A 55897-nucleotide genomic window follows, 5' to 3' on the forward strand; every position below is an offset into this window, starting at 1 on the left:
TTCAGCGGCTGGCGCAGCGGCTGCTTCAGCGGCTGGCGCAGCGGCTGCTTCAGCGGCTGGCGCAGCGGCTGCTTCAGCGGCTGGCGCAGCGGCTGTTTCGGCGGCCGCCCCGGTGGCGGCGAGCCCGGCAGCATCCTCCGCGGGCCCGATGGCGAGCCCGGCAGCGGCCCCCTCGGCCCCGGCCGCGGGCCCCGTGGCGGCCCCGGGCGTGGAGTCCGGGCGCCTGGGCTCCCTCGGCCGCGTACCGGGATGACGGCGCCCGGCGGCCCGGCCGGGCGCGGTCGGCCACTGTCAGCCCCGCCGGCGTATGAGGCGCCGCCTGAGGCGACCCGGCACCGGCAGCCCAGTCCACCCGGTGCGGATCACGGGGCCTCCGGCGGGCCCTCGGACGCCGGGCGGGCCGGGATGGTCCGCCGCCGCCGGATCAGGCCGCCGCCCCCAGGGCGCCCAGCGGGTCGTCCAGGACGGGCTGCCAGGCCAGCTCGGCCGCGCCGACGAGGCTGTTGTGGTCCAGGGTGCACGGCAGGATCGGTACGCCACCGCTGCGCCCCCACAGGCTGCGGTCCGCGACCACCGCGCGCAGCCGGTCCGGGTCCGCCTGCAGCAGCTCGCGGTGCAGACCGCCCAGGATGATCCGGTCCGGGTTCAGGATGTTCACCAGTCCCGCAAGCCCCAGCCCGAGCCGGTCGATGAGTTCCTCGGCGGCCGCCCGTACCGAGGGGTCGGCGTACTCCCCGCGCAGCAGGTCACGGGCCTGCTGGAGCAGCGAGACCTCGGGGCCCGGGGTGCGGCCCGCCGCCGTCAGGAAGGCCAGCGGGTCCGCCTCCACGTCCAGGCAGCCGCGGCTGCCGCAGTGGCAGGCCCGCCCCTCCGGGTTCACCGTGAGGTGGCCCACCTCCAGGGCCAGGCCCGAACTCCCGCTGTGCAGACGGCCGTCGAGGACGAGAGCCCCGCCGACGCCCCGGTGACCGGTGGCGACGCAGAGCAGGTGCTGGGCGCTGCGCCCGGCGCCGTGGCGGTGCTCGGCGAGCGCGGCGAGGTTGATGTCGTTGCCGGTCAGGGCCGGGCCCTCGATCCCGGCCGCCCGGACGCACCGCGCGAAGATGGACCGTACCGGCGAACCGGCAGGCCAGGCCAGGTGCAGCGGGTTCAGCGCCGTGCCGTCCGGTTCCGCGACCGCCGACGGTACGGCGAGGCCCGCGCCCACGCACCGGCGGCCGCTCCGGGCGAGCAGCGCGGCGCCCGCCTCGACGACCGCGCCGAGCACCTGCGCCGGGTCGGCGGACACCTCCACCTTGCCGGGGGCCGTGGCCACGATGCGGCCGCCGAGGCCGACGAGCGCGGCCCGGAAACCGTCCGGGTGGACCTGGGCGGCCAGCACGACCGGCCCGTTCTCGTCCACCGACAGCCGGTGCGAGGGGCGGCCCTGGGCGCCGCCCGCGCCGCCGGGGCGGGAATCGACGCGGATCAGGCCGAGCGCCTCCAGCTCGGCGGCGACGGCTCCGGCGGTGGCGCGGGTCACGCCCAGCTCGGCCGTGAGGACCGCGCGGGTCGGCGCCCGGCCCGTGTGCACCAGCTCCAGCGCCGGACCGAGCGCGCCGCGGCCCCGCTCCAGCTTGGTCCGCGAGGACGCCGTGGCCGCGTCCGTGGTGCCGTCGGTGGTCCCGTGTGCGGTCACCTCAGCGATCACATCACCGGCCACGCCCGTGGTCACGTCCGTGGTCACATCCCCCACCCGCCGCGGGGCCGTGTTGCCGTTCATGACAGCGATCCTCGCATGATCGGCAGGCCCCGGGCGCCGCCGTTCAGCCGAGGCCGCCGACGCGCAGGGTGATGTTCAGCCGCCCGGTCAGGCCCAGGGCGGGCGGAGCCGTCCCCGGCAGGACTTTGGGCACCGAATGAAAGGCCCTTCGGGCCGGACCGCCGAAGACGAAGAGGTCGCCGCTGCGCAGTTCCACGTCCCGGTACGGGCGCCCGCGCGTCGCGGTGTTGCCGAAGCGGAAGACGCAGCTGTCGCCGAGGCTGAGCGACACCACCGGCGCCGGGGAGCGTTCCTCGGCGTCGCGGTGCATGCCCATGCGGGCGTCGCCGTCGTAGAAATTGATCAGCGCGATGTCGTACGCCGCCGGGCCGCCCGGCGGCGCGGGCTCCACGGCGGCCGCCGCCACGGCCTCCCGGCCCAGCTCCGCGAGCCACGCGGGCATCGGCTTCACCGGCGTCCCGTCGCCGTCCACGGCGGTGCGGGCGTAGCCGTAGGGGTACCAGTGCAGCCCCAGGCAGACCTGGCGCGCGGTCATCACACCGCCGCCGGGCGTACGGACCGTGCGCAGCCCGGCGGGCGGGCGCGCCCAGTCCCGGCAGGCCGCCAGCAGCGCGAGCTGGCGGTCGGGGCCGAGCCAGTCGGGCACGTGCACCGCGCCGGGAGCGATCTCGGTCCGCTCGCGCGGGAAGAGCTCCCCGGGGAGGCCGGGGCCGGGCTCGGGGTCGGGGTCGGGAGAGAGGGGCCACTCCATGCCCCCATTGTCCGCCCCCGCTGGCAGACTCGCCCCATGGAGATCATCGAACATGTGAAGACACTCGCCCGCGAAGGCCAGTTGATGGCCGACGCGGCCGAACAGGCGGGCCCGGAGGCCCTGGTGCCCTCCTGTCCCGAGTGGCGGGTCGCCGACCTGCTGCGGCACACCGGGTCGGTCCACCGGTGGGCGGCGGGGATGGTCGCGGGCGGCCTGACCGAACCCGCCCCGATCCCCGAGGTGCCGGAGCTGACCGGCGCCCCGCTCGTGGCCTGGTTCCGCGAGGGGCACGCGGCGCTGGTGCGGACGCTGACCGACGCGCCCGCCGATGTGCGGTGCTGGACCTTCCTGCCGACGGACCCGCCGTCCCCGCTGGCCTTCTGGGCGCGCCGCCAGGCGCACGAGACCGCGGTGCACCGGATGGACGCGCAGGGCGCGCTCGGCGCCGCGCTCTCGCCCGTGGAGGCGGCGTTCGCGTCCGACGGGGTGGACGAGGTGCTCATAGGCTTCCACGGCCGGCCGCGCAGCCGGGTGCGCACCCCGGAGCCGCGGGTGCTGCGGCTGCGGGCCACCGACACGGGCGAGGCCTGGACCGTACACCTGTCGGCCGAGCCCGCCCGCACGGTGCGGGGCGATGCTGGTCCGGCGGACTGTGAGGTGACGGGCGAGGCCGCGTGGCTGTACACGGCGCTGTGGAACCGCGCCGCGCTGGACGGTCCCGGGGTGAGCGGTGACGCGTCGCTGGCCCGGCTGTGGCGGGAGACCGCGGGCGTCTGAGCCGGGGCAGGGGCGGGCGCGGCGGGCGCGGCGGGTGTCAGCCGAGGGTGGCCGCGTAGCTGGTCTGGGGGCGGAAGGCCCAGCTCGGGGCGGCGTTCCAGGGGTTGGGCATGGCCGTGCTCGTGGCGTACGCGTAGCCCGCGCCGCGCGTGAAGGCCGTCCGGAGGGTGTCGCGCATGGCGTCGGAGGTCGGGACGTCGTGGACCAGGTGCCAGAAGGCGGTTCCGCTCGGGTCGAGTTCGGTGCCCGCCCGGTAGCCCGTCCGCTCGTTGAAGACGTTGCCGCCGAGCCAGCCCGCGCCGGTGTAGGCGGCGTAGGTGTCCTCGAAGGTGACGAAGATGTCGGCCGTGCGGTGGCCCGGTTCGAGGTAGCAGTCGGCGATGGCCGTCCCCGGATTGTCGGCCACCAGGTCGGGGGCGGCCGGGTCGACGGCCTGCATCGCGTCCTGGACGTAGCGGTGGTATTCGGCGTACAGGTCGCGTGTCGCGTTGGCGGGGCCGCAGTCGCGGCTGACGACGTCGAAGAAGATGCCGTCGACGTGCAGACGGCCGTCCGCCGTCTTGAGGTAGTGGTCCACGGAGGCCTTGACCTCGGCCGGGGGCCGCCCGCCGTGGTCGGTGTGGACGTAGCCGAGCACCTTGGTCCGCTCGCCGTTGGCGGTGGTGCCGCCGCGTAAGACGTCGGCCCGGGCCTGCCAGGGCGCATCGAAGGGGTCGTCGCCGTTGCCGGGGTTCAGGACGACGACGGAGGCGGCCGGGCCGGTGGCGGTCAGCTCGTCCAGCATCGGGTCGTCCGCCCAGACGTACGCCGGGACCGCGATGTCCAGGCCCCGCGCCCCGGGTATCCGGGCCCGGACCGGCTCGCTGGGCCGGGGAGCGGGCGCGAGCCGGTCCTTCGGCGGGGCCGGCTGGGCCGCGGCTCCGGAACCCGGCGCGGACGAACGGATCGCCGCCGCGGGCGAGGCGAGGACGGCGGTGACCAGGACGGCGTAGAGAGCCCTCGCTGCGCGAGTCGTGGCCATGATGATTCTTCCTCCGGCAGGCGTCTGGACGACTGGGCGTCTCGGCGACTGAGCGACTGAGCGACTGGGCGCCGACGCGAGGAAGACTAGACGGGCCGTGGTCCGGGGGTGGCAGAACCGGTTCTCTTGGTGTGAGGAACAGAAAAGCGACCTGTCACCTTGTCATGTGATCCTCCGCCACACGACAAGCCACGGCCCCGCCCCGCTCCCGCCTCGCTCCCCCGGCTACACCCCCTGGGCCTTCTCCTCCCGCTCCTGCCTGCGGTCCAGCGCGTGCAGCGCCTTGCGGGCCAGTGGGTACGTACGCACCAGGTCGGCCAGGTTCGTCGCGCCGCGGGTGATCCGGGCGAAGGCCCGCCAGGCCGGTCCGAAGCCGATGAGCGCGGCGTGCAGGATCCCCGGCCGGGCCACGAACACGCCCAGCATCCGCTTGCCCACGCCCATCTCCACGCCGAGCCCGGCCTTGACGGCGAAGGCGTAGTTGAGCGCCTGTCGGCGCGCGTCCACCGCGTCCGGCGCCTCGGAGATCTTCACGGCCCACTCGCCCGCGAGCCGGCCGGAGCGCAGGGCGAAGGAGATGCCCTCGCGCGTCCACGGCTCCAGCAGCCCGGCCGCGTCGCCCGCGACCAGGACCCGGCCGCGCGAGAGGGGCGAATGCGGTGAGCGGCAGCGGGTCAGGTGACCGGAGGAGACGGAGGGCTCGAAACCGGCCAGCCCCAGCCGGGCGATGAAGTCCTCGAGGTAGCGCTTGGTCGCCGCGCCCTCCCCCTTCGCCGAGATCACGCCGACGGTGAGGGTGTCGCCCTTGGGGAAGACCCAGCCGTAACTGCCGGGCAGGGGGCCCCAGTCGATCAGTACGCGGCCCTTCCAGTCCTCGGCCACGGTCGGCGGGACCGGGATCTCCGCTTCCAGGCCCAGGTCCACCTGGTCCATCTCGACCCCGACATGGGCGCCGATCCGGCTCGCGCTGCCGTCCGCGCCGATCACGGCACGGCCCAGGACGGTCTCCCCGTCCTGCAGCACCACGGCGACGGTACGCCGGTCCGGCACCGCCGGGCCGTGCTGCTCGACGCGCGCAACGGCCGTTCCGGTGCGCACCGTCGCGCCCGCCTTCTCGGCCTCGGCGACCAGCCCGGCGTCGAACTCGGCGCGGTTGACGAGCCCGAACAGCATGGTCCTGGACCGGCGGGTACGGGCCAGCTTGCCGTTCAGCGAGAAGGTGACCGCGTGGATGCGGTCCTCGAGGGGCAGGACGAAGCCCGGCGGCAGGGCGTCCCGCGATGGCCCGATGATCCCGCCTCCGCAGGTCTTGTAGCGCGGCAGCTCGGCCTTCTCCAGCAGCAGCACGCGGCGGCCGGCGGCGGCCGCGGCGTGCGCGGCCGAGGCCCCGGCCGGGCCCGCGCCGACCACGATCACGTCCCAGATCTCGTCCGGCCCCTGCGCGGAGTCCGCCCCCTGCGCGGCCATCGCGCCCTGAGCCTCCGGCCGCTGCGCCTCCGGCCCCTGCGCGTCCTGCCCCGCGTCGGCCGCCTTGCCCGCGTCGGCCGCCCTGCCTGCGTCGCTTGCGTCGGCCGCGTTGCCCGCTTCGCCCGCGCTGCCCGCGTCGTGTACGTCGTCGCTGCTCACGATGTGCTGCTGCTCCTGATCACGCGTTGGTCCCGATGGTCCCGACGTCCCGGGGTCCCCATGCCGGGGAAATCCTACGGCGCGAGTCCGGCTCACCCCGCTGTGGGAGGATCGGACCGTCATACGCCGTAACCCGGCGTACGCACCCGCACCTGTATCCACACCCGTACCACCACCCCGTACCCCACTCGTATGCGCAAGAACGTCGCACCCAAAAGGAGCGTGCCCATGTCGACCGATCCGATCGTCGAGACCGTCGCCTCGCTGATGCCCCGCGCCAAGCAGGAGCTGGCCGAGCTGGTGGCCTTCCAGTCGGTCGCGGACTGGGCCCAGTTCCCCAAGAGCGAGAGCGAGGGCGCCGCGAACTGGGTGGCCGACGCGCTGCGCGCCGAGGGTTTCCAGGACGTGGCACTGCTCGACACCCCGGACGGCACGCAGTCGGTGTACGGCTTCCTGCCCGGTCCGGCGGACGCGCCGACCGTTCTGCTCTACGCGCACTACGACGTCCAGCCGCCGCTCGACGACGCCGCCTGGATCTCCCCCGCCTTCGAGCTGACCGAGCGCGACGGCCGCTGGTACGGGCGCGGCGCGGCCGACTGCAAGGGCGGGTTCATCATGCACCTGCTGGCGCTGCGCGCGCTCAAGGCCAACGGCGGGGTGCCGGTCGGCGTCAAGGTGATCGTCGAGGGTTCCGAGGAGCAGGGCACCGGTGGCCTCCAGCGGTACGCCGAGGCGCACCCGGAGCTGCTCACCGCCGATGCCATCGTCATCGGTGACGCGGGCAACTTCCGGCTCGGGCTGCCGACGGTCACCGCGACCCTGCGCGGGATGACCCTGCTCAAGGTCAAGATCGACACCCTCGGCGGGAACCTGCACTCCGGCATGTTCGGCGGCGCCGCCCCGGACGCGCTGGCCGCGCTGATCCGGGTGCTGGACTCGCTGCGCGCGGCCGACGGCTCGACCACCGTGGACGGGCTCGCCGCCGACGCCGTGTGGGAAGGCCTGCAGTACCCCGAGGCGGACTTCCGCGCCGACGCGCGGGTGCTCGACGGAGTCGAGCTGATCGGCGACGGCACGGTGGCGGACCGACTGTGGGCCCGTCCCGCCGTGACCGTCCTCGGCATCGACTGCCCGCCGGTGGTGGGCGCCACCCCGTCGGTGCACGCCGGAGCGGGCGCGCTGATCAGCCTGCGGGTGCCGCCGGGCGTGGACGTCGCCGAGGCGATCAAGCTGCTGGAGGCGCACCTGGTGGCACACACGCCGTGGAAGGCGCGCCTCGAACTCGAAGTCGTCGGCCAGGGCCAGCCGTTCCAGGCGAACACGGACAGCCCGGCGTACGCGTCGATGCGCGAGGCCATGCAGGTGGCGTACCCCGGCCAGGAGATGCAGATCAGCGGCATGGGCGGATCGATTCCGCTGTGCAACACGCTGACCTCGCTCTACCCGGAGGCCGAGATGCTGCTGATCGGGCTCAGTGAGCCGGAGGCGCAGATCCACGCGGTCAACGAGAGCGTGTCCCCGGAGGAGCTGGAGCGCCTCTCGGTCACCGAGGCGCTGTTCCTGGTGAACTACGCGCGCTCGAAGCAGGGCTGAGCTCCTCCCTCCGCGCGGCCGGATGTCCGCCCGGGGCGCATTGCGCTCCGGGCGGAGTCCGCCGCGGGTGAAGTCGCCCGTGGCGGGGGCGCGGTGGAGCGTAGGTTCGCTCCATGGATCTCGTGGACGTCATCCCGCACCGGCTGTACATGCTCCGCTTCCCGATCGGCCAGGCGTACCTGTGGCGCGACGGCGAGGCGCTGACCTTGATCGACTCCGGCCCGGTGGGCGCCGCGGGCGGGATCGAGGCGGCGATCCGGTCCCTGGGGCTGCGCCCCGAGCGGCTGGAGCGGATCGTGCTGACGCACTGCCACCGCGACCACGTCGGGGCCGCGGGCGAACTGGCCGCCCGCTGGGGCGCTTCGGTGGTGGCGCACCGCCTCGACGCCCCGGTGATCCGCGGCGAGCTGCCGGTCCCGGAGCCGGTCCTCCTGGACTGGGAGGTCCCGCTGTACGAGCACGGGCTGACCCTCCCCGAGGCGCCGCCGACCCGGGTGGACCGCGAGGTCGAGGACGGCGACGCGCTGGGCTTCGGGGACGGGGCGTACGTCGTGCACGCGCCCGGGCACACGGACGGCAGCATCGGCGTCCATCTCCCGGACCACGGGGTGCTGTTCACGGGTGACGCGGTGGCGGCGGTGGGAGAGGTGATGCTCGGGGTGTTCAACGTCGACCGGGACCGGGCCGTGGCGTCGTTCCGGCGGCTGGCCTCCCTCGCCCCGTCGGTGGCCTGCTGCGGGCACGGCGGTCCGGTCACCGAGGACACCGCGGCCGCCCTGAAGGCGGCCGCGGAGTCGGCCGGCTGAGCCGGCGGGGAACCGCAGGGTCCCCCGGGGCTCAGGGGCCGCAGGGGCTCAGGGGCCACAAGGGGCTCAGGGGCCGCAGGGACCGCTCGCCGCGCCGACCGGAACACCGGCCTCCAGGTTGAGCACGGTCGCCCGTTCCCGTGCGCGCAGGGCCCAGCGCAGCCGTTCGAAACGGTTCTGCGGGAGCAGCCCCGCGGCCTCCGCCTCGGTGACGAACCGCCAGGCCCGCAGCTCGGGCCCCGGCAGCCGGACCCCGGCGGCCGCCTCCGGGGAGAGCCGGCCCCCGTCGAAGATCAGCCGCAGCCCGCCGTACGCCGGGGCGCAGGGCGGTTCCCAGTCGATGACCAGCAGTCCGGGCGGACCGGCGAGTACGACGCCCAGCTCCTCGGCGACCTCCCGCACCCCCGCGCGGGCGGGCGCCTCCCCCGCCTCGACCACCCCGCCCGGGAACTCCCAGCCGGGCTTGTACGTCGGATCCACCAGGAGCACCCGGTCCGCCTCGTCGAACAGCAGGACCCCGGCGGCGACGGTCTCGGCGGTGGGTTCGGGGGTCTGCACGATGTCGCAGAGCGCCACGCTGCCGGAGCGGAGCGCCTCGGCGATGCGCCGCGCCGTTTCGCGGGGGGTCAGCGCGCCGTTGTCGATGACGTGCGCGTCGGCGGTGAGCCAGCGGAGGGCCTGCCGGTAGGGCGCGAGGTGCGCGTACGACCAGTCCCGGGCCTCGTCGCGGGCGGCGATCCGTTGCCGAAGGATCGTTTCCTCGGGGGCCAACAGCACGTGCCTGACCGGGATCCGGCGCGCGGCGAGGGCGCCGAAGATCTCGTCGCGGTACTCCTGGCGCAGCAGGGTCATGGGCACCACGAGCACCCCGCCCACCTCGGCCAGCAGCGCGGCGGCCGTGTCCACGACCAACCGCCGCCAGCTCGGGAGGTCCTGGTAGTCGGACACCTCGTCGAGCCGCTTGCGCGGCAGCAGCAGCCGGAGGGCGTCACCGACGGTCTCGGGGTCGAACAGGGTGGCGTCCGGCAGGAGCCCGGTCAGTTCACGCGCCGTGCTGGTCTTCCCGGCCCCGAAAGTGCCGTTGATCCAGACAATCACGATTACCCCTCTTCCCAAGACTCCCTCGGCTCGTCCGAACCCCCAGTGGCTTGCCCGCACCAGCCCGTCGCGGAAACCCGGTAATCGGCCGAGGTGCTTATCCTCGAGGTCAGCGCGTTGCCCCAGGGCGCGTGAGCGCCGTGCCCGCCATCAACGGAGGTTCCCCACCGTGCCGCACTCCCGCCGTTCGCCCGAGCCCCGCTACGGCCGGCGGCCGACGATGAAGGACGTGGCGGCCCGGGCCGGGGTCGGCCTGAAGACGGTTTCCCGCGTCGTCAACGACGAGCCCGGGGTCACCCCCGATACCGAGAAGCGGGTCCAGGACGCCATCGAGGAGCTGGGCTTCCGGCGCAACGACAGCGCGCGGGTGCTCCGCAAGGGGCGTACGGCGACGGTCGGGCTGGTCCTGGAGGATCTGGCCGACCCGTTCTACGGGCCGCTCAACCGGGCGGTGGAGGAGGTCGCGCGGGCCAACGGCGCGCTGCTGATCAACGGTTCCAGCGCCGAGGACCCGGACCGGGAGCGGGAGTTGGCGCTCGCCCTGTGCGCGCGCCGGGTGGACGGCCTGATCGTCATCCCGGCCGGGGACGACCACCGCTATCTGGAGCCGGAGATCCGGGCCGGGGTGGCCACGGTGTTCGTGGACCGCCCGGCGGGCCGGATCGACGCGGACGTGGTGCTCTCGGACAGCTTCGGCGGCGCCCGGGGCGGGGTGGCCCACCTGATCGCGCACGGCCACCGCCGGATCGCCTTCATCGGAGACCAGCCCCACATCCACACGGCCACGGAGCGGCTGCGCGGCTACCGCTCGGCGATGGCGGCGGCCGGCCTCGCGGTGGACGGGGCCTGGGAATCCCTCGGCCCGACCTCCCCGGAGCGGGTCACGGCGGCGGTCACGGCCATGCTCACGGGCCCCGACCCGGTCACCGCCGTCTTCGCGGGCAACAACAGGGTGACGGTGACGGCGGTACGGGTGCTGGCCGCGGCGAGCGCCTCGGGAGCGCCGCTGGTGGCCCTGGTGGGCTTCGACGACTTCGAACTCGCCGACCTCATCCGCCCCGCCGTCACCGTGGTCGCCCAGGACCCGGCGGCCCTCGGCCGGGTCGCGACCGAGCGCCTCTTCCAGCGCCTGTCCGGCGCGGACCTCACACCCGCCCGCATCGAGCTCCCGACCCACCTGATCCCCCGCGGCTCGGGCGAGATCCCGCCGGTCACCGGATGAGCGACCGCTGACCGGGCACGGCCCCGGCGGCGGCGGTGAGCCCGGCGAGGACGGCCGGCGCCGGACGGGTGCCGCCGAGGTGGGTGAGTACGCCCACCAGGCAGCCGATCAGTGCGGCCGTCACGAGGACGAAGGCGGTGTGCAGGGTCAGGAAGGGCTCGGGGAGCGGCGGGTTCGTCATGCCCCGGTGTCAGCAGCCCGCACCGCCCCGGAGCATCGGTACCGAACGAAGCCGGACGGCTTCCGATCGACCTCGAACCCCCGCGAACGGCGCGGGTGTTCCATGGTGTCCGGCGAAGTCCGGGACCGGGCGGCGGGAGCCGTTCCAGCCTGGTGGGCGATGGAGCCACGGAACACGTTCGACGAGGAACTCCAGGCCTTCGCGGCCGAGTTGCGCACCCTGCGGCGCGAGCGCGGGAACCGCTCGTACCGGGAACTCGCGGCCCGCGCGCAACGGACCGGCAGCGGCATCCGGCTGCCGGTGGCGACCCAGAGCGACGCCTTCCGTGGCAAGCGGCTGCTGGGCTTCGACACGCTGACGGCACTCGTGCGGATCCTGTACGTCTACGACACCTTCGGCCAGGAGATCGCGGTGCCCCCGCACTCCGCCCCGGAGCTGGAACGGTGGCGCCGCGGCCTGCGCGGACCCCGGCGGCACGGCGGCCGGGGTCCGCGGACCGGCGGGCGGCCACGCCCGAGCCGGTACCGGCGGCCGCCCCCGGGCCCGGCCTGGACCCCGAGGGCGGCGAGGCGGCCTCCTCCGCGGCCCTGTTCACCCCGCTGCACCGGCTGTCCGGCCATACCGACTCCGTCTGGAGCGTGGCCTTCTCCACGGACGGCCGTCTGCTCGCCACCACCCGCGAGGACGACCGGGTACGGACTGGCACACCTCGACGGGGGAGAAGTCCGCCGTGTCGCTCCCCGGCACCTTCCCGGCCGGGAGTGGATCCGGCCGGGCCCCGTTTCAGCGCGTGGCTCAGGCGTGCAGGGTCGCCGAGCGGCGGGGGATCGCGAAGGCGTCCAGTTCGGCGCGGGTCAGGCCGGTCAGGGCGGCGACCTCCTCGGCGCCGACCGCGCCGCAATCCAGGCCGCGGACCAGGTAGCCGGCCAGGGCCTTGGCGGTGGCGGGCTCGTCCATGACATCGCCCTCGATCTTGGCGACGTACGCCTTCAGACGCGCGGCGGCCGCTTCGAGGCCCTCGCGGTAGAAGGTGAAGACGGCCGCGTAGCGGGTCGGCAGGTGCGCCGGGTGCATGTCCCAGCCCTGGTAGTAGGCGCGGGCCAGGGCGCGGCGGGTGAGGCCGTAGTGCAGCTTCCAGGCCTCGTGGACGTGCTCGGTGGTGCCGATCGGCAGCACGTTGGTCGAGCCGTCCGAGACGCGTACGCCGGTCCCCGCGGCCGCGACCTGCATGATCGCCTTGGCGTGGTCCGCGGCCGGGTGGTCGCTGGACTGGTAGGCGGCCGAGACGCCGACGCAGGCGCTGTAGTCGAAGGTGCCGTAGTGCAGGCCGGTGGCGCGGCCCTGGGAGGCCTCGATCATCCGGGCGACGGTGGCGGTGCCGTCGGAGGCCACGATGGACTGGCTGGTCTCGATCTGGATCTCGAAGCCGATCCGGCCCGGGCGCAGGCCGCGGGCGGTCTCGAAGGCTTCCAGCAGCTTGACGAACGCGGTGACCTGCTCGGCGTAGGTCACCTTGGGGAGGGTGAGGACCAGCCCGTCGGGGAGGCCGCCGTGCTCCAGCAGGCCGGAGAGGAAGATGTCCGTGGTGCGGATGCCGCGGTCGCGGACGTTGGACTCCATGCACTTCATGCGGATGCCCATGTACGGCGCGTTGGTGCCGTTGGAGAAGGCCTCCGAGACGAGGCGGGCGGCGCGGGCCGCGGCCTGGTCCTCCTCCTCGTCGGAGCGAACGCCGAAGCCGTCCTCGAAGTCGACGCGCAGGTCCTCGATCGGCTCGGAGGCGAGCTTGGCGCGCACGCGGTCGTAGACCGGTACCGCCAGTTCGTCGCTGATGCCGAGTACCTTGGCGAAGGTGGCCGCGTCCGGGGCGTGCTCGTCGAGCGCGGCGAGGGCCTGGTCGCCCCACGAACGGATGGTGTCCGCGGCGAAGACGTCACCGGGGACGTAGACCGTGTGGATGGGCTGGCGGGTGCCGGGGTCGCCCGGGTAGTGGCGCGCGAGTTCCGCGTCCACCGGCGCGAGGGAGGCGCTGATGCCCTCGCTGACCGCGCCTGCGAGGCTTGTCGCCACCTTCTCCTGCTGACCCATCGTGCACTCTCCTCTTTTCCGCTACACGGAAGCATTGATCCGCATAGCAGAATTTAGTCAGCACATTCCGCTCCGTCAATGGTTGCCCGAAACAGCACGGGGCCGCGTGGTGAGAGTCACCACGCGGCCCCGGGGCACAACGTCTACGCAGGTCAGGTCCGGTCAGGGACCGGAAAGCCCGGCTCAGCCCTTGCGGGCCTTGATCTCCTCGGTCAGCTGCGGGACGACCGCGAAGAGGTCGCCGACGACGCCGTAGTCGACCAGGTCGAAGATCGGGGCCTCGGAGTCCTTGTTGATGGCCACGATGGTCTTCGAGGTCTGCATGCCGGCGCGGTGCTGGATCGCGCCGGAGATGCCCGAGGCGATGTACAGCTGCGGGGAGACCGACTTGCCGGTCTGGCCCACCTGGTTGGAGTGCGGGTACCAGCCGGCGTCCACGGCGGCGCGGGAAGCGCCGACGGCCGCGCCGAGCGAGTCGGCGAGCGACTCGATGATGTGGAAGTTCTCGGCGCCGTTGACGCCGCGGCCGCCGGAGACCACGATCGCGGCCTCGGTCAGCTCCGGGCGGCCGGTCGACTCGCGCGGGGTGCGGGAGACGACCTTGGTGCCGGTGGCCAGCGCGCCGAAGGTGACGGTGAGCGCCTCGACGGCGCCCGCGGCCGGGGCGGCCTCGACCGGAGCCGAGTTCGGCTTGACGGTGATGACCGGGGTGCCCTTGGAGACGCGGGACTTGGTGGTGAAGGACGCGGCGAACGCGGCCTGCGTGGCGACCGGGCCCTCGTCACCCGCCTCCAGGTCGACGGCGTCCGTGATGATGCCGGAGCCGATGCGGACGGCCAGGCGGGCCGCGATCTCCTTGCCCTCGGCGGAGGACGGGACGAGGACCGCTGCCGGGGACACCGCGTCGTAGGCGGCCTGGAGGGCGTCCACCTTCGGTACGACGAGGTACTCGGTGAACTCGGGGGCGTCGGCGGTGAGGACCTTGACCGCGCCGTGCTCGGCGAGCACGGCGGCGGTGTCGGCGGCGCCGGCACCCAGGGCGACGGCGACGGGCTCGCCGATGCGGCGGGCCAGGGTCAGCAGCTCGAGGGTGGGCTTGCGGACGGCGCCGTCCACGTGGTCGACGTAGACGAGGACTTCAGCCATGGGGATGCTCCTGCGAAAGCGAAGTAGTCAGGGGAGGTGAGGCGTGACCGTGTGTGCGGCCGAAGCTCTTAGATGAACTTCTGGCCGGCCAGGAACTCGGCCAGCTGCTTGCCGCCCTCGCCCTCGTCCTTGACGATCGTGCCGGCGGTGCGGGCCGGGCGCTGCGCCGCGGAGTCGACCGCGGTCCAGGAGCCCTCGAGGCCGACCTCGTCCGCCTCGATCTCCAGGTCGGACAGGTCCCAGGCCTCGACCGGCTTCTTCTTGGCGGCCATGATGCCCTTGAAGGACGGGTAGCGGGCCTCGCCCGACTGGTCCGTCACGGACACGAGGGCCGGCAGGGACGCCTCGAGCTGCTCGGACGCGGTGTCGCCGTCGCGGCGGCCCTTGACGGTGCCGTCCTCGACCTTGACCTCCGAGAGCAGGGTGACCTGCGGGACGCCCAGGCGCTCGGCCAGGATCGCCGGGAGGACGGCCATGGTGCCGTCGGTCGACGCCATGCCGGTGATGACCAGGTCGTAACCGGCCTTCTCGATCGCCTTCGCGAGCACCAGCGAGGTGCCCATGACGTCGGTGCCGTGCAGATCGTCGTCCTCGACGTGGATCGCCTTGTCGGCACCCATGGACAGCGCCTTGCGCAGCGCGTCCTTGGCGTCCTCGGGGCCCACCGTCAGGACGGTGATCTCCGCGTCGTCGGCCTCGTCGGCGATCTGCAGCGCCTGCTCGACGGCGTACTCGTCGAGCTCCGACAGCAGGCCGTCGACGTCGTCGCGGTCGACGGTCAGGTCATCGGCGAAGTGCCGGTCGCCGGTGGCGTCGGGCACGTACTTCACACAGACAACGATCCTCAAGCTCACGCCGGCTCTCCTACTGCATCGTCTTTTCTGGTGCTGCCTTGATGCAGGCAGCATAGGCGCCTTGTCGGCCCGGTCCCGGTCGGGGCGGCCCGCGCTCCGAAGGGAATGTTACTCGTCAGTACACAGTGGGTCTTCCCCGGTTGCAAGGCCGGTGAACTGTGACCTTGCCAACGCCGGACCAACCCGCCCCAGCAGGGACGATTCAGTCCCGCAACGCGTTGAAGCGTCCTTGGTGGTACAGCAGGGGACGGCCTTCCCCGGCCGGGTGCCCGGCCACCGCCTCCGCGATGATCACCCGGTGCGCGCCCGCGGGGACGCGGGCCACGATCCGGCAGACCAGCCAGGCCAGTACGCCGTCCAGGAGCGGCACCCCGTGCGGTCCCGCGGTCCAGTCGGTGGCCGGACCGAAGCGGTCGGCCCCGCTCCGCGCGAACAGTCCGGCCAGGTCCCGCTGGTGTTCGCCGAGTATGTGGACCCCGACGTGCTCGGAGTCGCGTATCGCGGGCCAGCTGGAGGACCCGGTGCCGATGGTGAAGGAGAGCAGCGGAGGGTCGGCGGAGACCGAGTTGAGCGAGGTGGCGGTGAATCCCGCCGGGCGTCCGCCGGTCTCGGAGGTGATCACGGCGACACCGGCGGCGTGCTGCCGGAAGACGGAGCGCAGCAGGTCGGGCGAGCCGGGGAGCACGAGCGGCGCGCCGGGGGTGGCGTCCGCGGGGGCGCCGGGGTCGGCGGCCTGGGCCGTCGTGTCCCTGGCGGTGGGGTCCGTAACGATGGGGGCCGTGGTGGCGGTGAGCGCCGTCATCGGTGTGTCTCTTCCTTCTGCCGCGTCGTCCGCGCCGGCCGGGCCGCCGGAGGGTGATGGGGTGATCAGTGGCCCCGACAGCGCGCGCTCGCGTACCGGACCAGGTCGACGTGGACCCGTCCGTAAAGCAGGAGTTCGTACCGCATGCCGCCAGACTGGCGATCTCCGGCGCGCCCAGTCAAGCGACAGCGGCCAGATGTCGGGCGCGTCACGCTCCGTGGGGGCGCGCGCACCGGTTCACACCGCCGCCCCGAGGGCGGCGATCACGTCCGCCTTGCGGGGCATTCCGGCGGCCCGGCGCACGATCCGGCCCGCCGCGTCCAGCACGAGCACGGTCGGGGTTTTCTCGACGGCCAGCTCGCGGACCAGCGCGAGGTGGTCCTCCGCGTCGATCTCGATGTGCGCCACGCCCTCGACCATGGCCGCGACCTCGGCGAGGATCCGGCGGGTGGCCCGGCAGGGCTGGCAGAAGGCGCTGGAGAACTGGACCAGGGTGGCCCGCTCCCCCAGCTCGGCGCCCAGCTCCGCGCGACCCAACAGCCGCTCGTGGCGCCGCCCCGGCCCCGTCGACCCGCCCTCGTCGCGCACGCGCTCTCCCGTTCCCGTGATCGTCCGACCGTGCGGTGATCCGATGTTCCCGTGATCGTCCGACCGTACGGTGATCCGAGCGCCCCCGGGACGCGCCGCATTCCCGGCGTGACAAGAATCTCTCCTGGTCGGGGCATCTGGACTGGCCACCGGGGCAGGTTTGGGGCACCATCCCCATGGCTACGTACCTACGATGGCGTAACTTACGGCCGGGAGTACCTCCCCAGGCAGAAAGCGGGGTCTTCCCACATGGCTGAGTTCGTCTACCCCCCGGTGATCGGCGCGGCGCACACGCTGTTCAAGGCGCTGGACGTCCGCATCGACATGAAGGGCGCCGAGAACATCCCCCGCAAGGGCGGCGCGGTGCTCGTCTCCAACCACGTCGGCTACCTCGACTTCATCTTCGCCGGACTGACGGCGCGGCCGTCCAAGCGGCTGGTCCGCTTCATGGCGAAGGAGTCGGTGTTCCGGCACAAGGTGTCCGGTCCGCTGATGCGCGCGATGAAGCACATCCCGGTGGACCGCACGCAGGGGGAGGCGGCCTACCAGCTCGCCCTCGACTCCCTGCGCGGCGGCGAGATCATCGGGGTGTTCCCCGAGGCGACGATCTCCCAGTCCTTCACCCTGAAGAGCTTCAAGTCCGGTGCGGCGCGGATGGCGCAGGAGGCCGGGGTCCCGCTGATCCCGGTGGCGCTGTGGGGCACCCAGCGGATGTGGACCAAGGGTCACCCGAAGGACCTGAGGCGCAGCCACATCCCGGTGACCATGCGGGTGGGCGAGCCGATGGAGGCGCCGACAGACCAGTTCGCCGGGGCCATCACCCGGCGGGTGCGCGAGCGGGTGCAGGAGCTGCTGGAGGCGGCGCAGCGGGCCTACCCGACGAAGCCCAAGGGTCCGGAGGACTCGTGGTGGCTGCCCGCGCACCTCGGCGGTACGGCGCCCACCCCGGCCCAGGTCCGCGAAGCGGGCTGACCCGGCGCCCTCCCCGGGCCCGCCCGGCCGCCTCGAACACCTCTCCACCCGCCCGGGGTAGCGTCTGCGCCCGGGGGTGGTGCTCACGTGCGGGGATTCAAACGGTACTTGTCCGCGGCGCTGGCCGGGCGGTTCGCCTCGGAGGGCATGGGGATCGCGCTGGTCCTGCTGGCCCTGGAGCGGACCGGCCACGCCGCGTACGGCGCGTTCATCCTGACCGCCTGGCTCGCCCCGCACGTGCTGGCCGCGCCGCTCGCGGGCGCCGCCGCCGCGCGGACGTCGCGCCCGCGGCTCTTCCACGTCGGCGCGCTCGTGTGCTTCACCCTGGCCGTGGCCACCCTGTCGGTGCTGGTGGGCCGGGCTCCGGTGCCGGTGGTGATCGCGGTGGCGGTGGCCGGCGGCGGCTGCGGACCGATGGTGACGGGCGGGATGTCCAGCCTGGTGGCCTCGCTGGTCCCGGCGGGCGCCGGACGCGACCAGGCGTACGCCTGGGACGCGGCGACGTACAACGCGGCGGGCGTGACCGCCCCGGCCGTGGTGAGCCTGATCGCCGCGCTCGGCTCCGCGGCCCCGGCGATGGCCGCGCTGGCCTGTTCGGGCGCGCTGGCCGCCGTACTGGCCGCCCTGCTCCCGTACGAGGACCCCCGCGCCCGCCCGCGAGCGGCGACGGCCCGGCCCACCGCGGGCGGTGGGTTCGCCGCCCTGTGGCGGGTCCGCGAACTGCGGGCGATCTCGGCCGCGACCACCCTGGCATTCGTCGGCATCGGCGCGCTGAGCACCACCGCGGTCCTGCTGACGCGAAGCCTGGGCGCACCCGGGGCCGGGGGCGCCCTGATGACGGCCTTCGCCGTGGGCGCGCTCTCGGGGTCCCTGCTGCTGGCCCGGCGGCGGGCCTCGGGGCGGGCGGACGATCCGGGGCGCCTCGCCCGCTGGGCGCTGGCCGGGACCGGCGTCGCACTGACCGGCGCGGCCTTCGCGCCCGGCGTCGTGACGGCCGCGGCGTGCTTCGCACTGGCCGGTCTGTGCGACGGCCCCCTGCTGACGGCGACGCTGCGGATCCGGGCCGAGCACGCGCCGGAGGCGGTGCGGGCCCAGGTGTTCACCCTGGGCGCCGGCCTCAAGATCACGGCTGCGGCCGCCGGAGCCGCCCTGGTGGGCCTCGCGGCGGGCCGACCGCCCTGGATGCTGGTCCTCGGCATCGCCGCGCTCCAGCCGGCGGCCGCACTCCTGCACCGGGTGACCACGGGCCCCCGCGCCCGCGCCACCCCGCCGACGCCGGACCCGACCGCCTCGGCCTCGGCCTCCGCCCCCGCGCGGGACGCGGTGGCGCTGGAGCCCCGCGAGACGGGCTAGACGTGGGCTAGACGGGGCCAGGCGGCCTAGAGGCCGGTCGGCAGCGCACGCCAGAGGGTGGCGCGGTCCGGGGACGTGCGCAGGGCGTGGAGGACCGGCTCGGGCGGGGCGGCGTACAGGGTGGGGTAGTCGACCTCGCCCAGCTCCGGGCGTACGGGGAAGGCCAGCCGCTCCGCGTCCAGCGAGAACCGGGCGTCCACGCCCGGCTTGTTGCCGCGCGGGTCCAGCCGGGACCAGGTGTCCCGGCCCGGCAGCCGCAGGGCGATCAGACCGTGGACGACCGCGCCGGAGCCGTCGTCGTCGCCGAGCAGCTGGTAGCAGAGCCCGGCCGGGACGTCCTTGGCGCGCAGCAGGGCGGTCAGGGCGTGGGCCTTGGCGTAGCAGATGCCGGTGCGCTCGCGCAGGACGTCGGACGCCCGCCAGGTGACGCGTGGGTCGTCGGCGTCGGCCGAGTGCGAGATGGTGTCGCGGACGAACTCGAAGGCGGCCTCAACATATGAATATGCGTCGCCGGTGCCGGCCCAGAGGGCGGCGGCGGTCTCCTGGACGAGCGGGTGCCCGGAATCGATGGTCTCGTCGGCCGCGAGATAGGCCGTGAGCCCGGGATGCTCCTGGATGGGTTCCATGATCGGGAGCATAGGTATACCCCACACCGTAAGTCTATAGATTTACAGTGCGGGGTATATCCATACAGCGCGCTCTAGCGGCTCAGCTCTTCCTTGAGCGCCTGGAGGAAGGCGTCCACGTCGTCCTCCTGGGTGTCGAAGCCGCACATCCAGCGCACGTCGCCCGCCACCTCGTCCCAGAAGTAGAACCGGAAACGCTTCTGCAGACGGCGCGTGACATCGTGCGGCAGCCGCGCGAACACCGCGTTGGCCTGCACCGGATAGAGGATCTTCACCCCGTCCAGCTCCCGCACACCCGCTGCCAGCCGCTGCGCCATCGCGTTGGAGTGCCGGGCGTTGCGCAGCCACAGGTCCTTCGCGAGCAGCGCCTCGAGCTGCACCGAGACGAAGCGCATCTTGGACGGCAGCTGCATCGACATCTTACGGATGTGCTTCAGCTGCCGGACCGCGTCCGGGTTGAGGACCACGACGGCCTCGCCGAAGAGCATGCCGTTCTTCGTGCCGCCGTACGTCACCACGTCGACCCCGGCCGCGTTCGTGAACGCGCGCATCGGCACGTCCAGCGACGCCGCCGCGTTGGATATGCGGGCCCCGTCGAGGTGGACCTTCATGCCCAGCGCGTGCGCGTGGTCGCAAATGGCCTTGATCTCGTCCGGAGTGTAGACCGTGCCCAGCTCGGTGTTCTGGGTGATGGACACGACCTGCGGCATCGCCCGGTGCTCGTCCTCCCAGCCCCAGGCCTGCCGGTCGATCAGCTCGGGGGTGAGCTTGCCGTCCGGTGTCGCCACGGTGAGCAGCTTGAGGCCCGCCATCCGCTCGGGCGCGCCGCCCTCGTCGACGTTGATGTGCGCCGACTCGGCACACACCACCGCGCCCCAGCGGTCGGTCAGGGCCTGCAGCGCGGTCACGTTGGCGCCGGTGCCGTTGAAGACCGGGTAGGCCTTGGCGTAGGGGCCGAAGTGACTGCGCATGATCTTCTGCAGGTGTTCGGTGTACTCGTCCTCGCCGTAGGCGACCTGATGGCCACCGTTGGCCAGGGCTATCGCCGCCAGGACCTCGGGGTGCGCTCCCGCGTAGTTGTCGCTCGCGAAGCCGCGCACCGCCGGGTCGTGGTGCCTGCGGGCATCGGTCCTCAGGGTTGCGGGGTCAGCCACAGACGCTGTCCGTTCACTTCAGTGGCGGGCCGCTCCCAGACGCCGGTGATGGCCTCGGCCAGTTCCTTGACGTCCGTGAAGCCCGCGAATTTCGCAGTGGGTCGCTCGGCGCGCATCGCGTCGTGCACCAGTGCCTTGATGACCAGGATCGCAGCCGCGGCGTTCGGCCCGTCCTCCCCTCCCGCCTTGCGGAAGGAGTCGGCGAGGGCCAGGGTCCACGCTTCCGCGGCCGCCTTGCCCGCGTTGTACGCGGCGTTGTTGGCGACCGGCTTGTGCGCGCCGGACTGGCTCACCAGGACGTAGCGACCGCGGCCGCTGCGCAGCAGGCCGTCGTGGAAGGCGAGCGAGGTGTGCTGGACGGTGCGGATGAGGAGCTTCTCCAGGAAGTCCCAGTCCGCGAGGTCCGTCTCGGTGAAGGAGGTGCTGCCGCGCCATCCGCCGACCAGGTGCACGACACCGTCGACCGAACCGAATTCCTTCTCGGTCCTGGCCGCCCACTCCTTGGTGGCGTTCAGGTCGAGCAGGTCCACGGTGTCACCGGTGACGGTGGCCCCGCCGTGGGCGTAGCGCGCGGCGTCCACCGCCTCCGCGAGGCGTGCCGGGTCCGCGTCGGCCGCTATCACCGTCGCGCCCGCCTCGGCGAGGCGGATCAGGGCGGCGCGGCCCGCGGGCCCGCCGGCCCCGGCCACCGCCACCACCGCACCGCTGAGCTTGCCGTTTCCGTTCCCGGCGCCGTTCATCCCTGCTGCCTCCTCCGCGCGAGCGCTCACGCGGCGACCCGCTCGTCCTGCCGGCGGTTCTCGGCGTTGAGCGCCGTGATGCCCTTGGTCGACGCGATGACGCCCTTGAGCTTCTTGGCGAGGGCCTCATAGAACATGCTGAGGGGGAACTCGTCAGGAAGCACGTCGTCCACGAGCTTGCGCGGCGGCTGCGTCAGGTCCAGGGCGTCCGGGCCCTTGGCCCAGCGGGAGCCCGGGTGCGGGGCGAGGTAGGTCGCGACCAGCTCGTAGGCCTTCAACCAGTGAACCAGCTTGGGGCGGTCGATGCCCGCCCGGTACAGGTCCTCGATCTCGGCGCACAGCTGGTTGGTGACCTGCGGGGCACGCATCCAGTCGATCTTCAGCTTGTTGTCCGTCCAGCGCACGACGTCGTGCTTGTGGAGGTACGCGAAGAGCAGCTGGCCGCCGACACCGTCGTAGTTGCGGTTGCGGTCGCCGGAGACCGGGAAGCGGAACATCCGGTCGAAGAGGACGGCGTACTGGACGTCGCGCCCGTGCTCGTTGCCCTCGGACTCCAGCTTCACGGCCTCCTTGAAGGCGGTGAGGTCGCAGCGCAGCTCTTCCAGGCCGTACATCCAGAACGGCTGGCGCTGCTTGATCATGAAGGGGTCGAACGGCAGGTCGCCGTGGCTGTGGGTGCGGTCGTGGACCATGTCCCACAGGACGAAGGCCTTCTCGCAGCGCTCCTGGTCGGTGACCATGGCGGCGATGTCGGCGGGCAGGGTGATGCCGAGGATGTCCACGGCGGCCTCGGTGACCTTGCGGAAGCGCGCGGCCTCGCGGTCACAGAAGATGCCGCCCCAGGTGAAGCGCTCGGGGGCCTCGCGGACCGCGATGGTCTCCGGGAAGAGCACGGCCGAGTGCGTGTCGTAGCCCGGGGTGAAGTCCTCGAAGGTGATGCCGATGTACAGCGGGTTGTCGTACCGGGTGCGCTCCAGCTCGGCGAGCCACTCGGGCCACACCATCTTGAGCACGACGGCCTCGAAGTTGCGGTCGGGGTTCCCGTTCTGCGTGTACATGGGGAACACCACGAGGTGCTGGAGGCCGTCGGCGCGCTCGGCGGCCGGGTGGAAGGCCATCAGCGAGTCGAGGAAATCGGGCACGCCGAAGTCCCCCGCGACCCACTTGCGCAGGTCCGCGACGAGGGCGCGGTGATAGGTGAGGGAGTGCGGCAGCAGCGGCGACAGCGCCTCCACGGCGGCGATCACCCGCTCCACGACGGCCTCGGCCTCGAAGCGGGTGGGCGCACCCGCGACCTCGAAGTCGATCGAGCCGTCCTTGACCTGCCAAGGGCGGATCTCCTCCACGGCGGCCTTGAGCTGGGGCCACGCCGGGTGGTCCACCACCCGCGCTCCGGCGGTTATCACGGCACCGACCGGACCCGGCACAAGAGTTTCCGTCATGTCACTTCCTCCACAGGAGAACCTCACGTTCAGGACAGGGTCGCACGTGAGACTCTCCTGCTCAAGGGGTGAAGCGGGAAATTATCCTGCCCCACCCCCATCGTCGCCGCAATTCTTCCGGCTCGACCCCGTCCGCGCGATCGCTTCGCCTACGCCGTCCATGGCGCGGCGGGCCGCTGGCAGAAAATCGACGAGCCCCAGGAATCCGTGGAACATCCCCGGATGATGGTCCTCGTGGGCGCTCGTGCCCGCCTCGCGGAGCGCCCGGACGTACGCCGCCCCCTCGTCGCACAGCGGATCGCAGCCCGCGGTGACCACATGGGCGGGCGGCATCCCGGAGAGGTCCGCCCGCAACGGCGAGGCCAGCGGATCCGCGCCGTCCCCGCCGGGCCCGAGGTACTGCTCCCAGAACCAGCGCAGGTGTACGGCGGTCAGGAAGTACCCCTCGGCGTTGCGCCGCACCGAAGCACTGTCCTGGGCGGCGTCCAGCGCGGGGTAGACCAGCACCTGGAGGGCGACGGCCGGTCCGCCGCGCGCCCGGGCCAGCAGCAGCGCGGCGGCGGCCAGGTTGCCGCCCGCGCTGTCCCCGGCGATCACCAGTGCCCCGGGATCGCCCCCCAGCCCGGACAGTCTCGCGCCCGCCCAGCACAGGGCGGCGTGGGCGTCGTGGACGGCGGCGGGGAAGGGGGCCTCCGGGGCCAGCCGGTAGTCCACGGACACGACGACCGCGCCGGAGGCCCGGCACAGTTCCCGCACGGTGGCGTCGTGGGTGTCGAGGTCGCACAGCACCCACCCGCCGCCGTGGCAGTAGACCACGGTCGGCCGGGGCCCGGGCCACCGCTCCGGGTCGGGGCGGTACACCCGCACGGGCAGCGACGGCGCCCCGGCGGGCCCGGGTATCAGCCGGTCCTCGACGGGTCCGACGGCGGGCGGCGGGACCGGTGACACCGGGACGGCCGCCAGGATCCGGCGGGCCGAGGCGGCGTCGGCGACCCGGCCGCCCACATCGGGGAAGGCGGCCGAGAGGGAGTCGGCGAAGGGGCGGACGCCCGGATCGAGCCGGTCGGGATCCGGGGCGGCGGGCCCGGGGGACGGGGTGGGGGGAGTCGACGAGCCGGGTGAGCTGGGCGAGCTGGGCGAGCTGGGCGGCATCACAGGTACCTCCGGAGGGGTCTCGGATCGCGGGTCTCGGATCGCGGACGGGTCACTACCGCCGGAACGGTTCGCTCACACCTCCCGGAAGTGCGGGAGGACCTTCTCTCCCCACTGCCGCAGCGTCTCCAGGCACGCCTCCTGCGGCACCGTCCCCATCTGGATCAGGCACATCACCTCGTCCGCGCCGGCCTCCCGCAACCGCTCGACGTAGGCGATCGCGTCCTCGGCGCCGCCGTAGGCGTGGTCCGCCTGGAAGGTTGCGGTCGCCGTGGGCCGGACGGGGATGTCCAGCTCGTGCAGCCGCGCCACCACCTGCTCGGCCGCCCTCCGCATCTCGGCCCCCTCGTCGGCGCCCGCGACCACCGCCTCGTCCGGGACGCCCGTCCCGCCGTACCAGTGGCCGATGGCCTGGGCGAAGAACCGCTGGCCGCGGACGCCGATCCGGCGGGCCTCCTCGGGGTCGTCGAGCACGATGGTCGGGCAGAGCACGGAGAAGTGGTCGTTGACCACGCTCGACACGCACCGGGAACCGTCGCGCCCGGCGATCGCCGCGTCGTAGACACCGCGCATCGCGGCGATCGACTCCGGCCCGGCGAAGCCCATGACCAGGGCGCCGACGCCCAGTTCGGCCGCCTGCCGCAGCGTGTCGGCGCGGCTGCACGCGAGGAACAGGGGCGGGTGCGGGGTCTGCCGGGGGCGGGGCAGGATCGGGTGCGGGTCGATGTCGATCAGCTCGCCGTGGTACTCCAGCTCGTCCTCCTGCCAGGCCCTGCCGATGATCCGCAGCGCCTCCTCCACCTCCTGGGTGGTGCGGTCCTTGTCCACCCCGCACAGGGACGTCTCCTGTGCGGTGCCGCCGCGGCCCGCGCCCAGGTCGAGCCGGCCGCCGGAGAGCAGGTCCAGCATCGCCGCCCGCTCGGCGACCCGGACCGGGTGGTTGAAGCGGAAGGGCATGCACACGACGCCGTGCCCGATGCGTATGGTGTGCGTCCTGGCCGCGACGAAGCTCAGGAAGATCTCCGGGGCGGACATGTGGGCGTACCACTTCAGCGAGTGGTGCTCGACGGCCCAGATCCGGTCGAAGCCCATCCGCTCTGCCAAGACGGCCTGCTCGACGCAGTCCCGGATGACCTGGTGCTCCCGCTCCACGGTCGGGTCGGCGAGCTGTGCTTCGAAGATGACGGAGAACTTCACGATGCCTCCAGGGTTGCGTCCCGTACCCGGTCTTACTTCTATGAGAAATATGACTAGTAGTCAGGTGTCGAAGAAGCAAGAGACGGTGGAGGACCAGGACTTGCCGCCGACCGCGTGGGCGGTGCTCGGCCTGCTGTCCTTCCCCGGCGAGCGGACCGGCTACGAGCTGAAGAAATGGGCCGACTCCTCGCTCCGCTTCTTCTACTGGTCGCCCGCGATCAGCCAGATCTACGCCGAACTGCGCCGCCTGGAAGACCTCGGGTACGCCGCCTCCGCGCGCTCGGGACCCGAGGAGGTCCGCGCCAAGCGGCGCTACTCCATCACCGCCGCCGGCCGCGCGGCCCTCGCCGGATGGGCCTCGGACACCGCCGAGGCGGGGCCGCCGGTGCTCAAGCACGGGCTGCTGCTGCGGGTCTGGCTCGGACACCTGTCCGAACCGGAGCGGCTACGGGCCCTGGTGGAGGAGCATCTGGAGCGCACCCGGGGCGAGTTGGACTCCGTACGGGAAGCACTCGCGCAGGCCGCGGACGCACCGGAGTGGGCCTTCCCGCGCCTCGTCCTGCGCTGGAGCGAGCGCCGGCACCTCGCGGAACTGGAGCTCGCCGACGCACTGCTGGCGGACCTCGCGGGGCTCGCGGCCCAGGTCGCGGCCGGGTCCGCAGAGGCTCCCGCCACCGGTTCCGGGCCGCACCCCGGACCCGGGGCCGAGGGTCCGGGTCAAGGCGATGGGGACGCGCCCACGGCAGGGTGACGCCGGACCACGGCGCGCCCCGTGCACAACCCTTGGCGGGAACCGGCCGGAGGGTCCTGCCGGAGCGCTGCACGGGCGGTCCCAACGCACCGTCGGCGCACTAGCATGCGTCCTCACCACGCGGGCGGTCGGGACACCGCGACCGCGTGGGGAGCCGCCGTCGACGGAAGCGAGAGAACCTTGACTTTCCTCACCATCGGTCACCGCGGGGTCATGGGCGTCGAACCGGAGAACACCCTCCGGTCGTTCGTCCGCGCGCAGCGCAGCGGGATGGACGTGATCGCGCTGGACCTGCGGCTCAGCAAGGACGGCGCGCTCGCCGTCCTGCACGATCCCGAGGTCGACCGGACCACCGACGGCTCGGGGGCCGTCGCCGATCTGACCCTGGCGGAACTGCGCGGGCTCGACGCCGGGCAGGGCGAGCGGGTGCCGGTCTTCGAGGAGGTGCTGGACGCGGTCGCCGCCCCGCTGCTGGCCGCGGTCCAGGACCGAGCCTGCGCCCAGGTGCTGGCGGAGGTGCTGCTGCGCCGGGACCTGACCGCCCGGGTGGAGGTCTCCTCCGAGCAGGACGCGGTGCTCGCCGGAATCAGCGGGCTGGTGCCGGGGGTGCGCACCGTGCTGAGCGCGAGCCGCTACGGCGAGGACGTCGTGGAGCGGGCGCTGGCCGTGGGCGCGGAAACCCTCGCGCTCGACATCCGGCGCCTGACCGTGGAGATCGTCGAGTCGGCGCACGCGGCCGGGCTGCGGGTGACCGGCTGGACGGTCAACACGCTGGAGCGGCTGAAGCTGGCGCGGGCGCTGGAGCTGGACGGCGTGGTGACGGACCTGCCGGAGATCCGGCGGACGGGCCGCTTCACCGCCTGAGCCGGTCCGTCGGTCGGCCAATCGGTCGGCCAGTCGGTCGGCCAGTCGGTCGGCCAGTCGGCCGGTCCGTCGACCGGTCCGTCACGGCGCCCACGGGCGCGGTCCGCGCGCCTGGCTCAGAGCTGCTTGACCAGCAGCTCGAAGGCCAGGTCGGCGCGGCGCGGGACGCCGAAGCGCTCGTCGCCGTAGGGGAACGGGCTGAGCTCGCCCGTGCGCCGGTAGCCGCGGCGCTCGTAGTAGGCGATGAGCTCCTCGCGCACGTTGACGACGGTCATGTGCATCTCCTTGGCGCCCCACTCCTCGCGCGCCCGGCGTTCGGCCTCGGCCATGATCTCCTTGCCGAGGCCGCCGCCCTGGAGCGCGGGGCGGACCGCGAACATTCCGAAGTAGGCGTGGTCGCCGCGGTGTTCGAGGTGACAGCAGGCGACGAGGTCACCGGCGCGCTCGACCACCAGGAGGATGCTGTCCGGGGTCGCGATGACCTCGCGCACGCCCCGCTCGTCGGTGCGCTGGCCGTCCAGGTAGTCCGCTTCGGTCGTCCAGCCGCCCCGGCTGGCCTCGCCGCGGTACGCCGACTCCACGAGGGCCACCAGCGCCGGTACGTCCGCCTCTGCGGCACTGCGGAAAGTGAGGGCCGTGGTGCGGGTGGGCTCGGCGGTCGACATCGGGGCGGCTCCGTTCGAAAAGCTGGCATATGACAAGCCTGGTCCGGCAAGGAGAGCCTAACCCGGGGCGGCGTGCGGCCCGTCCGGGGCGGGCATCTCTTCCCCTGACGCCGACGAACCGGGGGGTTCCGCCGTGCACGGTCCCGCGATGTCCCTTTCCGCCTCCGTTTCCTCCTGGCTGCTGGTGGCGCTGTGCGCCATGAGCGGTGCGTACTGCCTGCTGCGGGCCCGCAGAGCGGAGCGGGCCGCGCGGGGGGCGGCGGCCGGTGAGGCCCTGATGGGGATCGGCATGGCGGTGATGGCCGCGCCGACGGGTACCGGCCCCTGGGGCACCTGGGCGCTGTCGGCCGTCTTCTGCGCGGCCGCGCTGCACGCGGTGTGGCTGCTGCGCGGCGGCGTCCACCACGTCCACCACCTGGTGGGCTCGCTGGCCATGGTCTACATGACGGTGACGATGGGCGCCGGGGCGTCGGCGGGAGCGGGCGCCGCCCACACCGGGGGCCACGGGGCGGAGCACGGGGAAGGGCTCGCGCAGGGCATGCCGCTGGTGACCGGGGTACTGCTCCTCTACTTCGCCGGGTACGTGCTGCTGGTCGGGGCCCGGCTGGTGACGGCGGGCACCGGACCGGCCGTGGTGGGGGTCCCGGGAGGCGTCGGGCTGGGGACGGCCGAGCTGACCCGGGCCTGCCGACTGGCCATGGGAATGGGAATGTTGGCCATGCTGCTCACCATGTGAGGGCCCGCGCCCGGTCGCGCGCCCGGTCGCGCGGCCGGACACGTGTCCGGTCACGTGTCGTGCGTCACCAATGAACGGCGGCCATACCCGTCGGTGGCCCCGCACTCCTAAAATGCGCCCATGATGGTCCCCGCCGTTCTTCTGCTGCTCGGCGCCCTGACCTCCCTCCTCGCCCCCCGTCTGCTGGCCCGTGCCGAGTGGCCCGAGCGCGAGCCGGTGGTGGCCCTGTGGGTGTGGCAGTGCGTGGTGGCCGCGGTGCTCCTGTGCCTGGCCCTGTCGATGCTGCTCAGCGCGGCCGCCGCCTGGCTGGCGGTGCGCGGCCCGCTCTTCGCGTCGGCGCCGCACGGGGTGGTCGACGCGTACGGACTGGGGGCGGGCGGGGGCCGCTGGGCCGCCGGGACCGCCGTGGTGCTCGCGGGCGGCGCGCTGTGGACCGGGGGAATGCTGGCCGCGGAGGTGCTGCGGGCGCGCTCGCGGCGGCGCGCCGAGCGGGCCGAGCTCCTGGAGCGGGCGCCGTTGCTGCCCGGTGAGGTGCCGGACAGCGCTCGCCTGGTCGTCCTGGAGGGGCGGCGGCCCGACGCGTGGTGGCTGCCGGGGACCGCGCCCCAGCTGGTGGTCACGACGGGCGCGCTCGGGCGGCTCAAGGGGCAGCAGCTGGACGCCGTACTCGCGCACGAGCAGGGTCACGCGGCGGCCCGGCACGACTGGCTGCTGCACTGCTCGCGCGCGCTGGCGGGGGCGTTTCCGCAGGTCCCGGTGTTCGCGGCGTTCGAGGAGGAGATGCACCGGCTGGTCGAGCTGGCCGCGGACGACGTGGCCTCGCGGCGCTACGGGCGCCTGACGGTGGCGCTGGCGCTGGTCGGGCTCAACGAGGACCGCGGGGTCTTCGGACCCTGCCCGACCCCGCACGCGCATGTCCCCCAGCGGGTGCGCCGGCTGCTGGCGGCCGTTCCCCGCCTCTCCGCCGTGCGGCGGCTGCGGCTGACCGCGCTGGCGGCGCTGGTGCCGGCGATTCCGGTGCTGGTGGCGTTCGTACCGGGGCTCAGCACGCTGACGTAGCCCGGTGGCCGGTGACACTGGCGGCGACGGCAGCCGCGACGGCGAGAACCGGACGAAGCGGCCGGTGGTGGGCGATCCCCCGCGTCGCCCACCACCAGTCGGCCCGCGCGCTGAGTATATTGGCTCTGAGCCAGTCAACGCAGGAGTAAGCATGGTCCCGCGCAGCGCATCGGTCAATGAAGAATTGCGCAGGCGTTCCCGGGAGCGGCTGCTCCAGGCCACCGTCGAGCTCGTCGGCGAACGCGGTTACGAGGCCACCACCCTCGGGGACATCGCGGACCGGGCGGGCGCCGCGCGCGGCCTGGTGTCGTACTACTTCCCCGGCAAGCGGCAGCTGTTGCAGTCGGCCGTGCACCGCCTCATGTACCGCACCCTGCGCGAGGCGCTGGAGCGCGAGCCGCGGCCCGTCGGCGCGGACGCGGGGCGGGAGCTGCTGGCCCGGGCGATCGACGCGGTGCTCGGGCTGGCGCTGGAGCAGCCGCTGCTGATGCGAACGCACATGGCGGGCATCCTCTCGAACGAGGGGTTCGTCCAGTGTCCGGAGCAGCGGCAGCTGGCGGAGCTGCTGCGGGAGACGGTGGCCCGGCACGGCGCGGACGATCCGGACGTGGACCCCGACCGGGACTACCCGCTGCTGCGGGCCCTGCTGATGGGCGCGGTGTTCGCCGTACTGCTGCCGGGCGCGCCGATGGCGGCGGCCCGACTGCGGGCGGAGCTGTTCCAGCGGTACCGGCTGGACTGGGAGCAGGGGGCTCCGCCGGACGGCGGACCGCCCGACGGAACGTTCCTCTAGAGCCGTCTCCGACAGAACCGTCTCCGACCGCGGACCGTCAGTGGTAGTCGGGCTGCGACTGGACGTTCAGCCGGTCCGTCCAGACCCACTTGGCGCTCTCGGTGCGCCAGTCGTCGAGCCGTAGCACGTCGAGGCCCTTGGTGATGTCGTTCGCGTAGATGTGGCCGTTGTAGTAGTACGCCGACCAGGCTCCGCCCAGGGTCAGCGCCTCCGTGCTGAGCGGGCCGCGCTCGAAGTAGGCGATCTCCTTCGGGCGGGTCGAGTCGGTGAAGTCCCAGACGGACACGCCGCCTTGGTACCAGGCCTGCACCATGATGTCGCGGCCGCCGCCGACCGGGACCAGCGAGCCGTTGTGGGCGACGCAGTTCTCGGTGTCGGCCTGGTGCCGGGGGATCTTGTAGTAGCCGCGCAAGACGAGTCTGCGCTCGTCTCCCCGCCCCGTGATGTCGTAGATGCCGTCGGCTCCGCGGGTCGGGCCGGTGGCCTCGTTGCAGGTGGCGCCGCCACCGCCGCCCAGCTCGTCGGTGAACACCACCTTGTCCGCGCGCTCGTTGAAGGTCGCCGAGTGCCAGAAGGAGAAGTTCACGTTGTCCTGCACGCGGTCGATGACGCGCGGCTGCTCGGGCTCGCTGATGTCGAAGAGGATGCCGTCACCCATGCAGGCGCCCGCCGCGAGGTCCTTGGAGGGCAGCACGGTGATGTCGTGGCAGCCGGTGGTCTGGGAGACCCCGGGGTGGGTGGGTGCGCCCGGGTTCCCACCGTCGGGAAAGAGCACCGGGAAGCCGACGACCGCGGCCTTGCGCGGGTCCTTCTTCGGGACCTTCACCACGGAGATGCCGTCGTGCGGCGGCTGTCAGTCCGGGAAGGCGACGCTCGGCGCGTACGAGGAGACGTAGAGGTAGAGGTCTCCGCGCTTGCCCGGCACCAGGGTGTGGGTGTGCGAACCGCAGGCCGTTTCCACCGACTTGATGTATTTGGGGCTCTTCTTGTCACGGATGTCGAAGATCTTGATGCCTTCCCACGACGACTTCTCGGTCGCGGGCTGCGAGACGCTGTTGCAGGAGTCGTCGCTGCGCGAGGAGTCGGTGGAGAGGAAGAGGAGGTCGCCGGAGACGGAGATGTCGTTCTGGCCGCCGGGGCAGAGCACGGTGGTGACGGTCTTGGGGGCGCCCGGGTCGGCGATGTCGTAGATGGTGAAGCCGTCGTAGCTGCCCGCGTAGGCGTACCGGCCCTGGAAGGCGATGTCGGAGTTGATCGCGGCGGGGTTCGCGCCGGGGACGTTGGCCAGGGGTGTGATGTTGGGGCTGTGGACGATCTCGTCGCGGCCGGGGATCTCCGCGGAGACCGTTCCGGTGGCCGGGGCGCCGGCGGAGCTCCGGCCGGGGCGCGCCGGGGCCAGGTCGCCCGGATCGGGTGTGGCCGAGGCGGGGGCGGCCGCGGCGAGGAGCGCCACGAGGAGTCCGGCCGCGGCCGCGGCGGCGGCCAGGGGGCGGGGCTGCGTTCTGGTGGTGCGGGGCGGGATGGCCGGGGCGGATGGGGCTGGCGAGGTCACTGTGTCCTCCCTTGGGGGCATTCCGGGCCCTCTCGGCGGGAACGGAACCGATACCCCCGACTCCGGCAGTATCGTCTTTCGCATGTCCATGCCAACAGTGCGCATCGTGGCAGGGCGCAGGACGGCGGGGCGCAGCACGTCGGTGCGCAGGACGGTGGGGCGCAGGACGGCACGGGTGCTTCACCGGTGCGCCGGTGCGGCCCTGGCCGCCGTGCTCGTCCTCGGTCCCACCGCCTGCCGGGCCGGCGGTGACGACGACGGATCAGCCGCCGGACCGGTCGTGATCGCCCCGGGTCGGCCGGGCGAGCAGGCTCACACCCTCTCCCCCGGCCAGGCGGCGCGGGAACGCCCCGACGACAGCCCGAACGCCGCCGACCGGAGCTACGTACACCGGATGGCCGAACACCACCGGCAGGCCCTGACGATGAGCGCGCTGGCGCCGGGGCGCGCCGCGGCGGAGCCCGTCAAGCGGCTCGCCGAGCGGATCGCGGTGGCCCAGCGGCCGGAGATCCAGGTGATGGAGAGCTGGCTGGCCGGGCACCCGGACCCGGCCGCGGCCCCGACGGCGCACGACCACGGCGGGGCGGCGATGCCCGGGATGGCCACCGAGCAGCAGCTGAAGGAGCTGAAGGACGCCACGGGGGCGGACTTCGACCGGCTCTTCCTGCGCCTGATGATCGCCCACCACGAAGGGGCCGTGACGATGGCGGGCGAGGTGCTCGCCGGTGGGAACAACGGGGCGGTGGAGGAGATGGCGAACGAGGTGGTGGCCCAGCAGAGCGCCGAGGTACGCCGGATGCGCGCGATGGGCTGACGGCCCGGGGCGGCGGTGCGATGCTGGATCCCTCTGCGGAAGGAGACCCTCCGTGCTTCGTGTCGCCGTGGTCGGTTCGGGCCCGAGCGGGGTCTACGCCGCGCAGACCCTGGTCCAGCAGCGCGAGGTGCCGGGCGTGCGGGTCGACGTACTGGACCGGCTGCCGTGCCCGTACGGGCTCGTGCGCTACGGCGTGGCGCCCGATCACGAGAAGATCAAATCGCTGCAGGGCAGCCTGCGGACGGTCCTGGAGGACGAGCGGATCCGCTTCCTCGGGAACGTCGAGGTGGGCGGGGAGCGGCTGACCACCGCGCGGCTGCTGGAGCTGTACCACGCGGTCGTGTACTGCGTGGGCGCCGCCCGGGACCGGCTGCTGGGGATCCCCGGCGAGGAGTTGGCCGGGGTGCACTCCGCGACCGCCTTCGTCTCCTGGTACTCCGCACACCCGGACGCGACCGCGGAGGACTTCGGCCTGGCGGGGGTGCGGTCGGCGGTGGTGATCGGGGCGGGGAACGTCGCGGTGGACGTGACCCGGATCCTGGCCCGCGGCGTCGCCGAGCTGCGGCCCACCGACATGCCGGAGCCGGCTCTCGGGGCGCTGGCGGGCAGCGGGATCCGCGAGGTGGCCATGGTGGCCCGGCGCGGGCCCTCGCAGGGCAGGTTCACCACCAAGGAGCTGCGCGAACTCGGCACCCTGCCGGGTGTGGACACGCAGGTGCGGGCCGCCGAGCTGGCCCTGGACCCCGCGTACGCCGACCCGGCCGCCGCGGCCGCGCTGCCGGCGGTGAACCGGCGCAACGTGGAGGTGCTGCGGGACTGGACGACGCACGGGCGGGAGGCCGGGGCGCGGCGGATCACCCTGCGGTTCTTCCTGCGGCCGGTGGAGGTACTGGGCGATGCGGACGGCCGGGTGACCGGGGTGCGCTTCGAACGGACCGCCCCGGACGGGCGCGGCGGGGTGACGGGGACCGGGGTGCACGAGGACATCGAGGCCCAGCTGGTCCTGCGGTCGGTCGGTTACCAGGGGGTGCCGCTGCCCGGACTGCCCTTCGACGCGGCGCGCGGTACGGTCCCGCACGCGGGAGGCCGGGTGCTGCGCGACGGCCGGGCCTCGGTCGGCGAGTACGTGGCGGGCTGGATCAAGCGCGGCCCGACCGGGGTCATCGGCACCAACCGCCCCTGCGCGAAGGAGACCGCGTCCTCCCTGCTCCAGGACGCGGCCGCGCTGGCCCGCCGCGCACTGCCCGCCGATCCGTTGGACGCCCTGCGCGCGGCGGGCCTGAGCCCGGTCCCGTGGCCGGGCTGGCTGGCGATCGAGACGGCGGAGTCGGCCCTGGGCCGCTCCCTGGGCCGCCGCTCGGTGAAGATCCCGGACTGGCCGACCCTCCTCGCCGCGGCAGCCACGGCCACGGGGGACGAACCCGCCTGGTGACCTGCCGAGCCCAGCCGCGGACTCCGACGGTGACCCTGGGCAACCCTGGGACCGGTCGGCCCTGGCTTCAGGTCGTGGTCACCCACGGCGGGGGTGTGGCGGCGTCGGCTGACGCTCTCTCGCGCGTGACGGCCGTGGGGCTGACGGGGGCGCGGTCGGCTCCCCCATTCGGGGGAAGGGGGGCGGGCCCGCGGGGGGACGCGGTGGGGGTGGTGCGGTGGTGAGGATGGGGGCATGCCGAGAATCAACACGCTTCCTGGTGTGCCCCGTTGGGTCGCCCTCGCCGCCCATGCCGTGCCCCTGGTGACGCTGCCGTCGGGGCTGTGGCGGATCGCTCTGGTCGTCGGGCTGCCGGTGGCCGCGGAGCCGGTCACGGGCGCCGGCGAGACGCTGTACGTCCTTTCGCTGACCGTGGTGTCCGAGGCCCTCGCGCTGCTGACGCTCGGCCTGGTGCGGCCGTGGGGCGAGACCGTGCCGCGCTGGATCCCGCTGCTCGGCGGCCGCCGGGTACGGCCCCTCGCGGCGACGGTCCCGGCACTGCTGGGCGCGAGCGCGCTCTTCGGTCTGTACGGCTGGGTCGGATACGTCCAGGTCGCGAACCTGGCGTCCGGCGGGATCACGGCCACACAGGCCCAGCTGTGGCTCCTCCTCCTCTGCTACATCCCGCTGCTGGCCTGGGCTCCGCTGCTGACGGTGTCGGCGATCGCCTACCACCGACGCCGGGCATGACCCGGCGCCGCGCCCCCTCGGCCTTGTCCGAGGCACCCGCGGTGGCTGGAACCGGCCGCCACCTGACCCGGATCCGGCGCTCGCACGGCTGTCGCGGCCGCGACGGGCGGGACTACCGTGGCGGCACCGCGGGTGGAGAGGGCGAGGCGGGCCAAGGGGAACGTCATGCTGGACGAGGCAACGGTCGCGTTGGCGGCGTCGGTGGGTTCGGGTGTTCTGCAAGCCGCCGGAACGGACGTCTGGCAGGTGTTCCGGGACCGGCTGGCCCGGCTGCTCGGGCGGGGGAACCGGCAGCAGGAGGCCTCCCAGCAGGCACGTCTGGACCGGACGGCGGCCGAACTGGCGGCAGCCGGGCCGGACGCCGACCGGGGCGTGTTCCGCGGGCCGGCCGGGGTGCAGCGCGGCAGCGGGAACCTCCAGGTCAACTTCCACGAGCACCGCACGGGCATCCTCTCGGCCTGCGCGTGCCCGTCGGCGCGGGCGACCTCACCCCGGTGCAGGACACCTGCACCGGCGCCGCCGACCGGACGTGGACCCTGGCCCAGCGGGACGACGGCGCCACCCGTGCGCTGCGCAACGCGGACAGTGGCCGGTGCGTCGGCGTGACGGGTACGGAGAACTTCACCCCGGCACGCCTGTTCACCTGTACCCCCGCGCAGGAGGACGGGCCGCGCTGGGAACTGCTGTGGGGATCCGGGGCCCGGGCCGGGCACTTCGTTCTGCGCGGCGCCGGCAACGCCAAGTGCCTGGTGGTGCAGGGCATCGAGGCGACCCGGCCCGCGGTGCAGACCTCATGCGCCGAGGCGTACCCCGATCAGTGGTGGCACCTCACCCCCTGAGCCCGGCGCCCCCCGGCGCCGGGTGCCCCACCCGCCGGGGGCCTGCGGAACAGGCCGGCCCAGAGGAAACCTTCGCCGAAGCGGGGGGACTCGGGCGGTTCGTCGTTCATGCGGCGGAGTTCGACCTCCGTCAGGTCGGCGAAGAGGGCGCGGAGCGACTCCGCGGTGTAGGCGAGGCCGCCGTGGAGTCGGGATTCGCCGTAGAACTCGGCGTCCGGCAGTTCGGAGCCCATGCCCGCCTCACCCGCGGCGAAGCAGGTGAGCGAGAAGTGGCCACCGGGGGCCAAGGACCTTTCCAGGAGGGCGAGGTAGCTGATCCGGCGGTGCGGCGGCAGGTGGTGGAAGCAGCCCGAGTCGAGGATCAGATCGTAGGGGCCGCTCCAGGCGGCCGGGTCCGGGTCGAAGATGTCGCCGTGGTGGAAGCGGACGTCGAGACCCGCGTCCGCCGCGCGCTCACCGGCCCAGGCGAGGGCCGCCGGGGAGAGGTCGACCGCGTCGACCTCGAAGCCGAGCGAGGCGAGGTGCAGGGCGTTGCGGCCGGGGCCGCAGCCGAGTTCGAGCGCACGGCCGGGCGCGATCAGGCCGCGGTCGAGGGCCGAGGCGAGGTGCTCGTCCGGTTTCGCCACGAAGAACGGCACGGGCCTGCTCCGGTCCGCGTAGAACCCGTCCCACCAGTCGGCCGCCCCGGCCGTCCAGCGGTCGGATTCCGGCGCGAACAGGCCGTCCATGAGCTGGAGTACGTCGTCGATCGTGCGGATGTGCCGGTCCATCCGGCCCCCCTTTCCCCGAGGGGATCACGGTAGGCCGCGCGCAGGAAAAAGACCAGGTCAGACCCTGTCCGGCGAGGGCTCAGGCGCTCCTCTCGCGGGCTGCCGCCGAGGAGGTGGAGGCCCCCACCCGACCCCCGGACGCAAGATCGCCCGAGGGCCCGCCAGGGGGCGCCGTGGGGCCGCGAGCGGCGCCGCCCGGGTGGGTTTCCGGATCAGTCGGCCGCGCGTCCGGCCTCGGCCGAGGCGGCCGTCAGGATGCCGTCCAGGAGGCCGGGGAAGAGCGCGTCCAGGTCACCCCGGCGCAGGTCGTTCAGCTTGGTGGTGCCGCGGTAGGTCTGCCGCACGACCCCGCTCTCGCGCAGGACCCGGAAGTGGTGCGTGGTGGTCGACTTGGTCACCGGCAACTCGAAGTACGAGCAGGCCAGTTCGCCGCTGCCCTGCGCCAGCTCGCGCACGATGGACAGCCGCACCGGATCGGAGAGGGCGTGCAGCACGCTTTCCAGCCGGATCTCGGCGGGAGTGGGGTGGTCGAGGGAACGGGCGGTGGCGCTGGGCTCCGTCATGTGTGCTCCTCCACTCGCTGGACACCACAATGGTACGAGAACCATCGTAGTACATCGCGAGCGCGGAGGCCCCGCGGATGCCGTCCCTCGCGGCCGAACGGCGCGGTCACGACCGGTGGTACTGCCGCGGGCGGCGGATCTCCGCCCCCAGCTCACCGGCCGCGCGGCGGGCCCAGTACGGGTCGCGCAGGAGTTCCCTCCCGAGCAGCACCGCATCCGCCTCAGCATTGGCCACGATCTTCTCGGCCTGCGCCGGCTCGGTGATCAGCCCCACGGCAGCCGCCGGCAGTCCGGCCTCCGCCTTCACCCGCGCGGCGAACGGCACCTGGTAGCCCGGGCCGACGGGTATCCGCACGTGCGGGGCGAGCCCGCCGGTGGAGACGTCCAGGAGGTCGACCCCGTGCTCCCGCAGCACGGCGGCCAGACGGACCGTCTCATCGGCGGTCCAGCCACCCTCCTCGAGCCAGTCGGTGGCGGATATCCGGAAGAACAGAGGGAGTTCCTCGGGCCATTCGGCCCGCACCGCGTCCACGACGTCGACGGCGAAGCGGATCCGGTTCTCGAAGGAACCGCCGTAGGCGTCGGTGCGCCGGTTGCTGTGCGGGGAGAGGAACTCCCCGATCAGGTAGCCGTGGGCGCCATGGATCTCGACGACCTCGTAACCGGCGGCCAGCGCACGCCGGGTGGCGGCCGCGAACTGCTCCACGACCTCCTGGATCTCCTCCACCGTCAGCTCGTGCGGCACGGGGTGGCCGTCGGCGAAGGGCACCGGGCTCGGGGCGCTCGGCCGCCAGCCGTGCCCCTCGGGGCCGACCGGAGCGCCACCGCTCCACGGCGCGTCGGTCGAGGCCTTCCGTCCCGCGTGGGCGATCTGAATCCCGGGAACGGTGCCCTGCGCCTTGAGGAAGCCGGTGATCCGGCGCAGCGCCTCGACCTGGGTGTCGTTCCAGATGCCGAGGTCGTACGGGGAGATCCGGCCCTCCGGGGAGATGGCGGTGGCCTCCTGGAGGATCAGGCCCGTGCCACCCGTCGCGCGGGCCGCGTAGTGCGCGAAGTGCCAGTCCTGGGCCACACCCGCCTGCGGCCCCGCGGGCTCGGCGCTGTACTGGCACATCGGGGCCATCCACACGCGGTTGGGCGCGGTCACCGAGCGGAGGGTGTAGGGCTCGAACAGGGTGGCACTCATCTGGGATCTCCACGGGATGCGGCCGGCGGAGCCGGACACGACGAATAAGTACGAGATCCACCGTACTACGGAATCCCTCGTACTACGAGACCTCTCGTACAAGTTCTTCGAGTTCCGTCCGCAGCGCCCGCGCCAGCGCGTCCAGATCGGGCACGGCGGCCCCGTCGGCGACCAGCCCGAAGTGGACCACGCCCCGATAACTGGAGACCGCCACGGCCAGCGCGTGCCCCTGGGCCAGCGGAGCAAGGGGGTAGACCTCGCGGACCGTGCTGCCGCCGAGCGAGAAGCTGAAGCCGGGCAGCGGCACGCTGGTGACCAGGATGTCGAAGAGCAGCCGCGCCGCCTGGGCCAGCAGCGGGCCGCCGAGCCGATGCCCGAGCGGGTGCACGTGGTCGGCGAGCAGCGCGACGGCTCCGGCACCCCGGGCCGGGCCGGCCTCCTTGTTCCGGTCCATCCCCGCACGCACGGCGCCCAGGCGGCGCAGCGGCTCGCTCTCGGCGACCGGGAGCCGCAACAGGTAGCCCGAGAGCCGGTTCCCCGCACCGGAGCCGTCCGCGGAGCGGCGCCGGGAGACGGGTATCAGGGCGCGCGGCCCGGACGCCTCGCCCACCGGTTCCCCGCGCCCGGCCAGCCAGCGCCGCAGGGCGCCCGCGACCAGGGCGATCAGCACGTCGTTGACGGTGCCTCCGGCGACCTTGCGGATCCGGTTCACCTCGTCGAGGCCGAGCGCGACCCCGGCCAGCGCCCGGGTGCCCGCCGGGCCGCCGCTCTCGGCACTGAGCCCGTCGGGAACGCCGAGGGGCAGCCCCGACCGGGCCACGGCGGCGCCGATCTCCAGGGCCTGGCCCACGTCCTGGGCCCGCGCGGCCAGCGTCCCGGGCAGCCGCCGCAGCGCCGAGCGGGACGCGGGTCCGGGGCGGCCGGGGCTCCGCGTGGCGGCCCGGGCCGTGGGGCGCGCGGAGCCCCGTACCGGCAGCCCCTCGTCGAACAACCCGGCGGCCAGGGCGAGCACACCGAGCCCGTCGGACAGGGCGTGATGGAACTTGAACAGCACCGCGAAGGTCTCCGGGTCCGGGCCGGCCAGCACGTGCGCCTCCCACGGCGGCAGCCCGCGCTCCAGCGGCCGGGCCATCAGCGGACCGGCGGCGGCGTGCGGATCGGCGTTCCCGTCCGCGTCGGTGCTGCCGTGCCGTACGAGGAACACGTGCCGGGCCGGGTCGAAGTCCCGGGCGGGCGACCAGGCGGCCGCGCCCACCGGCAGCAGGACGTCGTGGATCCGGCGGCGCAGCCGGGGCACGTCGCCGCACCGCTCGGCGATCAGCGCGGCCGCCCGGGCGGCGGCGTCCGGACCGGCGGCGTCGAACACGCCGAGCGCGCCGAGGTGCATGGGGTGGGAAGCGGATTCGATCCGCCAGAAGGCGAGGTCGAGCGGGGGAAGGTGCTCGGTGGCCACAGATCGCCTCTCACAGGGCAGTAGAAGCCAGAAGTGAATCCTTTCCGGCCCCGTACGATCAAGTAACCAGCTGGCTTGATCCATCCCTCGATCACTATCGATCAGCAGGTCAGCGCGCCCTCGCGCCCCGAAGCGCCTGCCGGGTCACTGTCAGTGGTCGGGTGCAGACTGGCCGGAAAGGGATTTCCCCAAGGACAACGACGTCCGGGAGGTGTCGGCCATGTCCGACGTGCTACTGCTCGCAGGAACCCGCAAGGGACTCTTCATCGGCCACCGGGAGGCCGGGGGCCGATGGGTGTTCGACCCACCCCACTTCAACGCCCAGGCCGTCTACTCCGTGGCCATCGACCGGCGCGGCCCCGCGCCCCGGCTGCTGGTCGGCGCGGACAGCCTGCACTGGGGGCCGTCCGTCTTCCGCTCCGACGACCTCGGAGCGACCTGGCGCGAACCAGCCGCGCCCGCCGTCAAGTTCCCCCAGGACACCGGCGCTTCGCTGGAGCGGGTCTGGCAGCTGCACCCGGCCGGGCCCGAGGCCCCGGACGTGGTGTACGCCGGAACCGAGCCGGCGGCCCTGTTCCGCTCCACCGACCGGGGCGAGAGCTTCGAGCTGGTGCGCCCGTTGTGGGACCACCCCACCCGCTCGTCCTGGGTGCCCGGGGGCGGCGGGGAGGCCGTGCACACCGTGCTCACCGACCCGGCCCGTCCGGAGGCGGTGACCGTCGCGGTCTCCACGGCCGGGGTGTTCCGCACCGAGGACGGCGGCGAGAGCTGGACGCCGTCCAACGAGGGGGTCTCCGCGGTCTTCCTTCCCGACCCGCACCCCGAGTTCGGCCAGTGCGTCCACAAGGTCGCCCGGGACGCGGGCGACCGGAACCGCCTCTACCTCCAGAACCACTGGGGCGTCTACCGCAGTGACGACGCGGGCGCGCACTGGACGGACATCGGCGGCGGCCTGCCCTCCGACTTCGGGTTCGCGGTGGCCGCCCACCCCCACCACCCCGACACGGCCTACGTCTTCCCGATCAACGCCGACTCCGACCGGGTCCCCGCCGGGCACCGCTGCCGCGTCTTCCGCACCCGCGACGCCGGAGCCACCTGGGAGCCGCTCAGCGCCGGGCTGCCCGCCGGCGACCACTACGGCACGGTGCTGCGCGACGCGCTCTGCACGGACGACGCCGACCCCGCGGGCATCTACTTCGGCAACCGCAACGGCGAGTTGTACGCGAGCGCCGACGACGGGGACAGCTGGCGGCTGCTGGCCGAGCACCTGCCGGACGTGCTGTGCGTCAGGGCCGCCGTCATCGGCCGTCGGCCCGAATGAGCGGGCCGCCGGATCAGTCCGCCGGATCAACTAGAGTTGGGCGGCGTGGCAGTACGACCTTTGAACGAGATCGTCGAGCCGGGCTGGGCCCGCGCTCTGGAACCGGTGGCGCAGCAGATCGCCGCGATGGGCGACTTCCTGCGCGCCGAGATAGCGGCGGGCAGGACGTACCTGCCGAGCGGGGCGAATGTCCTGCGCGCCTTCCAGCAGCCCTTCGACGAGGTGAAGGTGCTGATCGTCGGGCAGGACCCCTACCCCACGCCGGGGCACGCGGTCGGGCTGTCCTTCTCCGTCGCCCCGGACGTGCGCCCGGTGCCCGGAAGCCTCGACAACATATTCCGGGAGCTGCACAGCGATCTCGGCGTGCCCCGGCCGGCGAACGGCGACCTCACCCCCTGGACCCGCCAGGGCGTGCTGCTGCTCAACCGGGCCCTGACCACGGCTCCGCGCAAGCCCGCCGCCCATCGGGGCAAGGGCTGGGAAGCGGTGACGGAGCAGGCGATCCGGGCACTGGTGGCGCGCGGCAAGCCGCTGGTATCGGTGCTCTGGGGTCGGGATGCCCGAAATCTGCGGCCCCTGCTCGGGGAGCTGCCGGCCCTGGAGGCCGCGCACCCCTCCCCCATGTCCGCCGACCGGGGGTTCTTCGGCTCCAGGCCTTTCAGCAGGGCAAATGACCTGCTGGTCCGCCAGGGATCACAGCCTGTGGACTGGCGCTTGCCGTCCGTCAGTTGATCGTATCTGACCTTCACCGGATAAATACGGACAGATGCCGCTCGAGTGGGCCCTGCCCGAACGGGGGGTCCGGGAAAGCCAGTAGCATGCGGCGCCATGAGCTCCCCCACTGGGCCCGCGAATGGCCTGCCCGTACGAATGCCGCGACCCCGCCAGACCGGACGGCACCGCCGGCCCGAGCCCGCGGTGGCGCCCGAGGGCGCGCCCGCGCTGGTACTCGCCGTGCCCGGTGCCCCATCGGCCGCCTCGCGCGGCTACGCGGAGGAGATCCTGAGCATCGGGCGCTCCGAGCTGCCCGGTCTGGACGCGCACATCGGTTTCCTCGAGGGCGATGACACCGAGGGCGCCGAGTTCCCCGGCCTCTCGGGCGTCCTGACCGCCATCGCGCACCACCGCGCCGCGCGAGCCGAGTTCGCGCGCTCGACCGGCCAGGACGTGCCCCCGCCCAGCGGGCCGGACGCCGTGGTGGTCCCGCTGCTGGTCGGCCCCGACAGCGATCTGCTGCGCCGGATCCGCCAGGCGATGATGGACTGCGCCGCCGCCGTCGAGCTGGCCGACGTGCTCGGTCCGCACCCGCTGCTGGCCGAGGCCGTGCACGTGCGGCTCTCGGAGGCCGGCCTGGCCCGCGCCGACCGCGCCCGCCTGTTCACGGTGACCACCGCCGCCGACGGCATCATCCTGGCCACCACCGGCGGCCCGGAGGCCGTCCAGGCCGCGGGGATCACCGGCATGCTGCTGGCCGCGCGCCTCGCGGTGCCCGTGATGGCCGCCGCCCTGGACCAGGAGGGCTCCGTGGCCGCCGTCGCCGAGGAGCTGCGCCAGTCCTCCGGCGCCGTCCAGCTGGCGCTGGCCCCGTACCTGATCGGTCCGGAGGCCGCCGACGGCCTGCTCGACACCGCCTGCAAGGAGGCCGGCTGCGCCACGGCCGACGCGCTCGGCGCCTACCCGGCGCTCGGCAAGCTCGCCGTCGCGCAGTACAGCCGCGCCGCGGGGATCACCCTGGACGCCCCGGTGCACTGACCGACCACGCACGCACGAGGGCCCGCGCCCGGATCATCGGATCCGGGCGCGGGCCCTCTGCTGTGGCTGGGCCGCCGCCGGTCAGCCGAAGACGACACAGGTGGCGGCGGGCACCGCGGCGGATCCGGCGCGCCGCGGCAGGCCGGTCAGCGGGTCCACGTCGAACCAGGTGACGTCCCCGGAGTGCTCGTTGGCGGCGTAGAGCCGCCGCCCGGCAGGGTCGAGGGCCAGGTCGCGCGGCCACCGGCCGCCGCACGGGACGCTGCCCGTGAGCTGCGGCTTCCCGCCGTCGCCGGAGAGGGCGAAGGAGGCGATCGTGTCGATGCCCCGGACGGCCGCCCAGAGGAACTGCCCGTCGGGCGAGACGACGACGGCCGAGGGAGAGGGCCGTGCGGGCCCTGAGACGCCCTCTGGGGCGACCGGAACCTCGCCGACCGGTTCCACTGCCCCGGCGGCCGCGTCCCACCGGCAGACGGTCAGCAGTGGCCGCAGCTCGTTCAGTACGTAGAGCAGCGAGCCGCCGGGGTGGAAGGCGAGGTGGCGGGGGCCGTTGCCCGGGGGCAGCGCCGTTTCGGAGTGCACCCGCAGCGCCCCGGTGTCCGGGTCGAGGGCGCACACGCGCACCGAGTCGGTGCCGAGGTCCACGCTGAGCACCCAGCGGCCGCCGGGATCGGGCAGCACCTGGTGGGCGTGCGGCTCCGCCTGCCGGTCGGCGTCGGGGCCGGAGCCGTGGTGGCGCAGCACCGACGCCGGTCCGGCGGGGCGGCCGTCGGCGGCGAGGGCGAGCGTACTCACGCTGCCCGAGGTGTAGTTCGCGGTGAGCAGGCGGCTCCCGGCGACGCTGAGGTGCGTGGGGCCGGAGGCGTCCACGGCGGCCGGGGAGCCCAGCGGCTCCAGACCCGCCGACTCCGAGGGCCGGAAGGCGCCGACGGCGCCGCGCTTCGTCTCGCTGACCGCGTAGAGCACGCCGCCGTCCGCGCCGAGGGCGAGGTAGGAGGGGTCGGTGAGGGCGTCGGTGGTGGCGAGCGGCGTCAGGGCGCCGGTCGCCGGATCGACGGCCGCGGTGGTGATCCCGAGGCCACCGGTGGACGTGAACGAGCCGATGTACGCACGCCGCCCGCGCCCCGCCCGCTCCGCGACCCCGTCAGCCCTGTCCGCCCCACCGGCCCCATGGTCCGGGCCTCCGCGCCCGGCCGCCCGCCCGCTGCCCCGGTCCGTACTTCCCACGGTCTTCCCCTCTCCGTCGGTTCGTCGGGCCGACGATAACAGGAGGTCTAGACCAGATTCCGGCCAAGGGCCCGATCCCGCGCTCCGGCGTGTTGGACGTACGCCGGGCTCTGGCGCCGGTCCTCGTAGGTGCGGTGGAAGACCGGGGTCGCCGAACCCGACATCGGGGGCACGATCCAGGACCACTCCGCCCCCACCTCGCGCCCCTTGCGCTCCTCCCGGTCGATGTGGGACAGGAAGCGCCGGGACTCCGTGTGGTGGTCGGCGATGGTGACCCCGGCCCGGTCGAAGGAGTCCAGCACCGCCCGGTTCAGCTCGACCATCGCCCGGTCCTTCCACAGCGAGCGGTCGCTCGAGGTGTCCAGGCGGAGCCTGCGGGCGACCTCGGGGAGGAGGTTGTAGCGGTCCTCGTCACCGAGGTTGCGGGAGCCGATCTCGGTGCCCATGTACCAGCCGTTGAAGGGGGCGGCCGGGTAGTGGATGCCGCCGATCTCCAGGCACATGTTGGAGATCGCCGGGACCGCGTGCCAGCGCAGTCCCCAGTCCGCCCAGTGGTCGCCCTCCGGGTGCGCGATCGGCACTTCCAGCACCGCGTCCTCGGGGAGTTCGAACCAGCGCGGCTTGTCGTCGCGGCCCTGGACGACCAGGGGCAGCAGGTCGAAAGCGGTGCCCCGGCCGCCGGTCCAGCCGAGTCGGCACAGGGCCCGGGTCAGGGACGCGTTGCGCGGGTCGCCGACGGGGATCGAATCCTCGTCGCCGTATCCGGCGTAACGGATCAGCTGCTCGCTCCAGATGAGCGGACCGGGGCGCCCCGGCGCGTCCGGGGCGAAGATGGTGATCGTCGGCCGCACCCGGCCGCCGTTGGTCGCGTCCCGCAGGTGCTCGAAGCACTCGGCGGCTATCTCGTCGGCGCCGTCGATCCCTCTTCTGTCGCGCACGCGCAGCGAGTTCCAGTACAGCCGTCCTATGCAGCGGTTACTGTTGCGCCAGGCGACGCGGGCGCCGTGCACGACCTCGTCGTGGGTGTGCCGGTACGTTCCGCTCTCCGCCAGCTCGGCTCGTACAGCCTCGAGCCGGGCGCCCGGATCCCCCGCCTCCGGATTCTCCTGGTGGTACAGCCGGATGAACTCCCGTGCCTCTTCCCATACCTGATGGGCCGTCGACGGCTGTTGCAGAATTTCCATTTCGTGCGGTTACCCCCTGTCCGGGCAGATCCACCCTGTACATGTCAGATGCATGTGCGATGGGCCCTCACTCTTTGTACGGGCCGCAGGTCAGCGGCGTACGACAGGTGACCCCGGAACACTCGTTCGAGTGAATTCCTCTCAAATGCCTGCGCCCGCCCGGGCTTCGGCATAGGGTCCGCCGCAAAACCACAGGTCAACCGCTGGTTTCCGGCCACGGGCCGTAGCGCCGGGCCAGCTCCGCGAGCTCCAGGATCTGGTCGACCCGGTAGGTGCGCGGCCCCGGACCCGCGACCAGGTACCAGCGCCCGGCCGTGAGTAGTAGGGCCGTACGGCTCCGGCCGCCGCTCCCCACCGGTCGGCGCCTTCCAGCGGCGGTAGCGGAACGGCTTCGACTTCCTCACCGGCACCTGGGACGTGACCAACCGGTGGCGGACGGACGGCCGCGTGATCCGGGCCCGCTTCCGCTGGGCTCACCCACTGGACGATGGCCTTCAGCCGGCGCTGACCAGCGGGGAGGGGCGGTCCGAGCGCAGCGGGTGGGCGAGTTCGGTCAGGGCCGTCTCCAGCCCGTGCAGGTGGGCGAGGGCGGGTTCGGCCTGGGGCGGGCGGGACGCGGCGGCGGAGGTCCGCTCCGGGGCGTGGCCGTGGCCGAGGCCGGTGATGGGCGCGGTGAGCGCTTCCACCGCGGCCTCCACCCGCCAGCAGGCGGCGGCGAGGCGGGCGTCGTGGGAGGCCGAGGGGTCGGCCGCGATGGCGGCGAGGCCGCGCACCTCGCGGGCGCAGTCGTCCAGCAGGTCGATGACCCGCCTGGCCCGGGCGCGCCGGTCCCGGAAGGGGCTGAGCGGGTGCACGAGGGGCGCGAGTGCCATCCGTACGCGCGCCAGCAGCAGCTCCAGCTCGGCGGCGTGCGGGGCCGGGTCGGCGGTGGGCGAACCCGCGAGGCGGGCGGCGGCGGCCGCGGTGGCGGCGTGCACGCAGCGCAGGGCGCGCTGGATCCAGGCGTCGTTGGTGGCGTGGGTGGTGACGGGCAGGACGAGGACCACGGCGAGCGCGGCGCACACCGCCCCGACCCCGGTCTCGACCAGGCGCAGGACCAGCAGGGCCGGGTTCAGGACGCCGAGCAGGCCGTAGAGCAGGCCGGCCATGACGGTGACGGCGAGCATCATCCAGCTGTACGACACGGCGGCGGTGTAGAAGATCCCGAAGACGCAGACGGCGACCAGGGCGGCCGTGGGCGCGGGGGCCCCGTGCAGCGGGATCGCGATCAGGAGTCCGACGGCGATGCCGATGACCGTACCGAGGACCCGGCGGAAGCCCCGGACCAGGGTCTCGCCCCGGGAGGTGGTGTTGACGAAGATCCACCAGGTGGTGCCGACGGCCCAGTACCAGCGGTCCTCGGAGAAGAACTGGCCCAGGGACAGGGCGACCGCGCAGGCGGCCGTGGCCTGGAGCGCCTGGCGGGTGGTGGGCCGGGCGAGGCCGCGGCCGGGCAGCCCCGGGGGCACGGCGGCGGGCGGGGTGCGCCGCTCGATGGGCCACAGCAGGAACCGCACGGTGCCCGCGGCGAGCAGCGCGAGCCCGACGGCGGCGTACAGCTCGGGCAGCTGGGCGGGGACGGCGTGCAGGAACTGGGTGGTGAAGAAGCTCATGAAGGCGAAGATGCCGAGGGCGTGCCCGCGCGGCCCCCACCGGCGGGCGTAGACCCCGCCGAGGACTACGGCGAGGAACGCGGCGTCACGGGCGAGCGCGATGCCGTGCAGGGAGGTGGCCAGGGCGAGTACCGGGAATCCGGCCACCGGCAGCAGGGCCGTGGTGATCCGCTGGGCCCGCACGTCGGCGTCGGTGACGGTGAACAGGGCCAGCAGTGCGGCCAGGCCCCCGGTGATGGAGGCGGTGAGCGACAGGCCGCACAGTTCGGCGACGGTGACCGCGAGGCCGATCCCGGCCACCGCGCGCAGTGAGTTGCGCAGTCTCAGACGCCCCGGATCCGGAGCCACGAACATCCTCTTCACGGCGGTGTGCCGCCCCCCTTGCGATGGTGCGCTCGCCGGTCCCGCGACGGCCCGGGGTGGTGGGCGTGGGCAGGCACGGCGAAGGCACCGTGCTCCGGAACGGCCTCGTCGCCGTCCGGCGCTGCACGGCGCCGTAAGTACATGGATACGGCACAGATAACCATCCGGAGGCCCACTGGCTCAACTCCTGGTCCCTCCACTGGGCCATTGGCCCAGCCCATGGGCCGGGGTCCCGGCCAGGGGCGGACCGACGGACCAGCTTCCCGGGCGGGCGCTCACGCGAGGTGCGCGAGGCTCTCCGCGGCCGCTCCCGGCAGCCAGTCCTCGACCCGGGAGAAGTCGAAGCCGAGGCGGGCGGCCCGCCCGTTGTCCATGGCGTAGGAGCGGTCGAAGGAGAACGGGGAGGCGGCCCCCTCGGCCACGGTGCGGTAGCGGGGGCGGACCCCGGCCTCGGCGCCGATCAGTTCGCTCAGCCCGGTGACGTCGAGCGCGCCGTGGGAGGCGGCGTTGACGGGGCCGGTGAAGGTCCCGGCCGCCGCCCAGCGCAGGAAGCGGGCGATCTCCCGGTGGTGCACGAAGGAGGTCGGCCGGGGGTCGGGGTGGACGTCGACGGGGCGGCCCGCGGCGATCCGCTCGGTGTAGTGGGCGAGCCGCCCGGTGAAGTCCTCGCCTCCGCCGCCGAGCACGTGGGCCGTCCGGACGGAGACGGTGTCGAACTCCGGGTCGCTCAGCAGCACCGCCTCGGCGCGGCGCTTGCCTTCGGCGTAGGCGGTGGCGGGGTCCGCGCCACCGTCGGTGTCCCGGGCGGCGGGCAGGGCGGCCAGGTCGAGGTGGCCCTCGGTGAGCGGGGCCGCCGCCGGTCCGGGGGGCGGGGTGGCGAAGGTGGCGGGGTCGTACACCTCCATCGTCGAGGTCATCACGTACCGGCCGGTGCGGCCCGCGAAGACCCGGCGGGCCAGCTCGGCCTGGCGCGGGGTGTAGCAGATCTGGTCCACGACCACGTCGAAGGTGCGCGTGCCCAGGGCCGCGCGGAGCTGCCGCTCGTCGTCGCGGTCGGCGACGAGGGTGGTGGTTCCGGGCAGCGGCTCGGTGGAGCCGCGGTTGATGACGGTGACGTGGTTCCCGGCGTCCCGCTCCAGCGTGACCAGGTGCTTGCCGAAGTACCGGCTTCCGCCGATGACGCATATGTTTCGCATGCCGTCGAATATGCCGCCGCCCGGTCCCCAGCGGAACCGGTCACCGACTGAACGCGTCGTAAGGAAAACTGATGATCGATGTCCAGCGGCTGCGCGTGCTGCGGGCCGTCGCCGAGCACGGCAGTTTCAACAAGGCGGCCGGATCGCTGCTGCTGACCCCGTCGGCGGTCTCGCAGCACATCGCGGCGCTGGAACGGACGCTCGGCCACGCGGTGGCGGTGCGCAGCACCCGGGGGGTCACGCTCACCGAGGCCGGCCGGCTCCTGGTCGGGGCGGCGGAGGCGATCTCCGACGAGCTGGACCAGGTACGGGCCCGGATCGAGCGGATCGGCGCGGCGCGCCCCCGGCTGACCCTCGCCACCTTCACGAGCGGTGGCCGGCATCTGCTGCCGGTGGCGCTGGCACGTTTCGTGGCCGCGCATCCGGAGGTGGAGCTGACCGTCCTGGAGGCCGAGCCCGAGCAGGCGGTGCCGATGGTGCGCCGGGGCGCGGCCGATCTGGCGCTGACCTACCGCTTCGACGGGCCGGTGCCCGCCGGTCCCGGCGGGCGCCCGGCGCTCGACTGGACGCCGCTGATGGAGGATCCGCTGTCGGTGGTGCTGCCGCGCGGCCACCGTTTCACGGGCCGCGCCTCGCTCGGGCTCGGGGAGCTGGCCGCCGAGCGCTGGGTGCTGGGCTGCCTGAAGACGGAGGCGTATCTGCGCAAGTACGCGGCGCAGGCCGGTTTCGAGCTGCGGGTCGCGGCTTCCACGACCGACTACTTCTTCGCGCAGTCGCTGGTCGCGGCGGGCGTCGGGGTCTCGCTCGTGCCGTCGGTCTCGCTGGCGCCCGGGCCGGGCGCGGTGGCCGTGGAGGTCGATCCACCGCGCCCCGCCCGTCAGATCGGGGTGATCGCGGCGCGTGGGCGCGCGCCTCAGCCGTACGTGGGGACCCTGACCGGGGCGCTGCTCGCGGAGGCGGGAGCGGGTGCGAGAGCGGGTACGGGAGCGGTCGCGGGCGGCGCCCCGGGTGCCGTCAGGGAGTGAACGTCCAGCGCTGGGCGGGGGTTCCCGCGCAGGCGGCCCGGCCGAGGGTGGTGCCGTTGGCCGTGCCGGAGCCGGTGGGGACCAGGCACTGACCGCCGCCGCGCAGGCTGCCGTCCGGGCCCTGCTGCCAGCTCTGGGCGGCCGGCACCGGCGCCGGGGCGCAGGCCCGTACCGTCACGGCGCCGGTGGCTCCGGCCGTGGCGTCGAGGCAGACCCCGCCGAGGCCGGTGATCCGGCCGTCGCTCTGGAGGCTCCAGCGCTGGTTGGGGCCGCCGTGGCAGGTGTACAGGGTCGGTTCGGTGCCCGGCGCCGTGGCGCTGTGCGGCAGGTCGGCGCAGGTTCCCGAGGCCGCGTTGACGAGGGTGGCGTCGGTGGGCAGCGGCGCGGGGCGTCCGGTGAGCGTGATCTCGGCCGCGCTGGTCCAGGGCCCCCGGCCGCCCGCCTCGGTCAGGGCTCTCAGCCGCAGGTAGCGCCCGGTCTTCGCGGACAGCGGTACGGTCTTGGCCGCCGCGGTGTCGGGGAGCGTCCCGGTGGCCACCGGGGAGCCCCAGTCCGTGGTGCTGTCGGAGACGTAGACCTCGTAGCCGCCGATCCGGCCGTTGCTGCCGCCGTCCTGGCGGGGCAGGTAGCCGAGGCCGTCCACCGCGTAGCGGGCGCCGAGGTCGATGCGGATCTCGTGCGGCAGGGCCGCCGGGGTGCCGGAGGACCAGGCGGTGTGCCAGAGGGTGGCCGGGTCGCCGTCGAAGGCGTTGACGGCGGCGCCGCTCTCGGCGCCGGTCTCCTGGCTGTCCGCGGAGAGCAGGGACCAGCCGGTCTGCGGGACGGGGGTGCCGGAGGCGGGTATCGGCCGGGCCGCGGGGATCGTCGTACCGACGGCGGAGACGGTGAAGGCGCCCGCCTTCGTCCCGGTCTTGACCCACAGCACGCCCGCGCGGTCGGCCGGGTCGAAGAACCATCCCGTCGCGGCCGCGTCGTAGGCGCTCTTGGAGGTCAGGCGGTCGAGGGCCGCGCCGTCCGCGGTGACGGTGGAGGGCGCCGAGCCCACGTGGAGGGTGAGTTCGTAGCCCCGGGAGGCGGGCTTGCCGGTGTAGCTGCCGGTGGACGCGCCGATGGAGACGGTGACCGTGCCGGGGCCGGTGGCGGGGGCGGTGACGTCGACCTGCTGGTGGGCGGACGCCCCGTTCTGGTAGGCGCGGGTGAGGCCGTCGTCCTCGTACAGGGAGAAGGCGGAGGCCCCGCGCGGGGTGATGTCGTAGGTGAGGGTGGAGACCGGCTTCTCCCCCGCGTAGTTCATCTGCGGCCACATCGGCACGATGGCGCCGCCCTTGACGAACAGGGGCAGCGTGTCGAGGGGCGCGGCGTAGTTGTTCAGCCAGCCCGGTCCGGCGTAGGTCGTCCCGGTCCAGTAGTCGGTCCAGGTGCCGGCCGGGAGGTAGATCCCGTCCCGCACGGCGGTGTCGGAGACGACCGGGGCGACGAGGAAGGAGTCCCCGGCCATGAACTGGCCGCTGGTGAGGTTGCCACGGGCCACCGGGTCGCCCGGATAGTCCAGGACCATCGCGCGGGTACTGGGCACGCCGGTGTCGTGGGCGACGGCGCTCATCGTGTAGAGGTACGGCATGAGCCGCATCTTGAGCTGGAGGTACTTGCGGTTGATGGACTGGTACGGCTCGGCGAACCGCCAGGGCTGCTTGTCCTGGTAGCCCGCGGCCGGGCCGGTCGCGCCCCAGCCGGACATGGTCATGAAGGCCGGGGTGAAGGCCTTCCACTGGAGGTCGCGGACGTAGGTCTTGGGGCTGCCGCCGAAGATGCCGTCGACGTCGCCCGAGGCGTAGTTCAGGCCGGACAGGCCCGCGCCCGCGATGGCGGGGACGTGCCAGCGCATGTCGTCCCAGGTGCCGTTGGTGTCGCCGGTCCAGACGACGGCGTTGCGCTGGGTGCCCGCCCAGCCGTCGACGGTCCACACGTAGCGGCGGGCGTCGGAGTTCTTCTCGATGCCGTCCACGGCCTGCTCGACTCCGGTGAAGGCGCTCTTGTACCCGCCGCCGATCCAGGCGACGTCCGTCTTGACGCCGCGGGTGCCCGCGGTGCCCACTTCGTCGGCGATGGAACCGAGGCCGGTGGAGGTCCACAGACCGGTCTGGAAGCCCTTGGCCTTCAACGCGTCGACGGTCGATTTGAGGGGCGCGGTGTAGCCGCAGCCGTAGCCGTCGTTGGGCAGGAACCAGCCGGAGGGCATGTCGGCGGCGCGGGCGTCGGTGGCGTAGCCGACGACGTCCGGGGTGGTCTGGTGGCGCAGCCGGTTGTGGTCCCCCTGGTATGCGGGGTTGGAGGCGTTGAAACAGTCGGCGTTGCCGAGTTCGAAGCCCCACATCGGCGCCATGAACGGTTTGCCGCTGACATCGGTGTAGGCGTCGAGCACGGACTTGAGGGAGTCGCCGGTGAAGTACCAGGCGTCGAAGCGGTTCTCGTTGTGGGTCAGGGTGCTGGGCGCGTCGAAGGCGTACGAGCCGGGGGCCCAGGTGTTGCGCATGACGCCGTAGTCGTTGGTGGACATGTAGAAGGGGGCCGGGCTGGCGTTGTCGTTCTCCCGCCATCTGTTGTCGACGGCCACCGGTACGGTCTTGCCGCGCAGCGCCCACTCCCCCAGGCGCAGGCCCGTTCCGTAGAACTGCTCGTCGGCGCCGCGCGCCAGGTACTGGGTGGTCTTGCCGCCGCCCCAGCTGGTCGGCCGGCTCTCCTGCCAGACCAGGGTGGAGTTGTCCGCGCGGTACACGGAGAACTGCAACGGCGTCTTGTTGACCCGGATCGAGAGGGAGCCGGTGGTGATCTTGTAGTAGCCGCCTGCGTCGGTGTACCCGGCGGTCACGGGGCCGAAGTCGGTGGTGGGGGCCAGGTCGGAACCCGCCGGGTCGTTGGTGAAGGCGCCGTCCGGGGAGAGCCAGAGCCGGAAGATGTCGGCCCGGGCGATCACCACGCGGACCTTGGCGCCGCTGGACGAGGTCACGGTGAAGGTGTTCCCGGACCGGCTGAGGCCGGTGGCGTTGCCCGCCGTGGACGCGGGGGCGGCGGGCGCCGCCTCCGCCAGGGAGGCGGCCGGTCCGGCGGCCGCCAGGCCCGCCGCGGCGAGGGCGCCGGCCAGCAGTGCGGCGAGCGGGACGCGGCGCCGGGCCGGGAGCGCGCCGGTGCGCCGGGTACGAGGGGTGGCGCGGGCGCGCCGGAACAGGGACGGGAGCGGTGGCAGGAGGTGGGGGGTGAGTCTCATGGGGCAGCTCCTCTGCGGTCCGGAGTGCGGACACAGCTCTTTGGCATGCACCCGGCAACATAGCGTCCGCACACGTTCCCGTGAAGGAAGCTGCTTGAAGTGACGCAATATCGCGCAGCTTCGAGCATCCCTCTCCTGCGGGACACGACTCACCGCCTGCCCTTTTCACACCTGTTGGTGGCGAACCGCGGTAATCGCTCGCGACTCTCCTACCGTGACGGCCAACCCGGTCGGGACCGCACCCGCGCCGGACGCGCACCGCACACGCACCGCACACGCACCGCACACGCACCAGGAGTGGGCACGATGGAGCACCGCACGACACCGCTACCGCAGGAACCCCGCCGCCGCCCGCGCACGACCGCGCGGCGCCGCTGGATCGGCGCCGTGGCCGCGGTCGTGGTGGCCGGGGCGGCGGCCGGATGTGCGCTCTCGTACTACGACGCGTTCTCGGACACGGGCGACGTCGTCCGCTTCGACGAGGAGCGGGCCCCGGTCGAGGCGGGCGCACCGCTCAAGCCCCCGGCCGATCCGCTGACCCGGATGCCGACCGGGCCGCATCCCGAGCTGAGGATCGCCGCCACCATCCCCGAGGACGGCACCAAGGTCATGGTGACGACCTTGGCCGGGAGGAAGTCCGGGTTCACGGGCAAGGTCTGGCTCTGGGTCCCGCCGCAGTACAAGGAGCCCGCGTACGCCCACAGCGGGTTCCCCGTGATGATCGCCCTGCCGGGCGGCCCGGGGTACCCGAACAACTACTGGATGGACCCGCACCTCAAGCTGGAGTCCAGCATCTCCAAGTGGTCCCGGGAGGGCAGCAGCCTGCCCTTCATCCTCGCCATGCCCGTCCTGAACCCGCAGACCGACAAGGGCGGCCTGTACTGGGACGGAAGCGACATCCCCGGCCAGCCCAAGATGGGCACCTGGCTGACCGAGGACGTCCCCGACCTCGTACGTTCCACCTTCCGCACGATCGCTTCGCGCGACGGATGGGCCTTCATGGGCAGCTCGTCCGGAGGCTTCGCCGGGCTGAAGGCGGTCCTGCAGAAGCCGGACCGGTTCAAGGCCGTGATCGCCGGAGGGCCCGACATCGTTCCCGATTCCCGTCTGTGGAACGGCCACCCGCGGGAGAAGGCCGAGAACAGCCCGCCGGAGCTCGCCCAGAAGATCCTGGACCGCCACGGCCCCGAGGTCTACCTGGCCTTCCAGGTCGGCACCAAGGGCAGCGACATCCGCAACCGCCCGCCCATCGAGAAGTTCATCGAGCGGTACGGGACGGGCCCGGTCAAGACGAAGTTCCAGGTGGACCAGGGCGGCGGCCACGATGCCTACAGCTACGTCCCCGGCATGTACGAGGGCGGTCTGATCCAGTGGATCAGCCGGCACATGCGGGGACCGGTGCCGACGGCATAGCGACGGCGTGGCGACGGCCGGGCGACGGCGGCGGCCCGCCGGGGCGCCGCGGTCAGTTGCCCTCGGTGATCGCCGGGGCGGGCTCGTTCTTGTAGCCGGCGGCGCCGAAGTTGTTCTTGACGAACTTCGCCCAGGAGCCATCCTGCTCCATCTTGCGCAGCGCGTCGTTGATCTTCTTCTGGAGTTCCTTGTCGCCCTTCTTGAGCCCGATGCCGTAGTTCTCCTTGCTCAGGTTCAGCCCGGCGAGCTTGAACTTGCCCTGGTTGCCGTCCTGGGCGGCGTACCCGGCGAGGATGGTGTTGTCCGTGGTCAGGGCGTCGAGCTGGCTGTCCTGGAGGGCGACGAGACACTCGGAGTAGCCGGGGAGCTCCAGCAGGTCCGCCTTGGGGGCGAGGCTGTTCCTGATGTTCTCGGCGGAGGTGGAGCCGGTCACCGAGCAGAGCCGCTTGTGGTTGAGGTCCTCGGCCTTGGTGATGTCGGTCTGCGAGGCGCGGACCAGCAGGTCCTGGTGGGCCAGGAAGTACGGTCCGGCGAAGTCGACCTTGGTCTTGCGCTTGTCGTTGATCGAATAGCTCGCGGCGACGAACTTCACCTCGTTGAACTGGATCAGCAGTTCGCGGTCGGAGCTGTAGACCTGCTTGAACTCGATCTCGCTGGGCTTGTAGCCCAGCTCCTTGGCCACGTAGCGGGCGACGTCCACGTCGAACCCGGAGAACGTGCCGTCCGCCGCCCGGTACCCGAGGCCCGGCTGGTCGAACTTGATCCCGATCGGAATCGTGTGCTCGGCGTCATTCTGCGCGCCGCACCCGGAGGTGGTCAGGGCTAGAGCGATCGTTGCGGCGACCGCACCGGCCTGGGAAACCTTCATGCTGGACTCTCTCCGTGGAAACGACTTGCTTGGAGAAGCTAGAAAGCCCATGAGCGCAGCGTCACTACATCTGAGGAAAACTTGAGGATAACGATCCGGGCGGACCCGAAGATCCTCATGACAGCATGAAGGGGTACGGGGGCAATGACGTGACCTGGAGGGGGAGTTCGGTGAGCGGAGTACGCAAGAGTCTGGCCCGGGTGGAGGTGGCGCTGAAATGGGATCCCAGCGCGTCCGGTTCGCCCGCGAATGATCTCGACATCATCGCGGCGGTGTACGCGGAGGGTGATCTCCGGGGCACGCCGGAGTACGTCGTCCACTTCGACCGGCGGGCCCCCGACGGCACCGTCACCCTGAACCGGGACAGCCGCACAGGTCAGGGGTTCGGCTTCGACGAGGTGATGACGCTCGAGCTCGACCGGATGTCGGAGCGGCTGCGCCGGGTGGTCGTGGGCGTGGTCGTCCAGAGCGACGACGACGCGAGGACCTTCGGCGACATCGGCGGCATGGCCCTGCGGATCCGCGAGGGGTACGTCGACCTCGTCGCCGAGGGCCCGGTCGCGGACGTGGCGGATGCCACGGCGGCCACCATCGCGGTGTTCACGCGGGACGACGCGGGGGCCTGGTCCCTGGACCCGGCCGTGCGCGGCTTCACCGCCGCCCCGCAGGAGTACCTGCGGATCATGGGCGGCGCCGCGTCCTGAAACGGACGCGGACCGGGTGGCGGCCGCTCCTGCAGGAGCGTCCGCCACCCGGTCCGCGGTGCGCTGCCACCGTCCCCACGAGGCAGCGCGGGCAGGCGGGCCGTCCGGTCATCGGAAGACGGCCGCCCGCCGGTCTTCAGGGGCCCGGAGGCAGGCCCAGTGCGGGGAGCAACGCGGCGTCGACGAAGCGGACGAGGTAGTCGGCGTCGGCGTAGCGGCCCTCCAGGACGGGGCGGATCCGCAGGACGCCCATCAGCTGCGCCGGGAGGAACTCCACGGCGGGGTGGCCCGCGACGATCTCGCCCCGGGCGACGGCCCGCGCGACCATCACGTCGAACGCCGCGAGCTCGGGCTCGACCAGCGCCTCGCGCAGGGCTCCCTGGAGCTCCTCGTCGTTCATGACGGCGTGGCCGAGGGCCTGGGTGAGGCGGGTGTCGTGGCCCGAGGTGCCCGCGGCGATCCGGGCGGCCTCGCGGAGGTCCCCGGCGAGGGTGCCGGTGTTCACGGCGGCGAGGGTGCGGCTGCGCCGGGCCGAGCGCAGGGCCGCGGCGACCAGCTGCGGCTTGGTCTTCCACTGCCGGTAGAGCGTGGACTTCCCGCAGTTGGCGCGGGCGGCGACGCCCTCCATGGTCAGGGCCTCGTAGCCGTGCTCGCGAAGCTGCTCGAGGACCGCGTCGAAGAACTCCTGCTCCCGCTCCGGGGTGATCTTGGAGCGGCGCGCGCCGGTGGCCGGCGTCGGCGACGACGTCATGGGCGGCTCTCCTTCGGCG

General features: G+C 73.4%; 52 protein-coding genes and 2 pseudogenes. 22 read left to right on the forward strand and 32 right to left on the reverse strand.

The features are described from left to right. Positions 1–424 precede the first annotated feature (424 nt). Positions 425–1762 (reverse strand): ROK family protein, encoded by a 1338-nt coding sequence (locus ABT084_RS10635; protein ID WP_351040670.1) that lies wholly within the window; start codon positions 1760–1762, stop codon positions 425–427. A 43-nt stretch (positions 1763–1805) separates the two neighbouring features. Further along, positions 1806–2513: an alpha-ketoglutarate-dependent dioxygenase AlkB family protein gene (locus ABT084_RS10640; RefSeq protein WP_351040673.1), complete on the reverse strand. Its 708-nt coding sequence runs from the start codon at positions 2511–2513 to the stop codon at positions 1806–1808. Positions 2514–2549: 36 nt separating this feature from the next. On the opposite strand from ABT084_RS10640, the gene ABT084_RS10645 reads away from it, so the two are divergent. Continuing rightward, on the forward strand, positions 2550–3290 hold the full coding sequence (locus ABT084_RS10645; RefSeq protein WP_351040676.1) for a maleylpyruvate isomerase family mycothiol-dependent enzyme: 741 nt from the start codon (positions 2550–2552) through the stop codon (positions 3288–3290). Between the two features lie 37 nt (positions 3291–3327). Here the strand turns inward: ABT084_RS10645 and ABT084_RS10650 are convergent, their stop codons facing one another. After that, positions 3328–4311: a spherulation-specific family 4 protein gene (locus ABT084_RS10650; RefSeq protein ID WP_351040679.1), complete on the reverse strand. Its 984-nt coding sequence runs from the start codon at positions 4309–4311 to the stop codon at positions 3328–3330. 225 nt (positions 4312–4536) lie between these two features. Beyond that, positions 4537–5778, reverse strand: a complete 1242-nt coding sequence (locus tag ABT084_RS10655; protein ID WP_351040876.1) for a geranylgeranyl reductase family protein — start codon at positions 5776–5778, stop codon at positions 4537–4539. 387 nt (positions 5779–6165) lie between these two features. Between ABT084_RS10655 and ABT084_RS10660 the strand changes: the two genes are divergently transcribed. Together ABT084_RS10660 and ABT084_RS10665 are read left to right on the forward strand one after the other, a co-directional pair. Further along, positions 6166–7530, forward strand: a complete 1365-nt coding sequence (locus ABT084_RS10660) for a dipeptidase (RefSeq protein WP_351040682.1) — start codon at positions 6166–6168, stop codon at positions 7528–7530. A 113-nt stretch (positions 7531–7643) separates the two neighbouring features. Further along, the gene (locus ABT084_RS10665) at positions 7644–8336 is read left to right on the forward strand and encodes an MBL fold metallo-hydrolase (RefSeq protein ID WP_351040685.1); all 693 of its coding nucleotides are present in this window, start codon (positions 7644–7646) and stop codon (positions 8334–8336) included. Between the two features lie 66 nt (positions 8337–8402). On the opposite strand, the gene ABT084_RS10670 is transcribed toward ABT084_RS10665, so the two are convergent. Next, on the reverse strand, positions 8403–9434 hold the full coding sequence (locus ABT084_RS10670; protein WP_351040688.1) for an NUDIX hydrolase: 1032 nt from the start codon (positions 9432–9434) through the stop codon (positions 8403–8405). Between the two features lie 220 nt (positions 9435–9654). Between ABT084_RS10670 and ABT084_RS10675 the strand changes: the two genes are divergently transcribed. Next, the gene (locus ABT084_RS10675) at positions 9655–10656 is read left to right on the forward strand and encodes a LacI family DNA-binding transcriptional regulator (protein ID WP_351040879.1); all 1002 of its coding nucleotides are present in this window, start codon (positions 9655–9657) and stop codon (positions 10654–10656) included. Here ABT084_RS10675 and ABT084_RS10680 read toward each other — a convergent pair. Then, entirely contained in the window at positions 10646–10837 is a 192-nt protein-coding gene (locus ABT084_RS10680) for a hypothetical protein (RefSeq protein ID WP_351040691.1), read from the reverse strand. The two genes, ABT084_RS10675 and ABT084_RS10680, sit on opposite strands and share 11 nt — an antisense overlap. 443 nt (positions 10838–11280) lie before the next feature. Between ABT084_RS10680 and ABT084_RS10685 the strand changes: the two are divergent. Further along, positions 11281–11523, forward strand: a pseudogene (locus tag ABT084_RS10685) (WD40 repeat domain-containing protein); the annotation flags it as partial. Between the two features lie 109 nt (positions 11524–11632). On the opposite strand, the gene ABT084_RS10690 reads toward ABT084_RS10685, so the two are convergent. The 6 genes from ABT084_RS10690 to ABT084_RS10715 form a co-directional block, all read right to left on the reverse strand. Next, positions 11633–12925 carry a DUF6986 family protein gene (locus ABT084_RS10690; RefSeq protein WP_351040693.1) on the reverse strand — a complete coding sequence of 431 codons (1293 nt, stop codon included), beginning with the start codon at positions 12923–12925 and terminating at the stop codon, positions 11633–11635. Between the two features lie 183 nt (positions 12926–13108). Further along, positions 13109–14071: an electron transfer flavoprotein subunit alpha/FixB family protein gene (locus ABT084_RS10695; protein ID WP_351040696.1), complete on the reverse strand. Its 963-nt coding sequence runs from the start codon at positions 14069–14071 to the stop codon at positions 13109–13111. Positions 14072–14139: 68 nt separating this feature from the next. Then, positions 14140–14925 carry an electron transfer flavoprotein subunit beta/FixA family protein gene (locus ABT084_RS10700; protein ID WP_351040699.1) on the reverse strand — a complete coding sequence of 262 codons (786 nt, stop codon included), beginning with the start codon at positions 14923–14925 and terminating at the stop codon, positions 14140–14142. A 202-nt stretch (positions 14926–15127) separates the two neighbouring features. Beyond that, on the reverse strand, positions 15128–15727 hold the full coding sequence (locus ABT084_RS10705) for a flavin reductase family protein (RefSeq protein ID WP_351040701.1): 600 nt from the start codon (positions 15725–15727) through the stop codon (positions 15128–15130). Positions 15728–15792: 65 nt separating this feature from the next. Then, on the reverse strand, positions 15793–15873 hold the full coding sequence (locus ABT084_RS10710) for a putative leader peptide (RefSeq protein WP_351040880.1): 81 nt from the start codon (positions 15871–15873) through the stop codon (positions 15793–15795). A 91-nt stretch (positions 15874–15964) separates the two neighbouring features. Then, the gene (locus tag ABT084_RS10715) at positions 15965–16315 is read right to left on the reverse strand and encodes a TlpA family protein disulfide reductase (RefSeq protein ID WP_351040703.1); all 351 of its coding nucleotides are present in this window, start codon (positions 16313–16315) and stop codon (positions 15965–15967) included. A 249-nt stretch (positions 16316–16564) separates the two neighbouring features. Between ABT084_RS10715 and ABT084_RS10720 the strand changes: the two genes are divergently transcribed. Further along, the gene (locus ABT084_RS10720) at positions 16565–17287 is read left to right on the forward strand and encodes a lysophospholipid acyltransferase family protein (RefSeq protein ID WP_351040706.1); all 723 of its coding nucleotides are present in this window, start codon (positions 16565–16567) and stop codon (positions 17285–17287) included. A gap of 87 nt (positions 17288–17374) precedes the next feature. Next, complete coding sequence (locus tag ABT084_RS10725; RefSeq protein ID WP_351040708.1) at positions 17375–18640, forward strand: MFS transporter; 1266 nt, start codon at positions 17375–17377, stop codon at positions 18638–18640. Positions 18641–18666: 26 nt separating this feature from the next. Here the strand turns inward: ABT084_RS10725 and ABT084_RS10730 are convergent, their stop codons facing one another. The 6 genes from ABT084_RS10730 to ABT084_RS10755 all read right to left on the reverse strand — a co-directional run bounded on the left by ABT084_RS10730 (position 18667) and on the right by ABT084_RS10755 (position 24951). After that, the gene (locus tag ABT084_RS10730; RefSeq protein ID WP_351040710.1) at positions 18667–19266 is read right to left on the reverse strand and encodes a transglutaminase-like domain-containing protein; all 600 of its coding nucleotides are present in this window, start codon (positions 19264–19266) and stop codon (positions 18667–18669) included. 74 nt (positions 19267–19340) lie between these two features. Next, positions 19341–20402, reverse strand: coding sequence for a threonine aldolase family protein (locus ABT084_RS10735; protein WP_351040883.1), 1062 nt, complete (start codon positions 20400–20402; stop codon positions 19341–19343). Then, entirely contained in the window at positions 20399–21160 is a 762-nt protein-coding gene (locus ABT084_RS10740) for an SDR family NAD(P)-dependent oxidoreductase (RefSeq protein WP_351040713.1), read from the reverse strand. Before ABT084_RS10740 ends, ABT084_RS10735 begins: the two co-directional genes overlap by 4 nt. A 26-nt stretch (positions 21161–21186) precedes the next feature. Beyond that, on the reverse strand, positions 21187–22602 hold the full coding sequence (locus tag ABT084_RS10745; RefSeq protein WP_351040716.1) for a DUF6421 family protein: 1416 nt from the start codon (positions 22600–22602) through the stop codon (positions 21187–21189). 81 nt (positions 22603–22683) lie between these two features. Continuing rightward, positions 22684–23754, reverse strand: a complete 1071-nt coding sequence (locus tag ABT084_RS10750) for an alpha/beta hydrolase (RefSeq protein WP_351040719.1) — start codon at positions 23752–23754, stop codon at positions 22684–22686. A 75-nt stretch (positions 23755–23829) separates the two neighbouring features. After that, positions 23830–24951: an LLM class flavin-dependent oxidoreductase gene (locus ABT084_RS10755; protein WP_351040722.1), complete on the reverse strand. Its 1122-nt coding sequence runs from the start codon at positions 24949–24951 to the stop codon at positions 23830–23832. A gap of 64 nt (positions 24952–25015) precedes the next feature. Here ABT084_RS10755 and ABT084_RS10760 point away from each other — a divergent pair, with 64 nt between their 5' ends. Next, a complete protein-coding gene (locus ABT084_RS10760) occupies positions 25016–25702 on the forward strand; it encodes a PadR family transcriptional regulator (RefSeq protein WP_502968890.1) in 687 nt (228 codons plus the stop codon). A gap of 180 nt (positions 25703–25882) precedes the next feature. After that, positions 25883–26566, forward strand: coding sequence for a glycerophosphodiester phosphodiesterase (locus ABT084_RS10765; RefSeq protein WP_351040725.1), 684 nt, complete (start codon positions 25883–25885; stop codon positions 26564–26566). Positions 26567–26682: 116 nt separating this feature from the next. Here the strand turns inward: ABT084_RS10765 and ABT084_RS10770 are convergent, their stop codons facing one another. Next, entirely contained in the window at positions 26683–27231 is a 549-nt protein-coding gene (locus ABT084_RS10770) for a GNAT family N-acetyltransferase (protein ID WP_351040727.1), read from the reverse strand. A gap of 133 nt (positions 27232–27364) precedes the next feature. On the opposite strand from ABT084_RS10770, the gene ABT084_RS10775 reads away from it, so the two are divergent. The 3 genes from ABT084_RS10775 (at position 27365) to ABT084_RS10785 (ending at position 29819) form a co-directional block, all read left to right on the forward strand. Next, entirely contained in the window at positions 27365–27967 is a 603-nt protein-coding gene (locus ABT084_RS10775; RefSeq protein WP_502968891.1) for a DUF5134 domain-containing protein, read from the forward strand. Between the two features lie 120 nt (positions 27968–28087). After that, entirely contained in the window at positions 28088–29026 is a 939-nt protein-coding gene (locus tag ABT084_RS10780) for a M56 family metallopeptidase (RefSeq protein ID WP_351040731.1), read from the forward strand. 151 nt (positions 29027–29177) lie between these two features. Beyond that, the gene (locus tag ABT084_RS10785) at positions 29178–29819 is read left to right on the forward strand and encodes a TetR/AcrR family transcriptional regulator (protein ID WP_351040734.1); all 642 of its coding nucleotides are present in this window, start codon (positions 29178–29180) and stop codon (positions 29817–29819) included. 37 nt (positions 29820–29856) lie between these two features. Here the strand turns inward: ABT084_RS10785 and ABT084_RS10790 are convergent. Beyond that, positions 29857–31392, reverse strand: a pseudogene (locus tag ABT084_RS10790) (LVIVD repeat-containing protein). A 67-nt stretch (positions 31393–31459) separates the two neighbouring features. On the opposite strand from ABT084_RS10790, the gene ABT084_RS10795 reads away from it, so the two are divergent. From ABT084_RS10795 to ABT084_RS10810, 4 genes are all read left to right on the forward strand, one after another. After that, positions 31460–32185 carry a DUF305 domain-containing protein gene (locus ABT084_RS10795; protein WP_502968896.1) on the forward strand — a complete coding sequence of 242 codons (726 nt, stop codon included), beginning with the start codon at positions 31460–31462 and terminating at the stop codon, positions 32183–32185. Between the two features lie 52 nt (positions 32186–32237). Next, positions 32238–33617, forward strand: a complete 1380-nt coding sequence (locus tag ABT084_RS10800; protein ID WP_351040740.1) for an FAD-dependent oxidoreductase — start codon at positions 32238–32240, stop codon at positions 33615–33617. A gap of 234 nt (positions 33618–33851) precedes the next feature. Continuing rightward, positions 33852–34346 (forward strand): hypothetical protein, encoded by a 495-nt coding sequence (locus ABT084_RS10805; RefSeq protein ID WP_351040743.1) that lies wholly within the window; start codon positions 33852–33854, stop codon positions 34344–34346. Between the two features lie 464 nt (positions 34347–34810). Next, positions 34811–35185 (forward strand): RICIN domain-containing protein, encoded by a 375-nt coding sequence (locus ABT084_RS10810; protein ID WP_351040745.1) that lies wholly within the window; start codon positions 34811–34813, stop codon positions 35183–35185. On the opposite strand, the gene ABT084_RS10815 is transcribed toward ABT084_RS10810, so the two are convergent. The 4 genes from ABT084_RS10815 to ABT084_RS10830 all read right to left on the reverse strand — a co-directional run bounded on the left by ABT084_RS10815 (position 35161) and on the right by ABT084_RS10830 (position 39157). After that, a complete protein-coding gene (locus ABT084_RS10815) occupies positions 35161–35955 on the reverse strand; it encodes a class I SAM-dependent methyltransferase (protein ID WP_351040748.1) in 795 nt (264 codons plus the stop codon). The genes ABT084_RS10810 and ABT084_RS10815 overlap by 25 nt on opposite strands. Before the next feature lie 212 nt (positions 35956–36167). Further along, positions 36168–36518 (reverse strand): ArsR/SmtB family transcription factor, encoded by a 351-nt coding sequence (locus ABT084_RS10820; RefSeq protein WP_351040751.1) that lies wholly within the window; start codon positions 36516–36518, stop codon positions 36168–36170. Positions 36519–36624: 106 nt separating this feature from the next. Further along, entirely contained in the window at positions 36625–37704 is a 1080-nt protein-coding gene (locus ABT084_RS10825) for an NADH:flavin oxidoreductase/NADH oxidase (protein ID WP_351040754.1), read from the reverse strand. Between the two features lie 82 nt (positions 37705–37786). After that, positions 37787–39157, reverse strand: a complete 1371-nt coding sequence (locus ABT084_RS10830; protein ID WP_351040756.1) for a wax ester/triacylglycerol synthase family O-acyltransferase — start codon at positions 39155–39157, stop codon at positions 37787–37789. 220 nt (positions 39158–39377) lie between these two features. On the opposite strand from ABT084_RS10830, the gene ABT084_RS10835 reads away from it, so the two are divergent. From ABT084_RS10835 to ABT084_RS10845, 3 genes are all read left to right on the forward strand, one after another. After that, positions 39378–40478 carry a WD40/YVTN/BNR-like repeat-containing protein gene (locus tag ABT084_RS10835; protein WP_351040759.1) on the forward strand — a complete coding sequence of 367 codons (1101 nt, stop codon included), beginning with the start codon at positions 39378–39380 and terminating at the stop codon, positions 40476–40478. A 45-nt stretch (positions 40479–40523) separates the two neighbouring features. Continuing rightward, positions 40524–41210: a uracil-DNA glycosylase gene (locus tag ABT084_RS10840; RefSeq protein WP_351040762.1), complete on the forward strand. Its 687-nt coding sequence runs from the start codon at positions 40524–40526 to the stop codon at positions 41208–41210. 96 nt (positions 41211–41306) lie between these two features. Then, positions 41307–42230, forward strand: a complete 924-nt coding sequence (locus ABT084_RS10845; protein ID WP_351040765.1) for a sirohydrochlorin chelatase — start codon at positions 41307–41309, stop codon at positions 42228–42230. 81 nt (positions 42231–42311) lie between these two features. Here the strand turns inward: ABT084_RS10845 and ABT084_RS10850 are convergent, their stop codons facing one another. From ABT084_RS10850 to ABT084_RS10870, 5 genes are all read right to left on the reverse strand, one after another. Next, positions 42312–43334 (reverse strand): lactonase family protein, encoded by a 1023-nt coding sequence (locus ABT084_RS10850; protein ID WP_351040889.1) that lies wholly within the window; start codon positions 43332–43334, stop codon positions 42312–42314. Between the two features lie 170 nt (positions 43335–43504). Then, positions 43505–44641 carry a nitric oxide synthase oxygenase gene (locus ABT084_RS10855; RefSeq protein ID WP_351040767.1) on the reverse strand — a complete coding sequence of 379 codons (1137 nt, stop codon included), beginning with the start codon at positions 44639–44641 and terminating at the stop codon, positions 43505–43507. Between the two features lie 196 nt (positions 44642–44837). After that, entirely contained in the window at positions 44838–44996 is a 159-nt protein-coding gene (locus ABT084_RS10860; RefSeq protein WP_502968892.1) for a WYL domain-containing protein, read from the reverse strand. 139 nt (positions 44997–45135) lie between these two features. Beyond that, positions 45136–46647: an FUSC family protein gene (locus ABT084_RS10865; RefSeq protein ID WP_351040891.1), complete on the reverse strand. Its 1512-nt coding sequence runs from the start codon at positions 46645–46647 to the stop codon at positions 45136–45138. Between the two features lie 284 nt (positions 46648–46931). Continuing rightward, positions 46932–47852 carry an NAD-dependent epimerase/dehydratase family protein gene (locus tag ABT084_RS10870; RefSeq protein WP_351040770.1) on the reverse strand — a complete coding sequence of 307 codons (921 nt, stop codon included), beginning with the start codon at positions 47850–47852 and terminating at the stop codon, positions 46932–46934. Between the two features lie 71 nt (positions 47853–47923). On the opposite strand from ABT084_RS10870, the gene ABT084_RS10875 reads away from it, so the two are divergent. Continuing rightward, positions 47924–48877 (forward strand): LysR family transcriptional regulator, encoded by a 954-nt coding sequence (locus tag ABT084_RS10875; RefSeq protein WP_351040773.1) that lies wholly within the window; start codon positions 47924–47926, stop codon positions 48875–48877. Here the strand turns inward: ABT084_RS10875 and ABT084_RS10880 are convergent. After that, entirely contained in the window at positions 48867–52142 is a 3276-nt protein-coding gene (locus ABT084_RS10880; RefSeq protein WP_351040776.1) for a TIM-barrel domain-containing protein, read from the reverse strand. The two genes, ABT084_RS10875 and ABT084_RS10880, sit on opposite strands and share 11 nt — an antisense overlap. A 306-nt stretch (positions 52143–52448) precedes the next feature. Between ABT084_RS10880 and ABT084_RS10885 the strand changes: the two genes are divergently transcribed. Next, positions 52449–53555, forward strand: coding sequence for an alpha/beta hydrolase (locus ABT084_RS10885; RefSeq protein ID WP_351040779.1), 1107 nt, complete (start codon positions 52449–52451; stop codon positions 53553–53555). Positions 53556–53607: 52 nt separating this feature from the next. On the opposite strand, the gene ABT084_RS10890 is transcribed toward ABT084_RS10885, so the two are convergent. Further along, positions 53608–54423, reverse strand: coding sequence for a glutamate ABC transporter substrate-binding protein (locus ABT084_RS10890; protein WP_351040782.1), 816 nt, complete (start codon positions 54421–54423; stop codon positions 53608–53610). 170 nt (positions 54424–54593) lie between these two features. On the opposite strand from ABT084_RS10890, the gene ABT084_RS10895 reads away from it, so the two are divergent. After that, positions 54594–55127, forward strand: a complete 534-nt coding sequence (locus ABT084_RS10895) for a TerD family protein (RefSeq protein ID WP_351040784.1) — start codon at positions 54594–54596, stop codon at positions 55125–55127. 136 nt (positions 55128–55263) lie between these two features. Here ABT084_RS10895 and ABT084_RS10900 read toward each other — a convergent pair whose 3' ends face one another. Further along, positions 55264–55878, reverse strand: coding sequence for a TetR/AcrR family transcriptional regulator (locus ABT084_RS10900; RefSeq protein ID WP_351040787.1), 615 nt, complete (start codon positions 55876–55878; stop codon positions 55264–55266). Positions 55879–55897: the final 19 nt, after the last annotated feature.

Source organism: Streptomyces sp. NPDC002138 (assembly GCF_040296485.1).
Lineage (GTDB): Bacteria > Actinomycetota > Actinomycetes > Streptomycetales > Streptomycetaceae > Streptomyces.

Coding starts and splice junctions, on each gene's coding strand:
- ABT084_RS10745 (WP_351040716.1), bottom strand. CDS start 22,602: ATGACGGAAACTCTTGTGCCGGGTCCGGTCGGTGCCGTGATAACCGCC.
- ABT084_RS10900 (WP_351040787.1), bottom strand. CDS start 55,878: ATGACGTCGTCGCCGACGCCGGCCACCGGCGCGCGCCGCTCCAAGATC.
- ABT084_RS10690 (WP_351040693.1), bottom strand. CDS start 12,925: ATGGGTCAGCAGGAGAAGGTGGCGACAAGCCTCGCAGGCGCGGTCAGC.
- ABT084_RS10655 (WP_351040876.1), bottom strand. CDS start 5,778: ATGGCCGCGCAGGGGGCGGACTCCGCGCAGGGGCCGGACGAGATCTGG.
- ABT084_RS10645 (WP_351040676.1), top strand. CDS start 2,550: ATGGAGATCATCGAACATGTGAAGACACTCGCCCGCGAAGGCCAGTTG.
- ABT084_RS10885 (WP_351040779.1), top strand. CDS start 52,449: ATGGAGCACCGCACGACACCGCTACCGCAGGAACCCCGCCGCCGCCCG.
- ABT084_RS10640 (WP_351040673.1), bottom strand. CDS start 2,513: ATGGAGTGGCCCCTCTCTCCCGACCCCGACCCCGAGCCCGGCCCCGGC.
- ABT084_RS10855 (WP_351040767.1), bottom strand. CDS start 44,641: ATGGAAATTCTGCAACAGCCGTCGACGGCCCATCAGGTATGGGAAGAG.
- ABT084_RS10650 (WP_351040679.1), bottom strand. CDS start 4,311: ATGGCCACGACTCGCGCAGCGAGGGCTCTCTACGCCGTCCTGGTCACC.
- ABT084_RS10720 (WP_351040706.1), top strand. CDS start 16,565: ATGGCTGAGTTCGTCTACCCCCCGGTGATCGGCGCGGCGCACACGCTG.
- ABT084_RS10770 (WP_351040727.1), bottom strand. CDS start 27,231: ATGTCGACCGCCGAGCCCACCCGCACCACGGCCCTCACTTTCCGCAGT.
- ABT084_RS10825 (WP_351040754.1), bottom strand. CDS start 37,704: ATGAGTGCCACCCTGTTCGAGCCCTACACCCTCCGCTCGGTGACCGCG.
- ABT084_RS10635 (WP_351040670.1), bottom strand. CDS start 1,762: ATGAACGGCAACACGGCCCCGCGGCGGGTGGGGGATGTGACCACGGAC.
- ABT084_RS10890 (WP_351040782.1), bottom strand. CDS start 54,423: ATGAAGGTTTCCCAGGCCGGTGCGGTCGCCGCAACGATCGCTCTAGCC.
- ABT084_RS10750 (WP_351040719.1), bottom strand. CDS start 23,754: ATGCCGCCCAGCTCGCCCAGCTCGCCCAGCTCACCCGGCTCGTCGACT.
- ABT084_RS10880 (WP_351040776.1), bottom strand. CDS start 52,142: ATGAGACTCACCCCCCACCTCCTGCCACCGCTCCCGTCCCTGTTCCGG.
- ABT084_RS10795 (WP_502968896.1), top strand. CDS start 31,460: ATGCCAACAGTGCGCATCGTGGCAGGGCGCAGGACGGCGGGGCGCAGC.
- ABT084_RS10730 (WP_351040710.1), bottom strand. CDS start 19,266: ATGGAACCCATCCAGGAGCATCCCGGGCTCACGGCCTATCTCGCGGCC.
- ABT084_RS10805 (WP_351040743.1), top strand. CDS start 33,852: ATGCCGAGAATCAACACGCTTCCTGGTGTGCCCCGTTGGGTCGCCCTC.
- ABT084_RS10705 (WP_351040701.1), bottom strand. CDS start 15,727: ATGACGGCGCTCACCGCCACCACGGCCCCCATCGTTACGGACCCCACC.
- ABT084_RS10680 (WP_351040691.1), bottom strand. CDS start 10,837: ATGACGAACCCGCCGCTCCCCGAGCCCTTCCTGACCCTGCACACCGCC.
- ABT084_RS10740 (WP_351040713.1), bottom strand. CDS start 21,160: ATGAACGGCGCCGGGAACGGAAACGGCAAGCTCAGCGGTGCGGTGGTG.
- ABT084_RS10695 (WP_351040696.1), bottom strand. CDS start 14,071: ATGGCTGAAGTCCTCGTCTACGTCGACCACGTGGACGGCGCCGTCCGC.
- ABT084_RS10660 (WP_351040682.1), top strand. CDS start 6,166: ATGTCGACCGATCCGATCGTCGAGACCGTCGCCTCGCTGATGCCCCGC.
- ABT084_RS10710 (WP_351040880.1), bottom strand. CDS start 15,873: ATGCGGTACGAACTCCTGCTTTACGGACGGGTCCACGTCGACCTGGTC.
- ABT084_RS10785 (WP_351040734.1), top strand. CDS start 29,178: ATGGTCCCGCGCAGCGCATCGGTCAATGAAGAATTGCGCAGGCGTTCC.
- ABT084_RS10835 (WP_351040759.1), top strand. CDS start 39,378: ATGTCCGACGTGCTACTGCTCGCAGGAACCCGCAAGGGACTCTTCATC.
- ABT084_RS10875 (WP_351040773.1), top strand. CDS start 47,924: ATGATCGATGTCCAGCGGCTGCGCGTGCTGCGGGCCGTCGCCGAGCAC.
- ABT084_RS10665 (WP_351040685.1), top strand. CDS start 7,644: ATGGATCTCGTGGACGTCATCCCGCACCGGCTGTACATGCTCCGCTTC.
- ABT084_RS10865 (WP_351040891.1), bottom strand. CDS start 46,647: ATGTTCGTGGCTCCGGATCCGGGGCGTCTGAGACTGCGCAACTCACTG.
- ABT084_RS10820 (WP_351040751.1), bottom strand. CDS start 36,518: ATGACGGAGCCCAGCGCCACCGCCCGTTCCCTCGACCACCCCACTCCC.
- ABT084_RS10815 (WP_351040748.1), bottom strand. CDS start 35,955: ATGGACCGGCACATCCGCACGATCGACGACGTACTCCAGCTCATGGAC.
- ABT084_RS10780 (WP_351040731.1), top strand. CDS start 28,088: ATGATGGTCCCCGCCGTTCTTCTGCTGCTCGGCGCCCTGACCTCCCTC.
- ABT084_RS10675 (WP_351040879.1), top strand. CDS start 9,655: ATGAAGGACGTGGCGGCCCGGGCCGGGGTCGGCCTGAAGACGGTTTCC.
- ABT084_RS10845 (WP_351040765.1), top strand. CDS start 41,307: ATGAGCTCCCCCACTGGGCCCGCGAATGGCCTGCCCGTACGAATGCCG.
- ABT084_RS10870 (WP_351040770.1), bottom strand. CDS start 47,852: ATGCGAAACATATGCGTCATCGGCGGAAGCCGGTACTTCGGCAAGCAC.